72 protein-coding genes and 3 pseudogenes (1 of these 75 only partly in view) are annotated in these 54,310 nt (G+C 34.8%); 59 read left to right on the top strand and 16 right to left on the bottom strand.

The window, feature by feature from the left end; translation table 11 throughout:
* Positions 1-229: 229 nt before the first annotated feature.
* The 4 genes and pseudogenes from AC22L0_RS08930 (at position 230) to AC22L0_RS08945 (ending at position 2,536) form a co-directional block, all read left to right on the top strand.
* The gene (locus tag AC22L0_RS08930; protein WP_001071364.1) at positions 230-550 is read left to right on the top strand and encodes a heterocycloanthracin/sonorensin family bacteriocin; all 321 of its coding nucleotides are present in this window, start codon (positions 230-232) and stop codon (positions 548-550) included.
* Between the two features lie 145 nt (positions 551-695).
* A pseudogene (locus AC22L0_RS08935) lies at positions 696-830 on the top strand (site-specific integrase); the annotation flags it as partial.
* Between the two features lie 209 nt (positions 831-1,039).
* The gene (locus AC22L0_RS08940) at positions 1,040-1,525 is read left to right on the top strand and encodes a hypothetical protein (protein ID WP_002063155.1); all 486 of its coding nucleotides are present in this window, start codon (positions 1,040-1,042) and stop codon (positions 1,523-1,525) included.
* Between the two features lie 309 nt (positions 1,526-1,834).
* Positions 1,835-2,536 carry a pPIWI_RE module domain-containing protein gene (locus AC22L0_RS08945; protein WP_000736195.1) on the top strand — a complete coding sequence of 234 codons (702 nt, stop codon included), beginning with the start codon at positions 1,835-1,837 and terminating at the stop codon, positions 2,534-2,536.
* A gap of 38 nt (positions 2,537-2,574) precedes the next feature.
* On the opposite strand, the gene AC22L0_RS08950 is transcribed toward AC22L0_RS08945, so the two are convergent.
* Positions 2,575-3,684 carry a site-specific integrase gene (locus AC22L0_RS08950; protein ID WP_487272201.1) on the bottom strand — a complete coding sequence of 370 codons (1,110 nt, stop codon included), beginning with the start codon at positions 3,682-3,684 and terminating at the stop codon, positions 2,575-2,577.
* A gap of 299 nt (positions 3,685-3,983) precedes the next feature.
* Here AC22L0_RS08950 and AC22L0_RS08955 point away from each other — a divergent pair, with 299 nt between their 5' ends.
* The 5 genes from AC22L0_RS08955 (at position 3,984) to AC22L0_RS08975 (ending at position 8,888) form a co-directional block, all read left to right on the top strand.
* The gene (locus AC22L0_RS08955; protein ID WP_487272202.1) at positions 3,984-5,576 is read left to right on the top strand and encodes an AAA family ATPase; all 1,593 of its coding nucleotides are present in this window, start codon (positions 3,984-3,986) and stop codon (positions 5,574-5,576) included.
* Positions 5,576-6,775 carry a hypothetical protein gene (locus tag AC22L0_RS08960; RefSeq protein ID WP_487272203.1) on the top strand — a complete coding sequence of 400 codons (1,200 nt, stop codon included), beginning with the start codon at positions 5,576-5,578 and terminating at the stop codon, positions 6,773-6,775. Before AC22L0_RS08955 ends, AC22L0_RS08960 begins: the two co-directional genes overlap by 1 nt.
* 492 nt (positions 6,776-7,267) lie before the next feature.
* Positions 7,268-8,419 (top strand): AimR family lysis-lysogeny pheromone receptor, encoded by a 1,152-nt coding sequence (locus AC22L0_RS08965; protein ID WP_000265304.1) that lies wholly within the window; start codon positions 7,268-7,270, stop codon positions 8,417-8,419.
* A gap of 37 nt (positions 8,420-8,456) precedes the next feature.
* Complete coding sequence (locus AC22L0_RS08970) at positions 8,457-8,603, top strand: hypothetical protein (protein WP_000733986.1); 147 nt, start codon at positions 8,457-8,459, stop codon at positions 8,601-8,603.
* Positions 8,604-8,759: 156 nt separating this feature from the next.
* The gene (locus AC22L0_RS08975; protein WP_000836758.1) at positions 8,760-8,888 is read left to right on the top strand and encodes a hypothetical protein; all 129 of its coding nucleotides are present in this window, start codon (positions 8,760-8,762) and stop codon (positions 8,886-8,888) included.
* Between the two features lie 37 nt (positions 8,889-8,925).
* Here AC22L0_RS08975 and AC22L0_RS08980 read toward each other — a convergent pair whose 3' ends face one another.
* Positions 8,926-9,279, bottom strand: a complete 354-nt coding sequence (locus AC22L0_RS08980; RefSeq protein WP_000491346.1) for a helix-turn-helix domain-containing protein — start codon at positions 9,277-9,279, stop codon at positions 8,926-8,928.
* 225 nt (positions 9,280-9,504) lie between these two features.
* On the opposite strand from AC22L0_RS08980, the gene AC22L0_RS08985 reads away from it, so the two are divergent.
* The 5 genes from AC22L0_RS08985 to AC22L0_RS09005 are packed head-to-tail and all read left to right on the top strand — an operon-like array spanning position 9,505 to position 10,625.
* On the top strand, positions 9,505-9,696 hold the full coding sequence (locus AC22L0_RS08985) for a helix-turn-helix domain-containing protein (protein WP_000854267.1): 192 nt from the start codon (positions 9,505-9,507) through the stop codon (positions 9,694-9,696).
* A 56-nt stretch (positions 9,697-9,752) separates the two neighbouring features.
* Positions 9,753-10,028 carry a helix-turn-helix domain-containing protein gene (locus AC22L0_RS08990; protein ID WP_000522035.1) on the top strand — a complete coding sequence of 92 codons (276 nt, stop codon included), beginning with the start codon at positions 9,753-9,755 and terminating at the stop codon, positions 10,026-10,028.
* Positions 10,021-10,176, top strand: a complete 156-nt coding sequence (locus tag AC22L0_RS08995) for a hypothetical protein (RefSeq protein ID WP_487272204.1) — start codon at positions 10,021-10,023, stop codon at positions 10,174-10,176. Before AC22L0_RS08990 ends, AC22L0_RS08995 begins: the two co-directional genes overlap by 8 nt.
* Positions 10,173-10,493: a hypothetical protein gene (locus AC22L0_RS09000; RefSeq protein WP_487272205.1), complete on the top strand. Its 321-nt coding sequence runs from the start codon at positions 10,173-10,175 to the stop codon at positions 10,491-10,493. The genes AC22L0_RS08995 and AC22L0_RS09000 overlap by 4 nt, the downstream gene beginning before the upstream one ends.
* The gene (locus tag AC22L0_RS09005; RefSeq protein WP_487272206.1) at positions 10,494-10,625 is read left to right on the top strand and encodes a hypothetical protein; all 132 of its coding nucleotides are present in this window, start codon (positions 10,494-10,496) and stop codon (positions 10,623-10,625) included. It begins immediately after the preceding gene.
* Here the strand turns inward: AC22L0_RS09005 and AC22L0_RS09010 are convergent.
* Positions 10,594-10,842 carry a hypothetical protein gene (locus AC22L0_RS09010; RefSeq protein ID WP_000804095.1) on the bottom strand — a complete coding sequence of 83 codons (249 nt, stop codon included), beginning with the start codon at positions 10,840-10,842 and terminating at the stop codon, positions 10,594-10,596. The genes AC22L0_RS09005 and AC22L0_RS09010 overlap by 32 nt on opposite strands.
* Positions 10,843-10,913: 71 nt before the next feature.
* Here AC22L0_RS09010 and AC22L0_RS09015 point away from each other — a divergent pair, with 71 nt between their 5' ends.
* From AC22L0_RS09015 to AC22L0_RS09085, 15 genes are all read left to right on the top strand, one after another.
* A complete protein-coding gene (locus AC22L0_RS09015; protein WP_487272208.1) occupies positions 10,914-11,129 on the top strand; it encodes a YqaI family protein in 216 nt (71 codons plus the stop codon).
* 14 nt (positions 11,130-11,143) lie between these two features.
* A complete protein-coding gene (locus AC22L0_RS09020; RefSeq protein ID WP_487272209.1) occupies positions 11,144-11,668 on the top strand; it encodes an HNH endonuclease in 525 nt (174 codons plus the stop codon).
* Between the two features lie 82 nt (positions 11,669-11,750).
* Positions 11,751-12,686 carry a YqaJ viral recombinase family nuclease gene (locus AC22L0_RS09025; RefSeq protein ID WP_487272210.1) on the top strand — a complete coding sequence of 312 codons (936 nt, stop codon included), beginning with the start codon at positions 11,751-11,753 and terminating at the stop codon, positions 12,684-12,686.
* A 15-nt stretch (positions 12,687-12,701) separates the two neighbouring features.
* Positions 12,702-12,941, top strand: coding sequence for a hypothetical protein (locus AC22L0_RS09030; RefSeq protein WP_487272211.1), 240 nt, complete (start codon positions 12,702-12,704; stop codon positions 12,939-12,941).
* Positions 12,941-13,747: a recombination protein RecT gene (gene recT / locus AC22L0_RS09035; RefSeq protein ID WP_487272212.1), complete on the top strand. Its 807-nt coding sequence runs from the start codon at positions 12,941-12,943 to the stop codon at positions 13,745-13,747. The genes AC22L0_RS09030 and recT overlap by 1 nt, the downstream gene beginning before the upstream one ends.
* A 1-nt stretch (position 13,748) precedes the next feature.
* The gene (locus tag AC22L0_RS09040) at positions 13,749-13,913 is read left to right on the top strand and encodes a hypothetical protein (RefSeq protein ID WP_487272213.1); all 165 of its coding nucleotides are present in this window, start codon (positions 13,749-13,751) and stop codon (positions 13,911-13,913) included.
* Positions 13,914-13,918: 5 nt separating this feature from the next.
* Positions 13,919-14,881 carry a DnaD domain-containing protein gene (locus AC22L0_RS09045; protein ID WP_487272214.1) on the top strand — a complete coding sequence of 321 codons (963 nt, stop codon included), beginning with the start codon at positions 13,919-13,921 and terminating at the stop codon, positions 14,879-14,881.
* A gap of 70 nt (positions 14,882-14,951) precedes the next feature.
* Entirely contained in the window at positions 14,952-15,644 is a 693-nt protein-coding gene (locus AC22L0_RS09050) for an ATP-binding protein (RefSeq protein WP_487272279.1), read from the top strand.
* Between the two features lie 5 nt (positions 15,645-15,649).
* Positions 15,650-15,838, top strand: coding sequence for a hypothetical protein (locus AC22L0_RS09055; protein ID WP_325854132.1), 189 nt, complete (start codon positions 15,650-15,652; stop codon positions 15,836-15,838).
* Positions 15,819-16,301, top strand: coding sequence for a YpiB family protein (locus AC22L0_RS09060; RefSeq protein ID WP_487272216.1), 483 nt, complete (start codon positions 15,819-15,821; stop codon positions 16,299-16,301). Before AC22L0_RS09055 ends, AC22L0_RS09060 begins: the two co-directional genes overlap by 20 nt.
* Before the next feature lie 15 nt (positions 16,302-16,316).
* Positions 16,317-16,589 carry a hypothetical protein gene (locus AC22L0_RS09065; protein WP_487272217.1) on the top strand — a complete coding sequence of 91 codons (273 nt, stop codon included), beginning with the start codon at positions 16,317-16,319 and terminating at the stop codon, positions 16,587-16,589.
* Between the two features lie 730 nt (positions 16,590-17,319).
* Positions 17,320-17,736 (top strand): DUF1064 domain-containing protein, encoded by a 417-nt coding sequence (locus AC22L0_RS09070; protein WP_098023300.1) that lies wholly within the window; start codon positions 17,320-17,322, stop codon positions 17,734-17,736.
* 14 nt (positions 17,737-17,750) lie between these two features.
* Positions 17,751-18,482 carry a 2-methylcitrate dehydratase gene (locus AC22L0_RS09075; RefSeq protein WP_487272218.1) on the top strand — a complete coding sequence of 244 codons (732 nt, stop codon included), beginning with the start codon at positions 17,751-17,753 and terminating at the stop codon, positions 18,480-18,482.
* Between the two features lie 69 nt (positions 18,483-18,551).
* Positions 18,552-19,445, top strand: coding sequence for a zinc-finger domain-containing protein (locus tag AC22L0_RS09080; RefSeq protein ID WP_487272219.1), 894 nt, complete (start codon positions 18,552-18,554; stop codon positions 19,443-19,445).
* A 9-nt stretch (positions 19,446-19,454) separates the two neighbouring features.
* Positions 19,455-19,844, top strand: coding sequence for a hypothetical protein (locus tag AC22L0_RS09085; RefSeq protein ID WP_487272220.1), 390 nt, complete (start codon positions 19,455-19,457; stop codon positions 19,842-19,844).
* A gap of 282 nt (positions 19,845-20,126) precedes the next feature.
* Here the strand turns inward: AC22L0_RS09085 and AC22L0_RS09090 are convergent, their stop codons facing one another.
* The 3 genes from AC22L0_RS09090 to AC22L0_RS09100 form a co-directional block, all read right to left on the bottom strand.
* Entirely contained in the window at positions 20,127-20,924 is a 798-nt protein-coding gene (locus AC22L0_RS09090) for a sulfotransferase family 2 domain-containing protein (protein WP_487272221.1), read from the bottom strand.
* Positions 20,925-21,192: 268 nt separating this feature from the next.
* Positions 21,193-21,387 (bottom strand): hypothetical protein, encoded by a 195-nt coding sequence (locus AC22L0_RS09095; protein ID WP_130813789.1) that lies wholly within the window; start codon positions 21,385-21,387, stop codon positions 21,193-21,195.
* A 196-nt stretch (positions 21,388-21,583) separates the two neighbouring features.
* Positions 21,584-21,943, bottom strand: a complete 360-nt coding sequence (locus AC22L0_RS09100; protein WP_284559167.1) for an FtsB family cell division protein — start codon at positions 21,941-21,943, stop codon at positions 21,584-21,586.
* Between the two features lie 124 nt (positions 21,944-22,067).
* Between AC22L0_RS09100 and AC22L0_RS09105 the strand changes: the two genes are divergently transcribed.
* Both AC22L0_RS09105 and AC22L0_RS09110 read left to right on the top strand, forming a co-directional pair.
* Positions 22,068-22,196: a hypothetical protein gene (locus AC22L0_RS09105; RefSeq protein WP_487272222.1), complete on the top strand. Its 129-nt coding sequence runs from the start codon at positions 22,068-22,070 to the stop codon at positions 22,194-22,196.
* Between the two features lie 598 nt (positions 22,197-22,794).
* On the top strand, positions 22,795-22,959 hold the full coding sequence (locus AC22L0_RS09110) for a hypothetical protein (protein ID WP_205753490.1): 165 nt from the start codon (positions 22,795-22,797) through the stop codon (positions 22,957-22,959).
* On the opposite strand, the gene AC22L0_RS09115 is transcribed toward AC22L0_RS09110, so the two are convergent.
* Both AC22L0_RS09115 and AC22L0_RS09120 read right to left on the bottom strand, forming a co-directional pair.
* Positions 22,956-23,900: a collagen-like protein gene (locus tag AC22L0_RS09115; RefSeq protein WP_487272223.1), complete on the bottom strand. Its 945-nt coding sequence runs from the start codon at positions 23,898-23,900 to the stop codon at positions 22,956-22,958. The genes AC22L0_RS09110 and AC22L0_RS09115 overlap by 4 nt on opposite strands.
* A gap of 899 nt (positions 23,901-24,799) precedes the next feature.
* Positions 24,800-24,964: a hypothetical protein gene (locus tag AC22L0_RS09120; RefSeq protein ID WP_000140899.1), complete on the bottom strand. Its 165-nt coding sequence runs from the start codon at positions 24,962-24,964 to the stop codon at positions 24,800-24,802.
* 102 nt (positions 24,965-25,066) lie between these two features.
* Here AC22L0_RS09120 and AC22L0_RS09125 point away from each other — a divergent pair, with 102 nt between their 5' ends.
* The 4 genes from AC22L0_RS09125 to AC22L0_RS09140 all read left to right on the top strand — a co-directional run bounded on the left by AC22L0_RS09125 (position 25,067) and on the right by AC22L0_RS09140 (position 26,438).
* The gene (locus AC22L0_RS09125) at positions 25,067-25,240 is read left to right on the top strand and encodes a hypothetical protein (protein WP_487272224.1); all 174 of its coding nucleotides are present in this window, start codon (positions 25,067-25,069) and stop codon (positions 25,238-25,240) included.
* A gap of 41 nt (positions 25,241-25,281) precedes the next feature.
* The gene (locus tag AC22L0_RS09130) at positions 25,282-25,650 is read left to right on the top strand and encodes an ArpU family phage packaging/lysis transcriptional regulator (RefSeq protein WP_487272225.1); all 369 of its coding nucleotides are present in this window, start codon (positions 25,282-25,284) and stop codon (positions 25,648-25,650) included.
* Positions 25,651-25,742: 92 nt separating this feature from the next.
* Positions 25,743-26,105: a hypothetical protein gene (locus AC22L0_RS09135; RefSeq protein ID WP_487272226.1), complete on the top strand. Its 363-nt coding sequence runs from the start codon at positions 25,743-25,745 to the stop codon at positions 26,103-26,105.
* 60 nt (positions 26,106-26,165) lie between these two features.
* Positions 26,166-26,438: a hypothetical protein gene (locus AC22L0_RS09140; protein ID WP_487272228.1), complete on the top strand. Its 273-nt coding sequence runs from the start codon at positions 26,166-26,168 to the stop codon at positions 26,436-26,438.
* A gap of 597 nt (positions 26,439-27,035) precedes the next feature.
* On the opposite strand, the gene AC22L0_RS09145 is transcribed toward AC22L0_RS09140, so the two are convergent.
* Positions 27,036-27,242, bottom strand: a complete 207-nt coding sequence (locus tag AC22L0_RS09145) for a hypothetical protein (protein WP_098394576.1) — start codon at positions 27,240-27,242, stop codon at positions 27,036-27,038.
* Positions 27,243-27,608: 366 nt separating this feature from the next.
* Here AC22L0_RS09145 and AC22L0_RS09150 point away from each other — a divergent pair, with 366 nt between their 5' ends.
* On the top strand, positions 27,609-27,815 hold the full coding sequence (locus AC22L0_RS09150) for a hypothetical protein (protein ID WP_002183085.1): 207 nt from the start codon (positions 27,609-27,611) through the stop codon (positions 27,813-27,815).
* Positions 27,816-28,246: 431 nt separating this feature from the next.
* On the opposite strand, the gene AC22L0_RS09155 is transcribed toward AC22L0_RS09150, so the two are convergent.
* From AC22L0_RS09155 to AC22L0_RS09165, 3 genes are all read right to left on the bottom strand, one after another.
* A complete protein-coding gene (locus AC22L0_RS09155; protein ID WP_033667316.1) occupies positions 28,247-28,453 on the bottom strand; it encodes a hypothetical protein in 207 nt (68 codons plus the stop codon).
* A gap of 175 nt (positions 28,454-28,628) precedes the next feature.
* A complete protein-coding gene (locus AC22L0_RS09160) occupies positions 28,629-28,850 on the bottom strand; it encodes a hypothetical protein (RefSeq protein ID WP_097879987.1) in 222 nt (73 codons plus the stop codon).
* An 18-nt stretch (positions 28,851-28,868) separates the two neighbouring features.
* A complete protein-coding gene (locus AC22L0_RS09165; RefSeq protein ID WP_025967175.1) occupies positions 28,869-29,066 on the bottom strand; it encodes a hypothetical protein in 198 nt (65 codons plus the stop codon).
* Positions 29,067-29,288: 222 nt separating this feature from the next.
* On the opposite strand from AC22L0_RS09165, the gene AC22L0_RS09170 reads away from it, so the two are divergent.
* From AC22L0_RS09170 to AC22L0_RS09265, 20 genes are all read left to right on the top strand, one after another.
* On the top strand, positions 29,289-30,227 hold the full coding sequence (locus AC22L0_RS09170; protein WP_487272229.1) for a terminase small subunit: 939 nt from the start codon (positions 29,289-29,291) through the stop codon (positions 30,225-30,227).
* Complete coding sequence (locus AC22L0_RS09175; protein ID WP_487272230.1) at positions 30,214-31,485, top strand: PBSX family phage terminase large subunit; 1,272 nt, start codon at positions 30,214-30,216, stop codon at positions 31,483-31,485. The genes AC22L0_RS09170 and AC22L0_RS09175 overlap by 14 nt, the downstream gene beginning before the upstream one ends.
* Before the next feature lie 12 nt (positions 31,486-31,497).
* A complete protein-coding gene (locus AC22L0_RS09180) occupies positions 31,498-32,922 on the top strand; it encodes a phage portal protein (protein WP_487272231.1) in 1,425 nt (474 codons plus the stop codon).
* A 73-nt stretch (positions 32,923-32,995) separates the two neighbouring features.
* Positions 32,996-33,763, top strand: coding sequence for a phage head morphogenesis protein (locus AC22L0_RS09185; protein ID WP_487272232.1), 768 nt, complete (start codon positions 32,996-32,998; stop codon positions 33,761-33,763).
* 75 nt (positions 33,764-33,838) lie between these two features.
* The gene (locus tag AC22L0_RS09190) at positions 33,839-34,546 is read left to right on the top strand and encodes a DUF4355 domain-containing protein (RefSeq protein ID WP_284559181.1); all 708 of its coding nucleotides are present in this window, start codon (positions 33,839-33,841) and stop codon (positions 34,544-34,546) included.
* A gap of 107 nt (positions 34,547-34,653) precedes the next feature.
* On the top strand, positions 34,654-35,499 hold the full coding sequence (locus AC22L0_RS09195) for a hypothetical protein (protein WP_071730467.1): 846 nt from the start codon (positions 34,654-34,656) through the stop codon (positions 35,497-35,499).
* Between the two features lie 43 nt (positions 35,500-35,542).
* On the top strand, positions 35,543-35,851 hold the full coding sequence (locus AC22L0_RS09200; protein ID WP_284559182.1) for a head-tail connector protein: 309 nt from the start codon (positions 35,543-35,545) through the stop codon (positions 35,849-35,851).
* Positions 35,848-36,192, top strand: a complete 345-nt coding sequence (locus AC22L0_RS09205) for a head-tail adaptor protein (RefSeq protein WP_487272233.1) — start codon at positions 35,848-35,850, stop codon at positions 36,190-36,192. The genes AC22L0_RS09200 and AC22L0_RS09205 overlap by 4 nt, the downstream gene beginning before the upstream one ends.
* A complete protein-coding gene (locus AC22L0_RS09210) occupies positions 36,167-36,574 on the top strand; it encodes an HK97-gp10 family putative phage morphogenesis protein (protein ID WP_325854369.1) in 408 nt (135 codons plus the stop codon). Before AC22L0_RS09205 ends, AC22L0_RS09210 begins: the two co-directional genes overlap by 26 nt.
* 5 nt (positions 36,575-36,579) lie before the next feature.
* Positions 36,580-36,942: a hypothetical protein gene (locus tag AC22L0_RS09215; RefSeq protein WP_029441608.1), complete on the top strand. Its 363-nt coding sequence runs from the start codon at positions 36,580-36,582 to the stop codon at positions 36,940-36,942.
* 14 nt (positions 36,943-36,956) lie between these two features.
* Positions 36,957-37,550 (top strand): hypothetical protein, encoded by a 594-nt coding sequence (locus AC22L0_RS09220; RefSeq protein ID WP_071730458.1) that lies wholly within the window; start codon positions 36,957-36,959, stop codon positions 37,548-37,550.
* A gap of 46 nt (positions 37,551-37,596) precedes the next feature.
* On the top strand, positions 37,597-38,025 hold the full coding sequence (locus AC22L0_RS09225; protein ID WP_487272234.1) for a hypothetical protein: 429 nt from the start codon (positions 37,597-37,599) through the stop codon (positions 38,023-38,025).
* Between the two features lie 35 nt (positions 38,026-38,060).
* The gene (locus AC22L0_RS09230) at positions 38,061-38,336 is read left to right on the top strand and encodes a hypothetical protein (RefSeq protein WP_487272235.1); all 276 of its coding nucleotides are present in this window, start codon (positions 38,061-38,063) and stop codon (positions 38,334-38,336) included.
* A complete protein-coding gene (locus AC22L0_RS09235; protein WP_487272236.1) occupies positions 38,337-40,937 on the top strand; it encodes a phage tail tape measure protein in 2,601 nt (866 codons plus the stop codon). It abuts the gene before it with no gap.
* A 12-nt stretch (positions 40,938-40,949) separates the two neighbouring features.
* Positions 40,950-42,431: a distal tail protein Dit gene (locus AC22L0_RS09240; protein ID WP_487272237.1), complete on the top strand. Its 1,482-nt coding sequence runs from the start codon at positions 40,950-40,952 to the stop codon at positions 42,429-42,431.
* On the top strand, positions 42,428-46,759 hold the full coding sequence (locus AC22L0_RS09245; RefSeq protein ID WP_487272239.1) for a phage tail spike protein: 4,332 nt from the start codon (positions 42,428-42,430) through the stop codon (positions 46,757-46,759). Before AC22L0_RS09240 ends, AC22L0_RS09245 begins: the two co-directional genes overlap by 4 nt.
* 15 nt (positions 46,760-46,774) lie before the next feature.
* Positions 46,775-47,149, top strand: coding sequence for a hypothetical protein (locus tag AC22L0_RS09250; protein ID WP_487272240.1), 375 nt, complete (start codon positions 46,775-46,777; stop codon positions 47,147-47,149).
* 128 nt (positions 47,150-47,277) lie between these two features.
* Positions 47,278-47,502 (top strand): hypothetical protein, encoded by a 225-nt coding sequence (locus AC22L0_RS09255; protein WP_000390479.1) that lies wholly within the window; start codon positions 47,278-47,280, stop codon positions 47,500-47,502.
* 75 nt (positions 47,503-47,577) lie between these two features.
* The gene (locus tag AC22L0_RS09260; protein ID WP_487272241.1) at positions 47,578-48,003 is read left to right on the top strand and encodes a phage holin family protein; all 426 of its coding nucleotides are present in this window, start codon (positions 47,578-47,580) and stop codon (positions 48,001-48,003) included.
* Positions 48,003-48,812 carry a GH25 family lysozyme gene (locus AC22L0_RS09265; RefSeq protein ID WP_487272242.1) on the top strand — a complete coding sequence of 270 codons (810 nt, stop codon included), beginning with the start codon at positions 48,003-48,005 and terminating at the stop codon, positions 48,810-48,812. The genes AC22L0_RS09260 and AC22L0_RS09265 overlap by 1 nt, the downstream gene beginning before the upstream one ends.
* 199 nt (positions 48,813-49,011) lie before the next feature.
* On the opposite strand, the gene AC22L0_RS09270 is transcribed toward AC22L0_RS09265, so the two are convergent.
* The gene (locus AC22L0_RS09270; RefSeq protein WP_487272243.1) at positions 49,012-49,518 is read right to left on the bottom strand and encodes a hypothetical protein; all 507 of its coding nucleotides are present in this window, start codon (positions 49,516-49,518) and stop codon (positions 49,012-49,014) included.
* Between the two features lie 471 nt (positions 49,519-49,989).
* Positions 49,990-50,721, bottom strand: a complete 732-nt coding sequence (locus AC22L0_RS09275) for a coiled-coil domain-containing protein (RefSeq protein WP_487272244.1) — start codon at positions 50,719-50,721, stop codon at positions 49,990-49,992.
* Between the two features lie 579 nt (positions 50,722-51,300).
* On the opposite strand from AC22L0_RS09275, the pseudogene AC22L0_RS09280 reads away from it, so the two are divergent.
* Positions 51,301-51,501 (top strand): annotated as a pseudogene (locus AC22L0_RS09280) (N-acetylmuramoyl-L-alanine amidase); the annotation flags it as partial.
* Positions 51,502-51,522: 21 nt separating this feature from the next.
* On the opposite strand, the gene AC22L0_RS09285 reads toward AC22L0_RS09280, so the two are convergent.
* Positions 51,523-52,356 carry a DUF7852 domain-containing protein gene (locus tag AC22L0_RS09285; RefSeq protein ID WP_487272245.1) on the bottom strand — a complete coding sequence of 278 codons (834 nt, stop codon included), beginning with the start codon at positions 52,354-52,356 and terminating at the stop codon, positions 51,523-51,525.
* Between the two features lie 139 nt (positions 52,357-52,495).
* Positions 52,496-53,200 (bottom strand): CsxC family protein, encoded by a 705-nt coding sequence (locus AC22L0_RS09290; RefSeq protein ID WP_135238834.1) that lies wholly within the window; start codon positions 53,198-53,200, stop codon positions 52,496-52,498.
* A gap of 214 nt (positions 53,201-53,414) precedes the next feature.
* Here AC22L0_RS09290 and AC22L0_RS09295 point away from each other — a divergent pair.
* Together AC22L0_RS09295 and AC22L0_RS09300 are read left to right on the top strand one after the other, a co-directional pair.
* Positions 53,415-53,528: pseudogene (locus AC22L0_RS09295) on the top strand (replication-relaxation family protein); the annotation flags it as partial.
* A gap of 147 nt (positions 53,529-53,675) precedes the next feature.
* Positions 53,676-54,310: the start of a S9 family peptidase gene (locus tag AC22L0_RS09300; RefSeq protein WP_246962974.1), read on the top strand. 1,150 nt of this gene lie beyond the right edge of the window; the window shows 635 of its 1,785 coding nt (coding positions 1-635); the start codon lies at positions 53,676-53,678; the stop codon falls past the right edge of the window.

Here is a 54,310-nt window from a genome sequence, read left to right on the forward strand (position 1 = left end):
GAAGTTAGGTAGGGGATGAACAAAACCCCACTGATTAAATTTTCACTTTATAAAAATGAGCCCATAGTAAAAATAGGTATATGAACAAGGTGCATCATCTAGTGATAAGTCATACTTTGTTGGTGTACGTATTGAACTTAGTTTATAGCGCTATTTCTACTTAGATGTAACGAACAGGAATATAGGGAAGTATCGATGAGGTTGTATTTTATAAACGGAGGTTATGAAAATGAATCAGTTTCAACAAGAACTACAAGCGTTAAGCCTTAATGATTACCGGTCTGGAAATATTGTCTATTGGGACCAGCAAAACCAATATCCATATTACTATATTGAAGATGCTGCTCGTCGCTGTGGCGGTTGTGGTCGTTGTGGCGGTTGTGGTGGAGGTCGTTGTGGCGGCTTCCGTTGTGGCGGCTTCCGTTGTATTGGTTGCTTCGGTTGTTTTGGTTGCGGAGGCTGTGGCGGCTGTGGCGGCTGTGGTGGTTGCTCTAACTGTTTTGATGGTTTTACTGATACTACCGGTACTATTGTAACGTATGAATATTGATAACAGCTATCTTGCTAGTTGCGGGCAGTAACATCCCCAAAAAAATTCAGCGAGAGCAAAGAGAAGTTAGGTGGCGGACTGCCCATAAAAGCCCGATTGGTGAGAGCTGATTAAAGTTTCACTTTATCAATTAAAAAACATTAGTTATATGTACGTGCCGACAAAGAATATAGCCATTATTAATGGATATATTCAATCATTCAAGTGAAAGAGTAACAATAAGATATATAGATGTAATCAAGATGTGATGGATAAAGCAATGACTAGATTTAAAATCTAATCATTGTTTTTTTCTTATGGTTTTATCATTAAATATCTGTCTAGTTTGGGCATTGCTTCCTTCTAGCTAATGATTTTATTACAACCGTGTAAGGTTAATGTAATGTTAATCGATAGTAAAATAAGTTGCTTAAGTGTATTTTAAATAAGATTAAAAAGTACTGTTTATCTACAAAATAATAGGGTAAATACTATGTAATTAGGAAGTGTATGAATATGGTTGAACTAAAATCTATTTTCCATTCGTATAAACTAAAGAGAAAAATAGCTAAAGATTTATACGGAAAAAGAGATGAATTATCACTGTTATTAAATGAATTTAATAATATGAAATGTACAGTAACATCTGAAAAGAAGAAAAATAATATATTATCTCGTTTGCAACTAATTTATCAAAATATGAAATCGGATAAGCAGTACCCTCTAGCAGTTGCTTTTGATAGTAAATTATTGGAGCGATTAGAAAAAGAATCTGTACATACTATTGAGGATGGTGTAACATGTCTACATTTAATGTTAGATATGAATTATGAGAAGATAAAACAATATGGTTCGGGTACAAGTAGGTCATTCGTTCCATTATCGCAGTCTTCTATTTGTCTTGCTGATTGTATTTGTTTAACAGGATTTGTAGTAGGTTTACTAGGAACAATTTCATTTGGAGGATTACTGTTATCTATATGTTCAATTACATAACGCTTAATATTTGTAAAGAGAGCGCCGATTTAAGGTGTTCTTTTTTAGTTTTTTGTAAATTTTTTGTAAATGATAAGTACAATACATTATATAAATTGTATAATTTAAATGTATTAAAATATAAATATAATGAGGTGCTGTATATGATAATTACTTTTAATTGTTAAAAGAGTCGATTTGATAATGTTTTATTCAGATAAATAGTTTTTACTTTTCTTTTAAATACTTGATTTAAATGGATTAGATTAAGTAACTATTGTTCTAGCTTTTTGATAATCAAGACAACTGAAGAAAGGAAGGAATCATTTTATGAAAAAATTAAGGCTGCTAACATTTGAAAATATAGTAGAACCCCTTTTAAATGAAAAGGTATCATTTATATACTTTCCTATTGAATGGCTGGACATCGTAGAGATACATTATAAGACATTTTTATTAACGAGTAAGTTGAAACGTTTGAATGAAAGATTGTATGATATGTTTTCAGATATATTGTTTATTCAGCATAATCCGTACGTATTAAATGAAAATACACCATGGATTGTATCAAAAGAACCTATTAAACAAGAGCAGCTCGATTATATTTTTCAAAGTTGGTATGAGATTATTCATGATTGGAAGCCAAATAGATTAGTAGAACCACCAAAATATGAATGGCAATCCGATTTGATTTCTAATTTGCCAGTACTACATGATAATGAAACGTATTCTAAGTGGATACCCGCTTTAATCTCACATATTTTTTGTGAGCGTCCTATATATTTAGAAAATACAAATGAAGAAGAATTCTATTTTTCTCCTCTTAGATCACAAAATATTTGTGAGGCGATGTCAGAGCCGATAAAAGATGAAAAAACACAAGATTTTTTCTCCTATGTATATCGATTTCAATGCATAACCCGCGGTGGTGAGAACGCTCCATTATTAAATATTTCAATAGGGATTCGGAGATTTTATCAAGAATATAAGATGATAGGTCAAACAAACCTTGATATGACAACGTTTGTTTGACTTTTTTTGATAAAATGCAAACATTTTGCAAACATAGGTTATCCAAAGATACTTTTACCGAAGTTTTTAACTGCTTCTTCCTGCATATTCGGTAAAACATGAGAATAGACACTTAATGTCATTGAAATATCTGTATGGCCTAATCGCTCACTGATGATTTTAGGGTTAACTCCTTGTTTCAATAGTAGAGTTGCGTGTGTATGTCTTAAATCATGGAATTTAATTTCTTTTATACCTACTTTGTGTGTCATCCTAATGAAACTTTTTCTGAAATGTGCTCTTTTTATTATTCTTCCAAACTCATTACAATTTATTAAATCTTGATCTTGATAAGCAGAGCCAAACCTTAATTTCTCTTTATTAATTAAAAGCTTATGTCTTTTTAAGGATTCTATAGTTTCTTTAGGTACAGGAATGGTACGCTTTGATGAATTTGTTTTTGCTGTTTTTTTGATTTTATTGTCATGGCCAGATGTTTGGTTTATTGTAACGGTGTGCTTTTCAAAATCAACGTCCTGCCATCGTAAGCCTAGAACTTCTCCCATACGCATACCTGTAGTTATTGCAAGTAGATACCCAATGTGATATCGTGATTCTTGTGAATGCAAAAGAAACTTTTTTACTTCTTCCTCTGTCCAAGTCTGGATAGAGGTTCTTTCTTTTTTCGGTATCTCAGCAAAAGCAGCTGGATTTCGAGAAATACTATTTTGTTTTACAGCTAGATTTAAAGCGCTTTTTAATATTCTATGCATAAGCAGAATAGAATTGTTTGCAATACCTTTATCTATCGCAGTTTTATAGCATTTTTGAATGTGCATAACATTTAATTTATGGAGTGTGACCATTCCTATACTAGGTATAACATGTTGGTTGATACATGCCCTATAGACCACAAAGGTACTTCTTTCTATACTCATACTTTTAATTTCTAGCCAATGATTTAGGTATTCCTTTAATGTAACTTTAGATGGCTCTATAAAAGTCCCTTCATTCAACTCCGTAATCTTTTTCGCTACATCTTTTTCAGCTTCTTTTTTTGTATTATAACCAGAGAACCACTTCTGTCTTCTTCTTCCTGTCTCTGGATCAGGACCGATATCAATAACAATACAGTACTTATTTCCTCTTTTTCGAATATGTCCTTTCACTTAAAACACTCCTTCATTTTGTTTTGAATCATGTTGTATAAGTCTAGTTGTAATTTTGCTGCTATGAAAATTACATAGTTGGACATATCAGCGATGGATATATTTTACCATATAAACATGTAGTGGATTATGTATTAACAAATAGATTAAAAAAATAACACTGTGTCGTAATGGAAAAACAACAGTATTTTAATAAGAGCAGGGATAAAGATTTATGAATTGTAAAACTTTTCTTATATATATATAATAATTAATAAATAGATCTAATAAATAAATTAATTAATAGGGAGTGGTTTTTTTTGGATAAAATTAGAATTAAAAATTTGAGATCCTTACAAGATACAGGAAAAATAGAAATGAAACCCATAACAATATTAGTAGGTAAAAATAGTTCTGGTAAAAGTACATTTTTGAGATTTTTCCCATTAATGAAGCAAACTATAGGAACAAGAACGAATGAACCTATTTTATGGTATAGCAGCAGATATGTAGATTTCGGAAGTTTTCAAGAAAGTATTAATTATAAAAATAGAAATGAAACAATAGGTTTTGAATTTGAATTTAGAATACCTAATTTCGGAGTCGATGTTAAACTTAATGAAATTTATTCACGATTATTGCTACTTAGTGATGATAATAAGAGAACATTTCTGAAAAAGTCTGCCAAAAAAGATTTTTCTATAAGTATTGGAATAGAGTGCGAAAAGGAATTTATAAAAAGTATAAATATTGTTTTTGAAGATCATGTAATATTTTTAGAGTTTGAAAATAAGGATACACTTGCCAATTTAATAATAAATAATAAGGTTTATACTAATAAAAATTACATACCACTTTATTCAAATAATGCTTCAGATATGTTACCAAGGATTTATTTAAAAGAGATGACAGAAGATAACAATTTTAAGGCGTTCAACCAAGTTACAGATTATTTTTCGGATAAGTTATTTGCGATTTTAAAAAGTTTATCCTCTCATAACACAAAGGATGAAACAATAAAGCAGCTAATGCAAAAAATTACTGTGGGAAATTCAGAAGAAATATTTAATAGTTTAACAAGATCAAATACAAATCCTAAAAAACTTTCAAATAAAATTAAGAATATGAAAATGGAAGATGGAATTTTTGAAGAAGTAAAGAATTCTGTAATTGGAATAAGTTTAAATGAAATTATTTCTTCATGTAATGAATATTTCGAAAAAAATTTTTCATCAATAAATTATATTGCTCCACTAAGGGCTAGTGCTGAAAGGTATTATAGAATACAAGGGCTATCGGTAGATGAAATTGATCCTCAAGGTACAAATATTCCTATGATGATACATAATATGAGTGGAAAAGAGAGATTTAGATTCACTTCTTGGACAAAGGAAAATTTTGATTTTGAAATTGTTACGGCTTTGGAGGGTGGACATACTTCATTAAAGTTAATATATAATAATTCAGAAGAAATAAATTTAGCAGATACGGGATTTGGTTATTCACAGTTACTTCCAATATTGCTTGTTATGTGGCAAGCTATCAATGATAATAATAGTTATAATTATAAAATGGAAACTTCATTGCATACTATTGTTATTGAACAACCAGAATTACATTTACATCCGGCTTTACAGGCTAAATTAATGGATACTTTTATACAAATTATTATGAAATCCCAAGAAATGGATGTTAATATTAAATTTATTATCGAGACACATAGTGAGGCAATGTTAAATAGAATTGGATATTTAATTGCTACAAAAAAATATAATTTTTATAACGATTTGGTGAATATCCTTATATTTAATAAGAAAGACACCTATGAAACAGAACTTACTCCTACTGGTTATGATGAAAAAGGACGTTTACTTAGCTGGCCAATAGGTTTCTTTAGCCCGGAGGATTTCTAATGCTAATTAAGATAGATGATACAGTAAGTGAATTTATTAAGAACAATAAAGATAGATTAAAAAGAGATAGCAATGAAATTAAAGCTTTGAATAATATTGCGAAAGCCTTACAGGAAGGCTATCATATAGTTTCAGGTTCTTATGATGTACTGGGGACTTTAGCTAAACTTGATTGTTTAGAGTGGAATGCGCAGCGTACATATGAGATATTGTCCCAAAGATTTACATTCTATCTATCCTATGAAGAGTATTGTTGTAGCTATATACTTGTTAAGAGTAATAGTTTTGGTTTTTATAGGAATGATAAAGAACCCAATAAGATTATTTATGAGGTACCTTTAAATGAATTTGTAAAGTTTGATAAATTATTTCCGACTAGGTTGCTTTCCGAGGACTATAGTGATTGTGAATTTTATGAAAAAATTGCTGAAAAATATATATCAGAAAATAGAGAGGAAATAAATGTTAGGTTGAAATTTGATCCAATATCTGGCGGGGGATCACAATCCTATGTAGTTTATAATCGTGAAATAGATAAGGGGTCAAAAATATTAGCCATTTGCGATAATGATAAGTCTTATCCCGAGGATAAAGAAGGAGAGACTTCAATTCAGCTAAAAAAAATATATGAAAAAAATAAAAAAGAATCCATTATTGAATTACATGAATTAAGTGTAAGAGAAAAAGAAAATTTGATACCACCTTCTATGTATAAGATGTGTTGTAATAATAGTGGGAATGATGTTTTAGAAAAACTAGAACAAATAGAGAAATTAGATGAACATCAATCAAAACTAATGTTTATTGATATAAAAGAAGGAATAGTGGCTAAAAATTTGAAAGACGAGGGTTTTAAAGAATATTATAGTGAATTATTTGAAGTAGTTGATTTAATTTCTTGTTCTTTAGATGAAGTGTATAAAAGGGACGAAGATGATCTATTGATGATGGGGATAGGAAGAAAGTTAGATGCTTTTATAAGGGATGTTTTTGATGGTGGATTAGAAGAAAATTTAGAAGAGAAAAAAAAGCTTATGCAAACTGTGGGAATCCCAGATTATGTAATAAAGAAATTAGAAGATGATATTTCAAAAAAGCAAAATCTAATTGAAAGTTTACCTGATTATCTAAAGAGTGAATGGAAGGATTTATGTCATAAAATTATATCGTGGGGATGTTGTGAACAGCCTCTTGCCTAATTTCAGAGATTTAATAATCTATTTTAGTTTATTGGAAAATTATCCTCCTTTTCATCATAAAAGATGAAAAGGAGGATAATAGAAGCAATCAATTTTGTGAAATTTTATCAAGATAAAATTATATATTCATAGTTTAAAACAAAAAAGAGCGAATTTGCTCTTTTTTATTATATGTTCTGTCAACAAGGTTGAGAAAATATTTCTCAACCTTGTTTTACAATCGTCACAATGAAAATTCCGAATCTTGTGATAAACTGATTTTAAGAAATCAAACGGAACAAAAAAGACCCATAGTGTGTGTAAATATGCTGGGAACACGTTTACACCGTTTAGCCCTAATTGAAGTAGGGAAAACATTTGCCATGAGCCTTTCGTTTACGAGTTTTCGTAACGTATACGGCTAGTTATAACACAGCTTTTTGATGTAATTCAGCATTAAGGTGCGTGTTCATGATAGGGAAGTGTGTCTTGTTCCAATAAGGGGGACAAAGCATGTGGAAAGCTCTAGGTCAAATTGAAAAAGAATTATGCGTAGCTGGTATAAGAAAAAATAAACTAGCAGATCATTGGGGTGTTAAGCCAAGTACTGTTACAAAAGTATTTAAAGGTAACACAGATATTAGTTTTGGTTTTCTTTCTAAAACAATTATTCTATTAAATAAAGGCATACAGGTACAAGGGAATATATTAAAGGATTATATTGATGTCACAAATCCGAAATCAGAGAATTTACGTGAAGCGATGGAGGACTTAGCTTTAAGAGGTAAGTTCAATCTTTTGATTGAAGTAATAAATAGTGAATTACAGTCTAAGGTGTCTGAAAATAAAGAATTTGCTAGTGTGTATCTGATTATTTATAAACGATATATCGGTGAGTTGAATGCCAAACTATATTATAAAGCGTTGCATATAGCAAGTAAATCAGTGAAAACAATTGAGATGGAATTGTTAACTGAAATTTTATTATGTCAAGCGCAATATCAAACAGGAAATTATACGACTTTAAATGAGCGTCTGAAATCAATAGAAACTAAAATTGATAAAATTAGTAATAAATATCTTCGTGAGTGCTTCAAATTACGTTACAGAGAAGCGATTGCTGTTACTTCATTGCAAGGAGGAGAAGTAGATGAAGCAAGAAACGTTTGTATTAAATTAATAGATGATCTTGAGTGGGATAACTATTTTTCTTTTCCAAAAGTAAATGCGTACTTAAAGCTAGGTGAATCGTATGTTTTCTCAGTAGGTGAATATGAGAACTCAAAATATTACCTAGAGAAAACATTACAAGTGATTGGTGATAGAAAAGTTGAAGCTGTAGAGAAGAAGAAAGAAATGGTGCAACATACATTATCATTTTTAAAGATTCACCATGACAAAGAAATTAGTGATACAGATGTTGTACATCCAAGTGAGCTGGCATATTTAATGATTAAACAAGGTAATACAATAGGAGCGAGGGAAATATTAAATCAAATAAAAAGTTCTACAGGTGAATTAACAGACATACAGACCGCTTATTTAGCTTTAACATATGAGGGAGCTAAAAGAGAAGAGTTAATGAAACAATCTCTTCTAATGTGTCAAAAATCAGGAAATATATTTTATTCGAATTTACCGAAAATTCACTTGGGTTTAATTTGAATATTTGTTATAATTAGCATCGGAAAGAGGTGATTAGATGAAAAAATTAATTACAATTATTCCTGTACTATTATTAGCAATTACACTAGTTGTTAACACTGATTCTGCGAAAGAAAAGCCTAGTACAAATGACTCAAAACCAGTAGTTCAGCAAATGATGGTTGATCCTGGTGGCGGTTGGTAAGATACAAAATATAGGTTTACATATATAAATTTAAAATGACATCGTCTTAATTGACGGTGTCATTTGTAGTTTTAAGTAAGATTTCCTTTTTAGGTTTATGAACAAAAAAGAAATTTATGTAAAAAAATAACAAAAATGATAAGGGGATAAGAGAAGATGAAAAGTAAAGATGGGGAAGTTAATCTGATAAAAAAAGCGCTTTTACTTCTGCAAGAAGAAGATAACCCAAAAGAAATATTATTATCTATCTGTTTAAGTGGACATGAAAGAGACAAAGTAATTTAAAAAAGACTATCTAATTTTTTCGGATAGTCTTTTTTCATTAAATATTCCCTTTAGCTTTTTCGTAACTCACAAACATTTCTAGTTGTTCTAATGCTTTTTTTCGTTGTTCTTCAGGTAGATCATTTATGATTTGAAGAATTTCTTGAGCTTCTTTTGTAAGTTGTAGATCTTGGTCTGCTGTTAAATCTGGCGAATCAGATAACCCAAGTAGATAATCAGTAGTAACATTTAAATGATTAGCTATTTTTTGAAGTGTACGTGTACCTGGTGATTTTTTTCCTTCAACGTAGTTATAAACAGAAACATGACTAACACCAATTGCATCAGCTAATTGTTGTTGAGTAATCCCTCTTTTTTCAATTAACAACTTTAACCTTTGATGACTAAACATAATTAAAACACCCCAAGTTTATTTTATCTATTTTATATGAAGTTATTTCTTCTTTATCACTGTTATAGTGTGACACACGGCACTTTGCTACACTGTCATTATATATTAACTATCAGTTAAGTGGAAAGGTAAAGTTTTTGAAAAAATTTTTATAAAACACTTGAACTTAACTTAAGGTTAAGTTAATATGTAATTAACAACAAAAACGGAAGAGAGGAGTTGCATATGAAAACTCTAAAACAGCTACGTGTAGAACAAGGATATACATGTAAGGAAGTAGCTGAGGCCGTTGGTATTACGGAAGTGTACTATTGGTACATAGAAAACGGCAAACGCCGTCCTTATTATGACTTAATTGTAAAAATTGCTGATTTCTTAAAAGTGAAACTAGAAGCAATTAAAATTTTTTGCCCTTGACTTAACTTATAGTTAAGTCAAGGTTGGTTAAGTTAAATAGAAGGGAGCAAAACAAAATGGGATTAGATCAAATCATTAAAGAGTCAATCCGTGAAGTTGTTCGTGAAGAAATCAGATCAGCATTAGCTGATTTACATCAACAATCACAACCAAACAAAGTAATGCGAGTAAAAGAAGCGGCAGCTTACCTTAACATCGCGGTTTGTAGAATGTATGAGTTGGCAAGTCATCCGAAGTTTCCGGTTATACGAGAAGGGCGCAAATTACTCTTCTTACAAAAAGATTTGGAAGCATGGCTAGAAGCCCAAAAGGAGGAACCAAACGTTGGTTGAAAGTACATTCAGCCTTTTGGTTACAGCGGTGCTTATCGTTTCATTCGTGGGTGGAGTAGCGCTATTAGATACATTTGAAAAGCTTATCAACGAGAACGAACAGCTAAAGCAAGAAAATGAACAGTTACGAAAGGAGAAAACAGTATGAGCATAACAGCACCAGTTTTACAAAAGGACATGCAAAAGAAACAGGTGTTAGATGAGTTCTTAAAATATTGTAATCAAATGCAAATCGAAGCATTAAAGCAACAGGATCCAATTGCACTTTGTACATGGATTAAGGAAGCAAGGTTAGCTAGACGAGAACTTGCAGCACTGTATCGAGCGAAAGAAAAGCACGATGTGGAACGTGAAAAGGATCGTAAAAACATCTTAGGAATTATCCGAGGGTTAAGAAGTCAGGGCGTTGATGCAAGTGTGGTAGAAAGAGCACATTGCATTACTCTTTGCGAGGAGGTGATTTAAATGGAAATGAACAACAAAACCAAAGTAATTCCAGCCTCTGCGGTAACAGAGACTGTTGTAGAAGTGAAAATTCTATTAAATAATAAGCAAATTTGTGAATCTAACGTTGTACTTCAACTTGACCAGAAATAGTAGCACTATATCGTTCATGCATATGTTTTCTTAAGTTATCTTCGTAAGCTTTTGTCGCTTCTTTTATAACCATTTCTAGACTGCTCTCTGGAGTTAAATCATTATACTGGCGCGATTGTTCATGGACGTATTTTAAAACACGGTCAACAATTTCATGATGAGATAGTTTGAAAATATCATCTAAATCAACGCGAATATTTATAGTATTTGGTTTCATACAAACACCTCCTTTCGTCTAACTAATTCGACAGAAAGGAGGAAAATCCTACATTAAAGGAGGTGAGCACGATGCTAGATAACCCGATGGCGATGCACAACAGCTACGGTAAAGCAGATCCGCAAGAACAGATGATAGACTATCCAGTTGAAGATGCATTAGGTAATGAAATTCTGCCAGGTGATGAGTTTTTAATCGCACCAGATGGCGAAGTGGTCCTAAAGGATAACATCATGGATTACATGATTACGCAGCTTGGATTTGAGAAGAAAACCGCAAGGGAATAAGAGGTGGTTATGACATGAAAGAAACCTGGAAGTCTGTAACAGGTTACGAGGGGCATTACGAAATCTCAAGCACAGGAAATGTAAAGTCAATCAAGTTCAAAAAAGAGAAGTACCGCAAGCAATTTTGTAGTCAAGGCTATAAAAAGGTGCAATTGCATCTTAATGGGAAAGCTCAAAAATTCTATGTTCACAGATTGGTTGCAGAAGCTTTTATTGAAAATCCAGGTGGAAAAAGCCACGTGAATCATAAGGACGGAAATAGAAGTAATAACACAATTTCCAATTTGGAATGGGTTACAAATTCAGAGAACATGAAGCATGCTTATAAGTATTTATTGCCGAAAGATTATGCGAAAGATCTAAAGTCAAAGACATCCAAACCTGTCGAGCAAATAGATCAACATACGCTTCAAGTACTTAGGAAATTTAAATCAACAAAGGCTGCAGCGAGATTTATCGGTATCAGCCCTGTTCACATAGCGAATGTATGTAAAAGGAAGGGAAGAACATCCAAAGGCTTTATTTGGAGATATGCATGAAAAAGACCACCTGTAGCAGCAGGAGGTCCCTTTAAAAAGATAAGTTAGGGCTAGTATATCACAGAAAGCGAGTGAATAGAACATGCAAGCAAAAGTATTGGTAAATACACTCAATATGGACCACGATCAGTGGTTGCAAGCACGTACACAAGGTATTGGCGGCTCAGATGTTTCTGCAATAGCAGGTTTAAATAAATGGAAATCAGCAGTGCAAGTATTCCTTGAAAAAACACAAGCGATTGAAAAGGAAGATATACAAAGTGAAGCTGCATACTTCGGCAACGTTTTAGAAGAAGTAGTGGCAAAAGAATTTGCAAAACGCACAGATTTAAAGGTTCAACGCAGAAATGCCATTCTTCAACACCCTGAATATCCGTGGATGTTAGCAAACGTAGACCGTTTAATTGTCGGTGAAAGAGTTGGACTTGAATGCAAAACGTCGTCGGAATATTTTAAAAAAGAGTGGGAAGACGAAGAAGTTCCAGCGGCTTATCTATTGCAATGTCAACATTATATGGCTGTAACGGGCTATGAAGCATGGTGGATTGCAGTATTAATCGGCGGTAATAAATTCGTTCATAAAAAAATCGAGCGTGACGAGGAACTAATCCAGTACCTTATCGATATCGAAAAAGATTTTTGGCTCAACAATGTTGAGAAGAACGAGCCACCTATGTTTGATGGTTCGGATGCATCAACAGAACTATTAAAATACTTATATCCAGAATCTATTGCAGATAGCTTTGTAAGTTTAGGCAAGCAAGAAGAACTTCTCATTGAAGCGCGTGATCAAGTGGATCGAGAAATTAAAGTCCTGCAAGAACAAAAGGCAGAGTATGAAAACAAAATCAAAGCAAAGCTCGGTACCAATGAAGTTGGTGGAACGGAGAACTACAAAGTTTATTGGAAGTCATATATAACAAATCGTTTTGATAGCAAGCGATTTAAAGCAGATCATCCTGATTTGTATGAGCAGTATGTTAAAGAATCTAAATCAAGAAAATTCACGGTTAAATAAGGGGAGGAAACTGATATGAAGCTATTTGTTCAATCCACAGTATTTAATAAAGAGTTAGTTGGTAAAGCGATTTTGATTGAAGGTCGTGATGTTGATGGAGATAAGTGGGATGACATTTATCTTGTAAATAGCGTGGAAGCTAAGAACTTAATTTTAGTGAATTTACTCGGGAGAAAGTGTTCTTTGCACATGGAAAACTTTGAAGGGGAACATGGTATGAAGTTAACGGTCTTGACGAAAGGGGTTAAAAACTAATGGCAACTAACAAAGATGTAAAAAATCAATTAGCAAATCGTAAGGCAAGCGCACCTGTAACACCTGAACAAACAGTGGAAGCGTATATGAAAAAAATGGCTCCACGTTTTGCAGAAGTATTACCAAAGCATATGAGCATGGATCGCATGAGCCGAATTGCATTAACAACGATTCGCACAAATCCAAAGTTGCTTGAATGCAAAGTACCATCGCTTATGGGAGCTGTTATGCAAGCCGTACAGTTAGGGCTTGAACCTGGGTTACTAGGACATTGCTACATCTTGCCATACAAGAGTGAAGCGACTTTCATTATCGGATATAAAGGCATGATTGATTTAGCCAGACGTTCTGGCCACATTCAAAGCATCTATGCACATGCGGTGTATGAAAATGATGAGTTTGAATACGAGTTAGGCTTACATCCTCAACTGAAGCACAAACCTTCATTTGGTGATCGTGGTGAGTTTATTGGAGCGTATGCAGTCGCTCATTTCAAGGATGGCGGACACCAAATGGAATTTATGCCGAAGAGTGAAATTGAAAAGCGCCGTCAACGTTCTGCAGCGGCGAATTCAAGTTATAGTCCATGGGCAAGTGACTATGATGAAATGGCGAAGAAAACAGTGGTCCGTTACATGTTTAAATATTTACCAATCAGCATCGAAGTTCAGTCACAAGCGCAGCATGACGAAGTGGTTCGTAAAGATATCACGGAAGAACCAGAATTTATTGAAGCTGATCCAATTGAAGCGGAACAGTCAGCTGAAGGAGACGGACAAGGTAATTTCGTGATTGAAGGTGAGTAACATGTCCAAAGTGCTACTCTCTCGCAAATTGTGGGAGAGAGCACAGTCAAAAGATGATTTGAAGCAGTCGATTGCACGTTATATACAAACTGGTTATCCAGGTTATCGAATAGAGAAAGTCATTAAGGCAAATGAGTCTTACATCGCGATTTGCACAAGGGGGTAGACGGCATGAGCAATGCTGTATCTGAAATTGGAGGTTTGAACCTAAAAGGAAATGTGGTAGATCATGAATGGTTTACTCGTATCACTTTCAGTAATGGGAAACCACATATTGTAGCCATTATGGTTTTAAGCGAAATAGTTTACTGGTATAGACCCACAGTTATACGTGATGAAATAAACGGAAAAGTCACTTATAAGAAAAAATTCAAGGCTGATAAATTACAAAAGAATTATCAACAGTTGGCTGATACTTTTGGATTTACAAAGCTACAAGTAAAAAGAGCATGTGATTTACTAACGGATATGTTTCTTATAAAAATTGAATTTCGTACTATCCATGTAGATGGAAAGGTTTTAAATAATGTGATGTTTGTTGAACCAGTAGCATCAGAAATTAAAAAGTTATCTACTATGTATCAACAAGTAAATGAAGACCCTGGTGACTTAGAAGTAAACACCCTCCTTACTTCAAAGTCACCACCCTCCTTACTTCAAAGTAATGACCCACCTAACTTAGAAGTAAGGACAAATACAGAGACTACTACAGAGATTACTACAAATATAGATGATGATAACCAGCATCCATTAATTGATCCACAGTTTAAAAATAGCTTAGAACACTTAATGAAAAGTAACATTCCATTAAGCGTAATCGCAGAGCAGGAGTTAGGAGAGTTTTGTGATTTGTTTGGTAGTGAATTAGTAAATAGAGCGGTTGATAAAGCTATCGATGAAAATGCTCCAAGGTGGGCGTACATTCGAAAGATTTTAATGAACTGGCAAAAAAGCAACGTGAAAACATTGGCAGATGTAATCAAGCTTGATGAGGATTATAAAAATCAAAGAGGTGGTGTAGAGAATGCAACACGTAGGGGACGCGCTGGCAAAGGTTTTAGTACGGGCAGAAGCTATGAGGAAGAAATTGCAAGCAGAGAACGCAATAGACCCAACTACATCAAACGAGTATAGATGTTTAAAATGTCAGGATTCAGAAGTGATTTTTTACGAAGAAGTTAATCAATTCGGTATGAGAGTGTCTATGCAAAAAGATTGTGAATGCAAAGCGCAACGAGTATTAGAGCGTAGGTTAAAAAACGCAATGATTCCCGAAGAATTTACAAATGCCCGTTTTGATTCTTACAAGCGGGAAACAGAGCAACAAAAGCTTCTTTACAAAACGATGGTGGAGTATCTGCATTACTTTCAACAAATCAAAGGGACAAAACAAAATAGTTTAGGTTTTGTTGCAACATTTGGTGAGTTACGAATTAAGCAATTAGAGCTAGCAAAGCGAGCGCAAGCAAAGAGAGAACATAACAGTTTTGGACTTGGTAAAACGCATCTTCAAGTAGCTGCAGCAAAGTATCTTATGAATCAAGGATATAGCATGCTGCTAATATCAGACGGAACTTTTATGGATGATCTCATTGCAGCCAAGATGATGAATGATGATAAAAAAGAATTTAATCGCCTGATGGATCATGCAAAAAAAGTAGAGGTTCTCATTTGGGATGATTTAGGGAAATCAAAATGGTCAGAAGCAAAAGAGAATCTCTACTATCAAATTATTGATTATCGGTATCGACATAATATGCCTATTTTATACAGTTCTAATGAAGATAATGAAACATTAGGAGAAAAAATTGGTTTTGCAGCAAATAGTCGATTACAAGGCATGAGCAAGCATTACATCGTCGAAATTGAAGGCGAAGATTATCGTGAAAAGGAGTGAAGAAAATGTGCATGACATGCAGTAACACTGGCGTAGTTCATAAAGAAATTTATCCTGGGATGATAAAGGTTGAGGGTTGTAATTGTGAGGTAGCAAAGCTGCGGGAAGCCTCATACCAAGAACATTGGGATGCTTGGATACAAAAATTTGAAGGATGGAAAAGGGGGTTACTGCATGAGCAACGTGTCGGTTGAGAAAAAGCGTGAGTTTATGCAATTTGTTTTAAATCATATCTTGCCCAGAAGACACGAGGGCTTTCCATTTATCTACACATTTCATAAACATTTAAGGTTTGTAACTAGAATCCACTTTGTTGAAAATGCAAAGAAGTATCCGTATGGAATTGAAATTTCAGCACATTTTGCAGAAGGCAAACTGTTCGCGTTTTATAAACCGAATTTAACTGTCACAGATGGGATGTCAGTATATCATCATTTCAATGCCAACGATACACCAATTTACATTCAAATCAATTTTAAAGGTAAATACAAGGAACCTTTATACATGGAAGTACTTGAAGATGATGAGTGCTCACTTGAAACGCATATCGACGGAGAAGATCATGATGAAATTGAAAAGTTAATAAAATACCAACTCATTAATCATGCACTAGACACAAGAAATAAAGAACTGTTCCATCAGTTGATTGCAAATTAAGGGGGAGGTGAAAAGATGGTGGTTCTTTACAAATTCAAACTCACTACCATTTTCGAACAATGGCCGAATGAAGAATATGTGGTAGCGGAAACTGAAGGAAAGGCAAGATTTCTGTACTGGCAAAAGTTCAGAACAAAGCTTCTAACGATGCCAATGGCTGAATTCATGAAGTTTGTAAAGTGTGAGAACGAAGGGGTTTTTGATATCAAGCGGATGTACAGCACAGAACAAGCGTTTAAGAAAATGCAAAACTTTAGAAACCTACATTTTGCTTACATGGGTATGTGAGTAAACGTAGCTGGCATGTGGGGTAGGATCGTTGGGAACTGGAAAACTAATCTGTTTGTTTTGTTCGATGGAGAAATTGAAAAGCACAACTGCCATCCTTATTGGGAAATTGCTTACTACGATGATGAGGGCAATGTGGTTCGAAATTATCAGAAGGGAGAGTATGCGGTATAAGTAAAAAAGGACGAGCAGTCGTACCTGCCGTCCTTTATAGGAGAAAAATTATTCTGGATTAGAACTACGAATAACCAGAAAACGCGCTTTAAAACAGTGTTGTCAAAGATGTAATAATCTATGCAACAAAAACGCTTAGTCGGAATTCAAAACACCAAATGGCTTGCATTGGCAACAGGCTCAAAAGTAGTATATGTAAAATGAAAAATTCCATACAAAAAGCAGACAACATTTTCGGTTGTCTGCCAGTGAGTCGAATGAGTTAGCTAATTGTGATAAATTGCATTCCCATTACGAGAAGAGTGAAGCTGCTAGTTCAAACAGCTTGTTGGTATTATTTTCGATATTTTTAAAAATATACAGTAAGAATTAGAAAAGTTATGAACCAATCTGCCTCTTACTGTAAAAGAAGGAAGTACCAGCCGTGGATTAAGCGGCTTGAAAATAGTATGTATTGATTTTTGAAAAATATTCAAGGGGTGAAGAAACATGGAATGTGCACAAAATGCTGTATATGAAATCACTCAGTTAATTAGTGAAGCGAAAGAGAAAAGTTATGAGTAAATATAACAATAAAAAAGCTGAGCTAGACGGCCATGTATTCGATAGTAAGGCTGAATCGGATTATTACTCTGGTTTAAAGGTTCGCAAAGCCGTAGGTGAAGTTTCAAGCTTTGAATTACAACCAAGATTCACCTTGCAACCAGCGTTTACAAAGAACGGTAAAAGTTTTAAGGCAATTACATATATCGCAGACTTCATGGTTTATTTGCCAAATGGTGATGTAGAAGTCGTGGACATAAAGGGTATGGTGACGGAAACATTCGCGGTGAAAAAGAAGATGTTCGAATATAAATATCCACACTTACAACTCATTCTTTTAAAGCATGTTATCAAATATGGCGGATTCATCACACTAGATGAGTACAACAAATTAAAACGTGAAGAGAAAAAACTAAAACAAGCGAAATAAAGGGAGCGAATCATATGTCATATATCGAATTCAAACCAACGTTAAAGAAAGTAAATCTTAAGCCGGATGGCAAGAAAGAAATCGTTTTGGAAGTAACAGATAGCTCATTAAATGGAAAGTTAGATGCACTTTCTGAATTAATCGATATTAAAGTGGCTGTATCATTGGAGTCTCTTATCGTGAATTATAATGTGTTGCTAAATGCAAAAACGAACAAACCGTTAACTGAATATGAAGTGGATGAAAAAGGTTTTGTGCAAGAAGTTAAACAGGTGTATGAGCAAATGGAAGCGGACTTCGATATTCCAGAAGAGAAAATCCTAACTCGCGAAGAAAGAGAGCAAGCGGATCGTGAAACCGTTGATGCATTTATCATTAGCGGGCTTGCTCCAGGCTTAGATGATTTACCACATGACTTTGCTTACATTGTAAAACGAAAGCTTGAAGGAGAGTCTTATCTAAAATTAGCAAACGAGCTGAAGATTTCTAACGTGAAGCTAATTGAAATGATTGATGATTACCGTGCTCGCATTGCACCGATGGCGATTAAATGGCACGAATGGAAAGAGAAACAGCCGGATGTAGGAGAGCAGTCAAAGGTAGAAGAGAAACTGAAGGAAGAAACAAAGACAGAAGAAACAGTTGTAACGGTAGAAGAACAGGTGCAAGAAAAAGAATCGCAATCTTCTGAAGAAATTGAAGTTGCTGATGAGGAAAAACCTTTTGATGAAAAATTAGAAGACTAATAAATACAGGTTGGTAGTATGACAATTTCGTTGTACTACCTGCCTTTCAATCTCATATGGGGTGATGGATTGAACAAAGCCGAAAAACGTCAAATCCGAATCAAGATTTTAAATATACAAGATGAAAATTGTAAAGGGTGTAAAACTGTTCCGAAATCGATTGGAAACAATTATGAAATAGCGCGTTGGTGTTCGGAAAACTGTGTAATTGGTAAAAGTATAAAAAGCTTAGGTGAAAGCCTAAACGATGGGAGAAATGAGAAAATGGCTGAACAAAAAAACTGGGATCAAATTTGTGTAACTGCTGAAAAATTACGTGCTTCTGATGAAAAGAAATGGACTTGGGGGAAAATCGGAGCAGAGTTCGGAGTAACAGAAGGGAATTTATATTATCACGTTGCAAAAAGACGCGAGGCAAATGCAACGCCTGATAAGCGTGTAGGTACACCTAAGAAAGCTCAGGGTACAAAACCATTACTACAGCCTCAAAACAAAGAAAAAGCGAAATCTGAACCACCAAAATTAAAGCCAGTAGTTACGGAGCATATCGAGAAAGTAGAAGAATTAGATTCGTTTTGGAAAGAACGATTAAACGACGTTCTTGATGAAAAAGATGCGATGCAAAAAGAATTACGTGAAGTATCGAAACTATATGAGGACTTAAAAGGTATAAAAGAAAAACTAGCGCAAGATCTTATCGCAGAAAAGAAGGCACGCTTTGAAGCGGAAGATGCATTTGAAAGCATGAGGCAACAATCGCAAGCTCGTGAGGAAGATTACAACACATTACTTAACGAATTTAATGTGATTACAGAAAAGAATCATGAACTAGAGCATGATCTGCAAAAAATGCATATCAATGTACGTGCTGCAGAAGAAACAGCGGCGAAAGAACGTGAACACCGTCTTGAGTTACAAGGTAGATCACAAGCGCTCGGTATGGCGCTCAAGGCAGTCTTGTAGGTGGATGGTATGAAACTGACAAAAGAAGAACGAAAAGAGCTCACATACCAAATTGGTGACATTATTGAACAGAAATGCAGACGTTGTTATTACAATCGTACATCAAACGAATGTTTCAGTGTCAATGAATGTAAAGCATGCCCGACTGGTGAAGAATTACGCCGGTTGGGTAGATACTTAGATACACAGCCAAAAAAGAACGGTGGACCGAGAAAGAGAGCGCCAATTGGATTAACTCCTGAAATTGTAAGAGGTTTGAATATACAAGGTATTCCGGATACGGAAATCAGCATTATGTATGAACGCAGTTTTACTTACGTTGGAAAGCTCAAGAAGAAGTGGGAACGTGAAGGGAAATGGAAAGGGCCAACTAATATGAGAGAAATCAAAAAAGGCTAGGATTTCTCCTAGCACTCAAGCATAAGCCGTATGGAAAGCAAGTATTGTGCAAATCGGGTATTTGCAAGTCCATCATATAAAGATTATCAATTATATAAGTTGAATCACAGCAATCTTTACGTAGATTTTACATGGTATTGAAGTTTTTGATATAGACCAAATTTGAATTTTATTAAAAAAAGACACTGTTTCCAGTGTCCCAACTTACAACGAGAGTTTATGAGGAAACTTAAATAGGTGAATTTAAGTTTCTATATAATATATGAAACTGCAATTAGAAAATCACTTATTTTTTAAAGGAGTTAATGGGTAGTTGTACGTGCTGAAATCTTTATTAAAAATATCTTGTACTAATTGGATAGTTTCATGATCATAAAAACTATCATATGTTGGGAGGTGTGGGAATAAAGGATCAGTAATATCGGAATCTATGTAATCCCCTTTGAGAATAGCATAGTCTTTTTGATGGTGCCATGATTTTTCTAATAAATCTAAAGGAGATTTCTTTAATCCATATTGATCTTCTAGTTTAGTTATTTCACTAGAATAGTTTTCAAGGTGGATATAATTAGTTACAAAGCGTTCCTCACCTTGTATATATTGCGGAGCATAGTGAGGGTTTATTAAATCTGAATTTGAATCAAAAGATTTTAAGTAATATAAATAAAGTTTAAAAGAGATTTTCTTATTACAATTCGCATCTCCGTACAGAAATTGCCGAATAGGCCGCCATTCCGGATGTTCTATATGAAGTGGTGAAAGGAGCGATAAGAAAGAACTGACTGCTCGTTTATATGGATTTCTAACAAGTTTGTATCCTTGCTTTTCTTTAAGTCTTAATTCTGTAGCTACCTGTATATAGTACAAAAAAGAATTTTTGTATATGTCGTACTCGTAATTATGAATAAACGGGTCGTAACTAATTGCTTCTTCATATAAATCAATTTGATAAAAGAACCAATTTGCTAGTGAAGTACAGCCGCTTTTTTGGCTCCAGAATAAAATTAGTGGGAATTCATTATGGAAATGTGGCATGCGCCAATGTTTAATCATGAAATTATAAATATGCGTCATTGTCATTTACAAACACCGCCTGTTTTTCTTATATCTTTACTACTGTATGAAGAAAGTATTTAATATATGAAAATTGGCAGTGATGCGGTATATATGTTTTTTATAAAATCGTTATTTGAATAGAAAATGGCAGGTAGTTGACTAAGTTACCTGCCGTGTGCCTAAACAGTCCGGAGGGGTAAAGCTCCGTTTTTAAAGAGTGTAGTCATGGGAAGTTGACTTGAGGATAGTATGTGTAATGAAAAAAAGATTATTCGTAAAGGAGAATGGAAAATTATTTTATAAGGACTGGCATTCTTTTAGTTTCAAATCTTTCAAAGTCTATAGGACAATGTGCAAACGTTGCTATAGGTTCTGAAGTCTCGTTTGTAAAAAAAGTGTGGTTAATTACGTCACCAGAAGAAGAATAAAAAGTAATTTTGGTTTTTGATATAGGAGGAAGCGTTATTACTAGTGGTTTACTTGTCATACTGATCAGCTCCTAAATTATTTGGTTTTATACAACCTTTATATGTATTCAATAAATGTATATGAAGTCATTTTAAAAAGTTAGTACTTTTTGAATCTAGAAATTTAACAAAATAGTTATTTGATAGAATTTTGATAAAAAGCGATGATCATTAAATCACTTCATGATTAATGACAATCGCTTATGTATTGATAAGTTATTCAGTTATTTGAAATATAGTTTCATCAGGTCTGGAGAATCCATACAGTTTCCTTGCGAATTTTAAAATACCTTCTTCGCTCTCTGTTAAAGTTTTAATATCGTTTTCAACATAACGTCCTATAAGTTCTAATTCAGACAATTTCTTCTTTTCTTTATTAAGTGTAATTTGTTTTTCTTGAATCATTTGTTCTTGCTTATAAATGCAGATTTGGATGGAAATAATCATAGGTAGCATAAAAGCAAGTGCTAATAAAAGGCGACGTCTTAGCTTTTTATTCGTTTGTTGATTCTTAATAGGATTAATTTTATTTTTTGAGATTGATTGTTGTGGTGATAAATTTGGGACATTTCCCATTTTAAAGCCTCCATTACTTATGTATAGAATTTAAATTGTTTAAAAGTATTATATATGCTAAATAGATAATTTTGAACCTATTTGGATAAAGAGAGGTTTTATAAAATTTAAATAAAATTCTTATTTGAAAAGAAAAAGAGCGCTTTTAAAGGCGCCCAATGACCAAGATTTATATAAAAAAGGTGTATGTATGCTTCTTAATCTTGGTGCAGATTTAATAAAAACCCCTTATTTAAAAACAAAAAGCCCCTAGAGTTAGGGCTCTAGGGCTTCTTGTTTTGGTATTCTCACATGGTTTTTCAAAAAGAATAGAACATATTGAAGATAACATGTGAATGTTTCATAAATGTATCAAAAAAGTGAACAAAATTGCTATTGCAGAAGATGCAGAAATGAAGTTTCTAATACGTAAGTACATGAAAGGTATTATTTCCAATGGATAAAATGCGCATGGGACACCTAATCATTATTTTATCGGAGGAAAAGAATATGTTATGAACTCGGTTGAATGAAAAAATGAAAATTTTACTTTAAGCGAAGTTAATAAAATATATTTTTGGGGTTATATCAATGATTGTTATTAAGCTATAAAAATGAACAAAATCGTTATTTTATTAAACAAAAATTGTGTATGTATAAGAAAAAAGCTATGTTTTGTCTATTTAAATATATGCTTAGTTTATATAAATCGTAAGTATGTTTGAACAAAAGGGTTATTTATTTCAAATATAAAGAGCGCCATCCAAGGCGCTCACGGATAAAAACTAATATTGAAAAAGAATACCACATGATATCGTATGTATGCTTCTAAGGGGTGTGCGGATTTAAAATAAAATAGTCATTGGAATGAAATGAAGAGTAAACAACGGATTATTAATGAATATATAGTGAGTGGAGTCAAGGTTGAGGGGGCAGATTATGGTGATTTCAAATATGAAAAGAGAGCTAGAATGCTCTCTTTAATAGTTATTGAATTCGCCAGTAAACGAAAATCTTTAAATACATTAATATATTAAAAATTTTGTGAACATGAAGTGCAAGGTCCACCAGTAGGTTGGAATACAACATTATCAACAAAAGCTGTTGCGCCTTCTCCACCCGTAGCTAAGTTTTGGAAACTAATACATGCTGTAGTTACATCAGCAGGTATACACACAACAAGGGTATAATGTTGGAAGCCAGCTTGTTGTTGATTTGCAACAGGTACAATGTGCGGAATGTTTAATGGTCCAAGTGTTGTAGGGTTAGGAGGACATCCTTGACTAAGTTCTGGAAACGATACAGAAGCAACAAGGAGTGCTCCGTCTCTTATATCCCCAGCAAAAGAAAGGGTAAAGCAACAACCTTCGCCCACATCAACAGATTGGGTCATAATTCCACCAGGTCCAATAGAAACAGCTAAAGCACTCAAGGTTCCATTTGGAAGAAAACGACCGCTGTGCGCATTTGGAAATCCTACTTCTGAAACATTTCCCGTTACAATCCATCCTGGAACTGGAGTACCTGGTGTTGCAGGTTCATCAAATCCAGGGTTATCAAGAACATTCGTACATGGGCAACATGCCGTAGCAGCTGGTCCCGTAGGTCCTGTAACTCCTGTAGCCCCGGTTGGTCCAGTCGGCCCGGTTGGTCCAGTCGGCCCAGTTGGTCCAGTCGGCCCGGTTGGTCCAGTCGGCCCAGTTGGTCCAGTCGGCCCGGTTGGTCCAGTCGGCCCAGTTGGTCCAGTCGGCCCGGTTGGTCCAGTCGGCCCAGTTGGTCCAGTCGGCCCGGTTGGTCCAGTCGGCCCAGTTGGTCCAGTCGGCCCGGTTGGTCCAGTCGGCCCAGTTGGTCCAGTCGGCCCGGTTGGTCCAGTCGGCCCAGTTGGTCCAGTCGGCCCGGTTGGTCCAACTTGAGGTGGGGGTACAGGGGGGAGAAAACACTCACATGGAATATGAAATTTCTTTTTAAATTCACTCATTTTTACACCATCCTTATCATTCACCCACTTACACACTACAACTTATGAATTGGTTAACAAACAAGTATAAGAAAAAGGCCCTTGAAAATTAAAATAAATAAAAAAATAAGCCCTTATGTCACAAATATAAACCCATTCCATAATATATAAGGAACATGGGTTCACTTCAAAAAGCTTTTAATATATAAGGGAGTCCGCTTCCTAAATCAATATCGTTGAACCTGTTGCTCCTGTTGGTAAAGTGAATGACGAAGAACAGATAGGAGAGTTGAATCGATTAAACTTGATTTAACAGCAACTCCATGTAAAACAATATTTTCTTCATTCATACCTTTACCTTCTATGATTGCTCGCCATAGGAGGTAAAGGTTGCAAAAAGCAAATCATGAAGTTGGAATATAATTATATGGAAGTGTAAAGATTGTTAAGGGGAATTAAAGAATGTATCGAAGTGGACAAGCAGTTTTATTTTATAAATTAAATAAAAATCTCATTTTGTAGAAAAACACCAAAGTAAAACGAGCACTTGTTCCAGAGTGCTCGCTTAAAAACATTCCATGTATTGGGGTTATGTTTGTAAGTCATGAACCAGTGAATGACTGAAAAATAAGGTTCGAGATAGTTTATTCATTTTAGAGTAAATGGGTACCTGTACAGTAAAAAAGAGCGGCTAGCAAAGGCTAACTGCTCTCCTAAAGAAACATTAAGAAGGAAGTTCAATCATTAAGTGTATTTATAGTATGGACAAGATTTAGGAAATTATTCAAGGAGGAATTAATTACAGAATAAGAGCAGCTAGCAAAAGCTAACTGCTCGGGTAATAGAATATGGTTCGAAATGGGTTATCTACAGTATTAACGGAATATTGAATTTTATTCAGGAGTTACTAATTATGTAGGTTACATGAGAAGTCCTATTAACATCCAGGCTGCCCCGATTAGAACTAAAGTTTCAAATGTAATCCAAAATTTTCTTTTTTCTGGTTTTTGAAACTCTTTAATTACAGAGAATAAAGCACTGATTCCTACAAGAGTGAAAAGAGCAATTCGGATTGTTTCAGTCATCTACATCACCACCTAATATTTTAATAATTTAATTATATACTAATTACCATTCTTTGGAAACTTAACCAAATAATCCTTTGAATAGAAAGCGAGGTTTTGAAAATGGAAGATAACGTAAAGCTTTTAGGTGATGATGGGATGTTAGGGATGGAGTACAAGGAAAGACAGATTCGTGTATATAACACAGAAGGCAATGTTATGGAATTACTTTCAACTAAAGAACGGGTTCAAGAGGCTATCGATTTTCTTGAAGAATGTAAAATGGAAATGAAGTAAAAGTTCAATAGAGTAGATCGAACGGAGGGGAACCTTATCGAATGAATCAACCTTCTAGGAATGTAAATGAAAAGGAAATACGGCCTTTCGTGATAGAAGAGTTACAAGAATATCGCGTGTTAAAAGTGAAGTTTAAAAATATAGAAGAACAAGCGGGGTTCGGAGTTGAACTATTATTTCCAGAACTTAGGAAAAGTACAGATGATGAAATTAGATATAGACAATTAAAACGTGCATTTGAAGAAGCTTTGGATGAGGACGAGCAACAGATACTAGAAATGAAGTATATGAATCACAAAGAGTTAAATGATGAATACATTTATACAGTGCTTGGAATGAAGAAAGGGAAATTCTATAGAAAAAAGAAAACGGCTGTAAGGAATGTAGCGAAAGCGTTGGGGATGATCTAGCTCTACTTTGTAGAGCTTTTTATTTTTATAATCATTATTGGGTAAAAGTGGTAAAATTATCGTAGAGTTAATACATAGAAGGAGATGGAGTTATGTTTAAATATCCGTTTAACAAGCAAACGATTGAACCATTCGTTATTTCAGATTTATCTAATGATAAAATTGAAAATTCATTAAGTGATGATTATGAACAAACTTATTCAACGGAACTATTGTTTGAGGGAGAACATTGGTGGGGGAATTTACATATTTACTTTTTAGCTAAGGGATTTGCCGATGGAAAAGATAAAGGGTATATTGATGTATTGTTTAAGCCTGGAGCGTTTGGATATCGTGATAATAGCAAATCAGATGATTTAGAGTTTGTGGATGATGCTAAAGCTATGCAATTGATATTTAGTGCTTTTTCAGAAGAAGTCCAGGACAGTGTTGATGAAGGATTAGAAGCTTTATAGGATTATATCGAAGAAGGGAAACTTGTAGATTATGATATTGAGTACAATAAACCTAAGAAGTTGTTTCAAGAAAAAATAACAGATATTTATGTTACACAGACATTAACAGAAGATGGTGTAGTTGAACTGATTTATGATGAAAATGGTTGTACAATCAAAGCTAATACATATAAAAGTATAAGTGAATGTGAGTTTAATGATAAAGTTATGAAATTTGAGTATAATGGTCAAAAGTTTGTATTGGAGTCCTATGTAAATGCAATTTTTCATGGGAAAGAAGAATACCATTTCGAAGATGAAGAACGAAATAGAGAATCATTAAAGTTAATATAGAGACAAAAAAGGTACTAAATCGGGTACCTTTTTATATTGGAATGGGCGATATGATATTCCTACAGTTAATTGTTCTTTGAAAAGAGCATAACGTGGGGATAACGTATTTATGCGCTCATAACCAATGATCATAGCCCCTTTATCAAAACGTTACCGGAGAACGGGCAAGGGCGGTAAGAATCCGCAATAAGGATGAAAAGACCAATTGTATATATTCAGCCACGGTGCGTGAGTATCGTGGCTTGTATGTTTCTTATTAAGTTTAGTATTTTGATGTTAGCTTTAATAAGAAGTATAAATAGTCCCCTTTTAGGAATTGGTCTTCAAAGGTTATGTTTTTTTATATCTCCATACATAAATGTAATATAATGATTTGTGTCAAGAGTAAAGAAAGAGGGATTTTGCATTAACATGGCGGAAAGAATAAATTATGGAAAATGTAGCAAACTTTTTAATGAAAATAAAGTAAAAGTATCTAAATAGACGTTTTTTCTTTGTTATATAGAAATTACACATTAAACGTATTTAAATACTGTTTTAGGTATAACATGAATTGACTCATCAATGGTACAGATAACGGATATTTTTCTATTTAGATTAGATGTTAAATGTACCGTGAAACTCTTGGAAATACAATGCTGGAAAAATATAATGATATTGGTATATTACAGGAGAAGGCGCAATTGTAGGAGTAAAGGGGATATGCCCAGGTTGCATACCATATTGACCATATGAAGGATGGTGAAGTAAATGTTGCCAAGTCGAAGTTGGAGCTACAACAATCCTCATCGGGAAAGGATTCATAATATAATCACTCCTAAAGTAGTATTCATGTAATAGGGTATGCACTTACTGAATATAGATGTGCATAATCTAGGTCTATAAACATAATAATCAACGGACAGAAAATAGGGTTACTAATCTTATGATGTGTTCATTATGGGTGTTTTATTTTACTATGTAGATACAACAAACATGTGTATAGCAATTATCGTAGGCGCTACCATGATCTGGGTGGCGTCTTGTTTGTTGTTAAGGAAAGATAAGGGGTGAGATAGACTTGCAAATTGAAATATTATTAGTCTGAAACATAGACTAGTAAACAAACTATTTCTACCTTTTAATCATAGAATATGATGAATTCTATTTTTAGAGGAGGGAATCATATCTATGGGATGGAATAATAATTTTGGACATTCTCGAGATTGTAATAGATTTTGGGATGATTTAGTATTTTGCGGATGCGGTCGTAGACGCAGAAGAAACGATTTTAACGACTGTCATTGTAGACGTGACTGCGATTGTGATGAGTGTCGTCGTAGACGTAATCATGACCGCGATCGTGAGCATGAACATGGTGACCATCGAGATTGGTAAAGCCTTTTGAAAGAGTGCATATCTTAATCGCACTCTTTTTTATTATGTTTTTATTAGTACTTATTAATTAGAAGGATGCTGTTTCGATTTTATTTAACATTTTACAAAACAAACGAACACAACGAACGAAAAAGAAAAGCAAGAATCAAATGATTCCTGCTAGGTGAAGAGATGTGACTAACATTCCAATAGCGCTAATAAACTCTGGAGAAATGTAAAAATCTGATTTAGATGCGTTTGGTCTCTTGATTTTTAGTTTCATGTTTCTACTCCTTTATATTTAGTTTTTACATGGGTATATACAATTCAGAAGGGAGTTTGTAACAAATAAATGAGAAATATTTTTAAGTAAGATTCATTTAGCGATTTGTGTAAGTAGCGAATACGCTGCTTTTTTATTTTACATAGAAAAAGGAACCGTAATAGGCTCCTTAATTCGATTCAGAAGTTGTGTAGTTTTTCTTGATGATATCTTTTATGTTGATAATTAAGGATATAAGAAATCCAGCAGCTAGGATACCGTTTACCCAGTAATATGTATTCCCTGATGTAAATTTATTATAAAAGGAATTGACATTATAATATAATAAGCCTGCTGAAATGACGGTAGAGATTACTAACGTACCAAAACTTTTCATATTTTTCACTCCATTTCTGAAAAATGAGATTCTTACAAAAATTATACAGCGAAATTTATAGATTTAAAATGATATATAAAGAAATTACCGTGAGTTAGGGGAATATGCCAGGCAGCGAATCGGCTGCTTTTTATTTTGCATATAAAAAAGGAAACCACAAAGGCTCCCTTTTATATTACGCTGTCTTATAATTTTTATTTTTAATCCTATTTTTAGTATCCATAAATGCGGCGAATGTAGCTATAGCACCACCTAAATAATAGACTTGGAATTTGTGGTCAAAAGCTAATCCTGTAATGAAATTGTAGCCGTATATAAAACATGTAATACCGAATAACCATAACATGAATTTCAAATCTTTTAAGCTCAATCTATAATTCTTAATTTTTTTCCACATATGTATCAACTCCTATTGTTATGAGGTTCTGTAGTTTTTCTTTTTGAAATCTCGCATGTTGAGGATAAAGAATAGAAGGAAGATAACAGCTCCGATGCCATTAATCCAGTAGTATGTGCGCCCTGTTGTGAATCCGTTATAGAATTCATAGGCATTCCAAATTACAAGAAGTACTGAGCAGACAGTAGAAATCATTAATGAGCCAAAACTTCTCATGATTTTCACCTCGATTCAAATTTTAGAACTTATTTATAATTTTACATTTAAATAAATAGATTTACAAGAAGAGGAATAAAAGAAAGAACCCGCTGGAGTTCGGGTCCTTTCAGAAGTGATGATGTATTCTCGGCTTGGGAACTGAGAAAAACACAAAAATATAATACATCGAGTTTTAGAGAATTTCAAGACTAATTTAGGAATTACCGCGAGGTGGTGAATATGGCTAGGCAACGTAGCCCAGATCGTGACAAAGCATTTGAAATATACAAAGCAAGTAAAGGAGAGAAGCCATTAATTGATATTGCGGCTGAGTTAAATCTCAAACCTTCGCAAATCAGAAAGTGGAAATCACAAGATAAATGGGACGAACAATTAAAAGGTAACGTTACTATTGCGAAAAGGAGCGTTACCAATGTTAAAAACCCCAAGACAAAAGCCAAGTTAAAAAAGATGCTAGATGATGAAGAGCTGACAGAACAAGAACGGCTCTTTTGTTTGTATTACATGAAGTATTTTAATGGTACACAAGCTGCACTGAAAGCCGGTTATGCCAAGAGTAGCGCACATGTTACAAGTAGCCGGTTACTGAGAAGAGAACGTGTAGCATCTTACATCAGGGAGATTAAAGGTGAGATGGTTGAAAACATATTTGTAGAAGCGATGGATGTATTGAATGAGTACATCAAAATTGCTTTTGCGGATATAACGAATTACGTAACCTTTGGTCAAAAAGATGTAGAAGTTATGGGACCTTTTGGACCTGTAAAAGATGAAGACGGAAAACTAGTCATGAAAACCATTAGTTATGTTGATTTTAATGAATCGGATATGATTGATGGTTCTATCATTGCGGAAGTGAAAAAAGGCAAAGAAGGCGTGTCTATCAAGCTTGCTGACAAGATGAGAGCACTTGATAAATTGGCGATGTACTTTGATTTAGTGCCTGATAACTTCAAACGAAAAATTGAAGAAGAGCGCCACAAAATGCATATGGAAGTACAGAAAGCGAACATAAAGAAAGCTAATGCTGAAATTGCAAATTTAACTGGTGATGAAGACGATGATAATGCAGAAGCAATTCAAGATTTCTTACAAGCAACTGCTCCTGATCCAGAAACGATGAAAGAAGTATTCGGTGATGCAGATGGCGAGGATTAAAAAGCGAAAAACCAAATCGTTTAAGTTCCAGCCGTTTTCAAATAAACAATTACAATTATTGTGGTGGTGGCGAGATGGTTCGCCATATGAGAATCATGACATCGTTATTGCAGATGGAGCAATTCGTTCTGGTAAAACAATTTCGATGATCTGTAGTTTCTTGCAATGGTCACAAGAAAAGTTTAAAGGTGAGTCATTTATCATTGCTGGTAAATCAATTGGCTCATTAAAACGTAACGTAATCAACCCTATGATACAAATACTTACCGCATGGGGTTGGCGATATGATTACAACCGTTCTGAAAACTATCTGCAAATTGGGTGGAATACGTACTACTTGTTTGGAGCTAATAAGGAGAATTCGCAGGATACGTTACAAGGTTTAACTGCTGCTGGCTCATTAGCTGATGAAGCTGCGCTATTTCCTAAATCATTTATAGATCAAATGATTGGGCGGTGTTCTGTTGATGGCGCAAAGATATTTATGAACTGCAACCCTGGTTCGCCATATCACTTTGTAAAAACAGAGCTTATCGATAAGAAAAAAGAGAAGTTAGTTTGTCATTTGAAATTTACAATGGATGATAATTTATCTCTTTCTGAGAAAGTAAAAGACCGCTTTAAACGTATGTTTAGTGGTGTGTTCTATCAACGCTATATATTAGGTTTATGGGTAATGGCGGAAGGTTTAATATATAGTATGTTTAATGAAGAGGAACATGTTGTACCGTCGCATCCAAGAAAATACGAACAGTACTATATCTCCTGCGATTACGGTACACAAAACCCTATGGCTTTTGGTTTATGGGGCTTATATGGTGGCATTTGGTATAAGGTGAAAGAATACCATCATGACGCTCGTAAGAAGAATTTACAAAAGTCAGATGAACAATATTATGATGATTTAGTTGAGTTTGCAAACGGTCTAACCAAGCGTATTATCGTAGACCCATCGGCAAGCTCATTTATTATTTTACTGAAACAAAAAGGTTGGAAAGTAAAAAAAGCAAAGAACGATGTATTAGATGGAATACGAAATGTAGCAACTGCATTAACAACGGAATTAATTAAATTCTGCGATTGTTGTAAAGAAACGCTGCGTGAGTTTTCTTCTTATGTATGGGATGAGAAGGCAATGGAACGCGGGGAAGACAAACCAATTAAGCAGAATGACCATCAAATGGATGCTGATCGCTATTTTGTAAATACCGTAATTATGTCTAATAACAAAGCTAGAGCAGTTAAGTCAATTTATTAAGGAGGTGAGACGATGTTTGAACATTACATTCCGTTACTGGATGAACAAAATGGTGAGCCTACACCCAAGCTGCTCAAAAAGATTATTGATGAATTTGAACCGTTAAAAAAACGAATGATTAATAGGTACGAACGATACAAAGCAAGTGAGACAGGCTTACCTATCTTTACTCGTGAGTTTAAAGGTGATGGAAATAAGGATAAGGTTAACAACAAGCTAAACAATGACTTCTTTTCTGAAATTATTGATACAAAGATTGGTTATATGTTTGGATTACCAGTTTCATATAGCTTAGATCATGAAGATGAGGAAGTATTAAAACGTATCCAAGATTTCTTAAAGGCAAATCATACTGAAGATGCTGATGCGGAAACAGGAAAGTTTGCTTCTATCTGTGGATACGGGGCAAGGCTACTTTACCATGATAAAGATGGTGAAGAAAAGGTTATGAATATCAAACCTTATGAAGCTATTTTCCTTACTAATTCAAGCATTGCAGAACCCAAATACGCTATCCGCTGCTATCCAGTCAAAGTAATTGACGGTGATGACTTTAAAGATGGATACAAGGTGGAGTTTTATAACGAAACTCATATCATTGAGTACACTGGTGAAGATTTAGATAAGCTGCAAGAAACAAATCGAATCCCTAACTTATACAAAGGTGTACCACTTATCGGATTTCCTAACAATGAGGAATTACAAGGTGATGTAGATAAAGCTATTGCGCTTATTGAAGGATACGACAGAGCACTTTCTGATGTGAACAGTGAGATTGAGCAGTTTCGCCTAGCCTATATGATTTTTAAGGGGGTTGATATAGATGATGACACCATTGAAAAACTAAAACAAACCGGTGCTCTTGATGTAGGTGAGAATGGTGAAGCTTCTTTCTTGACCAAGGACCTTAATGACAACATCTTGGAACACCATCTCGACAGATTAGAAAAGAATATATGCCGTTTCACAAAACATGTGAACCTTTCTGATGAATCATTTGGTGGTAACCTTACTGGTGTTGCTATTCGTTATAAATTATTAGCTTTAGAAACGAAATCAGGAACGCTAGAAATGAAGTTTACTAAGTCATTGCGACAACAATTTAAGTTATTGTTTGACGCTTGGAACTTACGCTCAAATAAAGGAGAACTAGACTACCTTTGTATGACGTTTCAATTTACGCGAAACCTTCCAGCCAACTTAGCTGATGAAGCTGATGTGCAGTCTAAACTACAAGGTTTAGTAAGCGAAGAAACACGATTATCTATGTTATCTGTTGTTTCTGATCCGAAAGCGGAGATACAGAAGATGCAGGAAGAAGAGGCGGATTCCATGAATCTCGACAAGGTAGGTGAGCCTAGTGGAATGGGACAAGAAGCAGAAACATCTCCAAAAGATAGAGGACGAACTGGAAAAGGCGATTCTCTACCTGTATAAAGATGCTTTAGAAGAAGTCAGAGGAATACTGGCTTTTTATTATGCCAAATATGCCGTAAATGAGCAGTTGAGTATGCAGGAAATGCGCCGATTCAATCGATATAAGAGCATGCAAAGTGAACTGCAACGCGTTATTAATGAAATAACATATGAGAAAAAGAAAACTCTCAATGAAACGCTCTCCAATCAGTATGGAGAGTCTTTTTATTATACGAGTTATCTCATCGAGAAAGAAGTCGGCGTGGCTCTTTCGTATGGTCTTCTTGACCCGAACGTCATTAAACGAGCGGTACAAATGCCAATCGATAAAATGACACTCAATCAAAGGTTAAGTACACATCGAGTACAGATAGTTAACCGAATACGCAGAGAGTTATCTATCGGTCTTAGAAAAGGCGAAGGATATGCAACAATGGCTAATCGGATTAAGCCTGTATTAGATGGTGATGCGAAGAAAGCAATGATGGTTGCATGGACAGAAAGTGCCAGGGTACAAAACTTAGGCACCTATGACAGTGCCTCTCACGCTTTTGATCAAGGTGTATCAATGAAGAAGATTTGGATTTCTACATTAGATAAGCGGACCCGCCCTACTCACCAAGCAGCAGATCATCAGAAAGTACCGTTTAAAGGGTTATTTAAAGTAGGTGGTTATAGTTGTGAATATCCACACGACAGCAATTTACCTGCTAAAGAGGTTGTACGCTGCCGCTGTACTTTTATTACCGAAGTAGCGGAAGTTAGCCCATTTATTGAGAGGAGGGCCAGAAACCCGACAACAGGCAGGAATGAAGTCATTACAGCAGTTAGTTATGAAGAGTGGAAAGACTCTGTTAAATAAAAATAAAACACTTGAGGGCTTATAGATTACGAACTAAGCAGGGCGTATTCATAGGAACTCAAAGGAGGAAAAATGATGAAACAATATTTAGTTAAAGATTTGCCAGTAAAGTTTGTTAAAGAAACAATAAAAGCGCCATTACGCTTGAAAGGTATGCAGTTTTTCTCTGAGCCTAATACACCACCAGCAGAAGATACACCACCGACTGAACAAATGCCACCTGCAGACGATAAAGAGGAGGCGCCAATTGATGGACAGAAAGAGCCGAAATTAGATGATGCAACAAAAACATTTATTGAGAAAATGGTGCAATCAGCAGAAGATAGAGTTCGTTCAAAATATTCGAAAGAACTTAATGCAACCAAGAAAGAACTAGAGAACTACAAAACCGCTTCTATGACCGCTCAAGAAAAAGCTGAGTATGAGATGAAGCAACTTCAGGAACAGCTTGAAGAGCGGGAAAGAATACTTCATCAGAAAGAAATGCAAAGTGCGGCAGCAGATGGATTATCAACGATTGGATTAGATCTTAAGTTTGTAGATTTTGTTATTGGTTCAGATGTAGAGGATACAAAATCTAGAGTATCAAAGTTTAATGATTTGTTCTCTTCGGCGTTAGAAGCAAAAGTAGTCGAAAGATTTAAAGCTGCGGGCCGAGAAATTCATGTTAGTGGCGGAACTGGGACTGGATTTACAAGAGAACAAGTAAATTCAATGAGTCAGGATGAAATTAATGCGAACTGGGCACAAATTCAGAAGGATATGCGCAGTTGGGGTAAGTAGTAATAGAAAAATTAAGTAGTATGGTTAAAAAAATATAAAACGAACAAAGAGATTGCTATTTTAGCGGTCTCTTTTGTTATGGAAGAACATTAAGGAGGAATTAATATATGTCAGTAGCAACTTTTATTCCAACAATTTGGGAAGCTCGTTTAATGGCGAATTTCCACAAGCGTTCAATCGCGGATTTAATCACAACAAAACCAGCTAAAATTGAAGGTAACAAAATTATTTTTAACCGTGTCGGTGCAGTGAATGTAAAAGACTATTCAGGTTCTGTTGAATGGGATGACACAAACCCTTCTAAAGTAGAAATCAATATGGATCAGAAGAAGTACTTTGCGTTCAAAGTAGATGATGTAGATGCAGTACAAGCAGCAGGTAATTTAATCGATCCGCATACACAAGAAGCTGGCGCGGTACTTCAGGAAACAGTTGATACCTTTATTTTAGGTAAGTATGCAGAAGCTCTTAAGGAACACTTAATCGGTAGCGATAAATCTCCAATTGAATTAACACCGAAGAACGCTTACGACTATATCGTTGATTTAAATACAATTTTAAATATTAAAAAAGTACCTAAAACTGAACGTTTCACAATTATTAACTCTCAAGTTCTTGGATTGTTATCTAAGGATGACCGTTTTACTAAGCAACCTGTCGTGTTAGAAAATGGTATTGTTGAAGGTCAAATTATCAACGGTTCACAAATCGTTGTGTCTGAAGAAGTTCATGGATCTGGTGGTAAATATAAAATTCTTGGACTTCATAAATCCGCTATTGGGTATGGCAAACAATTAGATGAAACAGAAGCTATGCGTCTACAAGGTGCATTTGCTGATGGTATCCGTGGCCTTATGGTTTATGGTGGAGATATTCTTCGTCAAGAGTCCTTAGCGGTGCTTACAGCTACAATCACACCAACTACTCCGGAAAAACCAGGTGAAGGGGCTTAATAAGCCTTCTTTACCTTTTTCATTTACACAAGCAGGTGATTAGATGGACATGAAAGCAGAAATTCTAAAACGTGTACAAACTAAACTACCTAATATATGCCCTGAGAATTTATTAGTAGACATTGAAGATACAATATTGATGGTTGCTGAGTACACAAATAGAAAAATTCCTGAGTTCCCTCCTGCTTATCCTGGTATTATTTCCAAAATGGTGATTCATCAGTATAAGGAACAGGAGAGAGAAGGGAAGAAAAGTGAATCATTAGGTAACTACTCTGTTACTTATGATGATATTGGAGATTACCCTACTAGTATTACGAAAGGACTGAAAGTGAGGTTACGTGTCTTATGATTCAATCAATGATTCGTAAATTCGGAAAAGATGCTTCAGTACTTCGTAATGCTAGTTCTGACGATGGTCCATATCCAACAGAAGAGTGGAACGAAATTAACAATGTAAAAGGTGTATTAGATGCTATTCAAGGAACAAAGGACGCCCGTAATAAGAAAGTAGAGGAGAAAAGCACGCATTTCTTTTATTGCTTACCATTCGATGTAACTATTCAAGATAGATTAGTTATTGATAAGAAGGTATACAGTGTTACTTATCCAGGCGATCCAATGAATGCGGGTAGATTCTTTCAAATAGAATTGGAGATGTTGCCATATGAGCATGAAATTCCAGTCAAATAGAGCTGCAGTAATGGCAAGGCACTTAGCCGCAAAGAAAGCAGCTCATACTGCTATTGGTCAATTTGTATCTTCTAAAGCTAAATTACTTGCTGCTGTAGATACTAGTAATTTAAGAAACAGTATTAGTTCTAAAGCAGAACTAGAAAAGGTTGTTATTGGTACATCCGTTGATTATGGTATATACGTTGAGAAGGGTACGGGAATCTATGCGGTTGATGGTGACGGGAGAAAAACTCCTTGGATGTACCGTGACCCTAAAACAGGGAAGATGGTTAAAACTCAAGGGCAACATGCACAGCCTTTTCTTAGACCAGCAGCAGAGAGCAATAAACCGCAAATTACACAAGTTGGCACGCGAACCTATTCGTCGTTAATGAGGTAGATAGCATGAATGACTTTATAAATATATTACACAGTGAATTAAAACAGATTCATAAAGAAACGTATTATGAAATCGCTAAAACAACGGCTGAAATGCCTTATCTGGTATTCACGGTAAATGATGACAAAGAACCATGGGGACGAAAGAATATCATGCTTACAATTGATATTTACGGCACTTCCGCTCATCTTAGTAAAATAGATGAACTGATTATGAAGCTAGAAAACAATCTTCATAGAAAAAGGTTAAGCAGTGCTGAATTTGGTGCTGCTATTTCTTATCTTTCGAGTCAGAAAGTACCTGATCCAGACCCGAATATCAGACGTAAAGAAGTGCGGTTTATTTTAAGAACTTATTTTAAACAATAGAAAGGGTTGATTATATGGCAGCTCCACAACCAAAACCAGAGAATGTCCTATTCGGAGATTGGGGTGCATTCTTCTTTAATTATGGAGAAAAAGACGAACTACCTGTAGGTGCTACACAAGGCGGTGGCTCATTTAAATACGAACCAGAGTTTAAAGAAATTGAGTATGATGGTTCTCCTGGTGACACTATGGGGATGAAGCGTATCACTAAATCAAAAACTCAAATCAGTTTTAAGACACTTGAATTTTTGGATAAAGAAAAAATCAAAAATTTTATTGCAGGATTAAAAGTTTCAGAAGAAACCGTTACCAAAGACGGAAAAGCTATCAAATACGATGTAATTGAAGCGACGGAACGCCTTACGAAAGAAAGCTACCTTAAAAATGTAGCGTGGGTTGGTGAAACATTAGGTGGCGATATCGCTGAGATTATCGTATATAACGCGTTATCTGATGGTTCTTTAGAAATGGGATTTGAAAATGAAAGTGAAGTAGTTCCAGAGGTTACATTCACTGGACACCGTGACCCAGAAAACATTCGAAAAGTACCATGGAAGATGCGTATTTTAACAGCGACAGAAGCAGCTAAATTAATACCAGCAGGTTAAAGAGTAGGGATAATCCCTGCTCTTTTTATTTTAAGGAGGAATAAATATGACTATTGCAATTAAAGAAAAAGAATATAAAGTGAGACAAATTCATGGTGGAGATTTATTTTCTGTAGTTCGTATTTTGAAGAAATCGAAATTCAAGGTTGATATTAATTTACTTAAAGATTTAATGATGGGCGTACGAAATAAAGAAGGAGCAACTCAAGATGATGTATTAGCTGCACAAGAGACTTTTGGTTACGACATCATCATGAAGTTTATCTTCGGATTAGAAGAAGCAGAACAAGAATTTTTCGAGTTTGTAGCCGGACTTTTAGTTCATGAAGATGAAAAGGGTAAAAAAACATCTCCAGATTGGGAAACAATACGAACTTTAAATCTAGAAGAGTTAGTGAAGTTGTTTACTGCAATTAAAAATTCAGAAGTTGGATTGTTTAAGCTTTTTTCCAATGCGGTGAACTTGATGAAATAGACTTCATCGATACGTTAGCTTCTCGTTATCCGAACATGGAGTACATACATGGTTTGGATGCCAAGATAGTTATTAATTTGTATCTCACCGCAAAGAAAAAAGAGATGGACCGCATGTTATGGGAAGAATGGTGCGCCCTACAACCGTACTGCGATGAAACATTTCCTCAATTTAAACATAAACGTGAAAATCCGACGCAAGAACAGGTACTACAATATAACAATTCAATCGAACAAACACCGAAACAGAAACTCACAAAAGAAGAAGTGTTTGCTCGTGTTGCTAAAATCCGCGGAAAGGCGGGTGAATAAATGGAACTATTTCGTATGTTTGGTTCAATATTCTTGCGTGATGATGAATTACGAGGTGGATTGAACCGAGCAGAACAGCACGGTCAACGAACTACAGGGATTTTAAATAGAGGTTTTAGTAGCGTCGGTAGAATGGCTGGTTCAATGGGGGCAGCTGTCGGGACTTCCGCTATAGCTATTGGTGGTATGGCAGGTATGGCATTAGGGGCAGGAGCCGCACTTGTTGGTATTGTTTCCGCAGGTGCTAACTTTGAACAAATCATGTCAAAAGTAGCAGCTGTTTCCGGTGCTTCCGGAAGTGAAATGAAGCAATTGGAAGCTCAAGCTAAAGAATTAGGTGCAACAACTCAATTCTCTGCTACACAAGCTGGGGAAGGGATGATGTACCTTGCGCAAGCTGGTTTTAAAACTGGCGATATTATGAAAGCAATGCCTGGCATGTTAGATTTAGCCGCGGCAGGTGCACTTGATTTAGGTTCAGCAGCAGATATAGCGTCTAATATTATGAGTGGTTTTGGATTGTCAGCTGATAAAGCGACCCATACAGCAGATGTATTAGCGTTGGCTGCTTCTAACTCAAATACAAATGTAACACAAATGGGCGAAGCGATGAAATACGCTGCTGGAACTGCCCATACTGTCGGTTTCAGTATGGAAGAAACATCAGCGGCAATTATGGCGATGGCAAATAGTGGTTTGCAAGGATCAGTTGCAGGACAAGCTTTCGCTACATCTTTAGGGCGTTTAGCTAAACCGACAAAAGAAATGCGAAAAGTTATGGATGAGTTGAATTTATCTTTCTTTGATCAGCAAGGTAAAATTAAACCTTTACCAACGATTATAAAAGAATTAGAAGATAAAACAGGTAGTATGACAAACCAACAAAAATCAGCTACATTAACAACGTTATTTGGTGCAGAAGCATATAAAAACTGGGCAGCTTTAATGCAAGAAGGTAGCGAGAAATTAGAGAAAAATACAAAAGCATTAGAAAAAGCTGATGGTGCAGCTGCGAAAATGGCTAAAACTATGAATGACAATCTAAAAGGAAAGTGGATTGAATTCACATCTGCGCTAGAAGGTTTAGCTATAACGATTTTTACACTTATCGCTCCTGCATTAGCTGCTATTGTCCTTGGATTAACTCAGGTGGTCCGGTGGGTTGACGGTACAATTAAAAGATTTGTAGATTTAAACAATTATATAGGTAATATCCAGTTAATAACCAAAGCAATTCAAGATTTTTGGCTCGCGGCTTCTGGTGATAGAAATGCCATGGTTGAGGGATATGACATTCTTACTAAACTTGGTTTCTCTGCTAATTCAATTCAGTTTATACAAGAAACTACAGCGGCAGTGCAGTATGGTGTAGAAACTATGAAAGCTCTCGTATCTGGTGATTGGGGAGCTGCTAGTAATTTATTGGATAAGTTAGGGTTTTCTCCAGAACAAAAAGCGGATATTATCATGTTCGTTCAGGATGTACATGCCCAATTAAGTAGTTTTATAGAAAATGTACAATCTCTAATCTCAGCTGCTGCTCCTGTAATTATGGGAATAATTGGGTCTACTTGGGATTTTATTAAAGGTGTATTCAATACAATAGCTCCTTACTTAATGCCTTTATTAACAGATGTGATGTCATTTGTGAACGGGATTATAGAAAAGATTGCAGCATTTTGGAAAGAAAACGGGGATCAGATTGTCCAAGCTGTAAAAAATGCATTTGATCTTATAAAGGGCATTATTGAATTTGTAATGCCTGTTGTTCTATTCATTATTGAAGATGTCTGGGGAAACATAAAAGGTGTTATAAATGGAGCCTTAGATATCATCTTAGGGACAATTAAACTATTTTCTTCCTTACTAACTGGTGATTGGACTGGTGTTTGGGATGCTATTAAACAAATTTTATCAGGAGCATGGGAATTCATTTGGAATTTCATTCAAATATGGGGAGTTGGAAAGGTACTTGGCATCATCGGCAAAATAGGCAGCAAAATGAAAGGACTGTTTGGAGAAGCTTGGGAAGGTGTAAAGAAAGTATTTTCTGACATGTTCGAGGGTATTTTTAAAAGCTCAGGAGACACCCTTACAGTGATAAAAGAAGTATTCGGAAAAGTGAAAGATGCAATCGCAACCCCATTTAAAAATGCGTGGGAAGGTGTTATGGAATGGATTGATAAAATTAAAAAAGGTGTTTCAAATATGTTCAGTGGCGTTCACATTCCTGTTCCGAAGATTAGTGTAAATGGATCATTAAACCCAGTAAATTGGGCGAGTGAAGGTCTGCCATCTTTCGATATTAAATGGGCTGCGAACGGAGCTTTAATTAAGCCCGGTAATCCTACATTAATTGGTGTGGGTGACGCAAGAGGATACGATGAAACGGTTTTACCTTTACGTAAGCAAACGTTTGACGCGATTGCGAATGGAATTATGGGTTCATTACCATTAAATCAACAACAAGGGGCCAAATATGTATCACAAGGTCCAACTGTTTTACAAATTAATTTAAACGGAAGAGAAATAGCGAAGGAAATTTACTCAGATGTCAATGAATTTCAAGAACGCGAGAAAGAAAGACTCAAAGTATTTTAGGTAGGTGATGATATGGCGGGAATTAGTTTCTTTAGTTTTAACGGGAAAAGAAATCCAAATGTAATTCCACTGCAGGGTAAAAAGCGCCCTGCATGGGCTCCTTTGGATCATATGTTTCTTGAAGTCTCGCATTATCCAGGAGGTAGGTTACTACGCACACAAACTAAAATGAGAAAGATTTTAGTTCCTATTGCACTATTATATGATTCAGCTGAAGAAGCTGAAAAACTAAAAGAAGAAATAGCAGATTGGCTCGTTACGGATCAACCGTGCGAGCTTATTTTTGATGATGAAAAAGATCGTACGTTTTTAGCTGTCGTAGATGAAACTTTAGATTTAGACCAGTTAGTTGATCTAGGTGAAGGTACTTTAACTTTCATTTGTCCAATGCCATATAAGTTAGGAAAAGAGCAAACGATTGACTTTAAAAAAGACGCTAATGGGTTAGTTGCTAATGTCCAAAATAAAGGAACTGTTCATTCTAACCCTATCATTGAAATTGATATTACAAAGCCAAACACTTTTTTAGATGTATGGTTTGGCGGGGTATCCTTAAGTGATCGAGATTATTTTCGTATCGGTATGCCGTTAAAAACTGTGGAAACACCTGTAGAAAGAAATCAAAGGATTATATGGGATGAAATGGCTACCACTGTAGGGTGGAGTAAAGTCAGTTCAATGGAAGATGGCAATCCAATTGGTGAAATGAAGTCAGATAAATACCAATTCTATTGTTCTGATTTTGGTACTGCGGTTAAAGGTTGGCACGGCGCAGCTGTTAAAAAGAGTATCCCTGGCGGTCCAGTACAAGACTTTATTATGCAAGCCTACGTTACATGTAAGAGTAAAAAAATCAATGAAATGGGACGAGTTGAGATAGCGATATTGGATGAAAATAGCAAGGTACTTTCAAAAATTGCTATGAACGATCTGTTTTGGCAAGCTGAACAAAATTTCGGGACAATGGTAATTGGATATGACAATAAGCCAGGGAAAACAGGTTTAATTTATGAGAGTGGCGATTATCCGAATACATGGAATCAGTATTTTGGTCGATTGTGGATAGCTAGGACAGGAAATGTATGGGAAGCGTATATTTCAAAATTCCTTCCAGGTACAGAAAAAGATGATTCAGAACGATTTGCACGTTGGACGGATGAAAAAAACTATCATATGGAAAAAGCAGCACAAATTCAGATTAGCATCATGCAGTTTCAAGACGTTCCACCAGTAGAAGCGATGTCAGTTAGTGATTTGAAGTTTTGGAAAGTGAATTTAAATACGAAAAATACACCGCCTTATATAGTAGATGTTGGTGATAAAGTGGTGATCGACACAGAAAATAGTCATGTAACAATTGAAGGAAAGAATGCGATTAACATTAAGGGCATTTTCAGTAATTTCCCTGTTATCAATAGAGGCACTAATAAACTTGAGATTATGCCTTCTGATATCGGAACAGCAAGGGTCAAATACAGGGAGCGATTCAGATGAGAACACCAAGCGGAATTTTGCATGTCGTGGATTTTAAAACAGATCAAATCATATCAGCTATTCAACCGAAAGACTATTGGGATGATATTCGTCACTGGGAACTTAAAAATAATATAGACACATTAGAATTTAAAGTATTTGACGGAACGCCTCACGCCATTGCTTTGAAACAACAGAATTTAATTGTAAAAGAGGTTCGTGATGGCCTAATGGTTCCATACGTGATCAACAATGAAGTGGAAAAAGACTCTAACGATCGGTCGATTACAGTTCATGCATCTGGTGCGTGGGTACAAATAGCGAAAGACGGTTATATTATGCCGCAACGTATAGAAGGTAAAACCGTTAATGAGTTTATCGATATGGCTCTCGTAGGGATGAAATGGAATCGTGGAATAACAGAGTACGCTGGATTCCACACGATGACAATTGACGAAATTATAGATCCTCTTACATTCTTGAAGAAAATCGCTTCGTTATTTGATTTAGAAATTCAATATCGTGTGGAAGTCGTGGGGTCACAAATTACTGGTTGGTACGTTGATATGATAAAGGAACGTGGTAGGGAAACCGGTAAGGAAGTAGTTTTAGGCAAGGACTTAGTTGGTGTAAGGCGAATCGAACATTCTCGAGACGTTTGTACAGCTCTAGTAGGTTTCGTTAAAGGAGAAGGCGATAACATTATTACGATAGAGAAAATTAATAACGGCCTTCCTTATATTACAGATAGTGATGCATTCCAGCGTTGGAATGAAAGTGGGAAACATAAATTCGGATTCTACACACCGGAAACAGAAGACCAGAATATGTCTCCTGAGCGACTTATGACTTTGATGAAAACAGAGTTTAAAAAGCGTGTAAATACATCTGTTTCTTATGAAGTAGAAGCTGCATCTATAGGGCGTGTATTTGGATTGGCGCATGAATTGATTAATGAGGGCGACACAATCCGAATTAAAGATACAGATTTCACACCTAAGCTATATCTTGAAGCACGGACTATCGCCGGTGATGAATCCTTTACTGATCCTAAACAGGATAAATACGTATTTGGTGATTATCGTGAAATTGTTGATTCGAATGAAGAATTAAGGAAGTTATACAATAAAATTCTTGGTTCTTTAGGAAATAAGGCTAATAAGGAACTGTTAGAACAACTAGAAAAATTGGTGGAAGAGAATGAAAAAACAATCGAAACTATACGAGAAGAGTCTAAAGCAGTTAAAGAGTTAGCTGAAAAAGTCCAGGAAAATTTAAAAAATAATACGGTAAATATTATTGAAGCTAAAAATCCACCGATCGATAACCTTATAGTAGGTAAGACGTTATGGCGAGATATTAGTAACGGTAAACCTGGTATTTTAAAAGTATGGAACGGGAAAGATTGGGAGCTTCTTATTCCTGATGTGGAGTCAGTTAGGAAAGATACACTGGAGCAGGTTAATAAGGATATTCAGTCCACAAAAGAAGAATTAGATAAAAAAGTAGAAGAAGCCCAAAAAGAGACAAATGGACAATTCAAGGAAGTAACAGAAAATCTTCAGGAAGTTTCTCTAACTATTAAAAATGTAGAAAACTCTCAAGGTGAAATTGACAAAACTGTCTCTGAAATGAAACAGACCAACGAAGGTTTTACCAAATCTATTGAAACTTTAACAAAAAAAGACGGTGAAATCACTGAAAAATTAAATACAGTGGTAGAGACTGCTGAAGGTACGAAAAAGACAATCTCTGAGGTGCAACAAACAACTAATAATCTAAAGAACACCACAACTGAAATTACAGAAAAAGCTGGCCAGATTAGTGAGAAGTTGGAGAGCGTAGAAAAGAAAGTTAATAACGATAAAGCTGGAGGTCGTAATCTGTTATTAGATTCAAATACTAAATACGAAAAAACAGATTATCTAATCAATCCATATTCTCTAACTGAAAATTTTGTTGCAGGTGAGGAATATACTTTTGTAATTAAAGGAAGTGTCCCACAAGGCCAACAATTTGGAATTTGGCAGAATGGTGGTTCAAATAATGTTGGATATGCAACAAGTGTTTATGCTAATGGAATAACGTATGTAACTTTTAAAGCTGTAGTAACAACGGGTGAAAATGAAAGAAGGTTGAGTCTGTATAACTTTCCAAGTAACACTACAAAAGCCGTTGTAGAATGGGTCGCTTTATATAAAGGTAATAAGCCGCAGGATTGGACGCCGCCGCCTGAAGAGCAGGTAACTACCGATGAATTTACGAAGAAAACAACCGATATTGAAAAAAGTGTGGATAGTATAAAAGAAAATATAACTAAGGTTGAACAAAATCAAACGGGATTTGATAAACGTGTAACAGCAGTAGAGAAAAACGCGGATAGTATTTCACAAAGCGTCGGTAAAGTACAAGAAATACAAACTCAGCAAGGGAAAATGCTTAATGAGGCTACTACAACAATAGGTCAACATTCTGAAGAGTTGAAATTGGCAATGAAAAAGAAAGATGTTGAGGATTATGTAGGTGGTTTAGGTACTGTAAACGAGTTGCGTGATGCTGATTTTAAGTTAGGGCAGAAATATTGGTTTTGGAATAGTGGTAATGGGGCTGCTGGTTCTGTTGATACTAACTTAAAATACAAAGGTATGAACTCATTTTCAATTACCGGTACTGGCCATACTCAAGATCGTTGGTGGGGACTTACAAGTCAATTCATTGAGTGTCAGGTTAATGAAGCCTTTGTTGCATCAGGTTATTTCAATACTGATGGGGAAACACCTATTGATAGTGGTGGTGCATTTATTGCAATTGAATGGTGGACGGCTGACAAAAAAACTTGTGTTAAAACAGCTAGAACGAATGTCAAAGTTGTAAATAATACGTGGGTTCGTGCTATATGTACAGATAAAGCGCCAGCTAATGCAGCGTTTGTGAGATGGCGTTATTACGTTACGAGAAATGGGCGTTTATGGTGTGCTGCACCTATGTTACAGCGTGGTACTATAGCTACAGAATTTTGGTTACATCCGAAAGATCAAACGGATGCTGATAAAATGCTAGAAGATCTAGCCAATAGAGTAGCTACTGAAGATTACAATAAAAAAGTTACAGAATTAGAAAGAAGTATTAGTGCTAATGAAAAAGGCGTTTCAATCATCTCTGGAAAACAAGAAACGTTTATAAATGAGACTTATAATGCCTATGTAAAGAAAACGGAATCTAAGTTAGAAGTGCTAGATGAGGGGATTATAGCGCAGATTTTAAAGGACGGGATTGTCACTGCCATCAATATGTCCCCTGGCAAAATTACAATTAATGCTGCAAAGCTGGATATTAATGCTGACACAATGGTCAAATGGTTAACTGCAAAAGGCATTGATACGAATCTTATTAGAATTGACGGTGATAAGATAACTATTGATAAAGATGGTGTAACTGTTAAAATGCTAGACTTCCTATTCCAAGACGAATGGGGAACAAAAACAACTGCGGTATCAAGACGAAACCTAATAGCAGATCCCGACTTTTCTAGTGTTACAAAGAAAAACATTGGACATAACGATTATTATGGGTTTGAAGGTGGATACGGTCTTACTTGGAAGTCCTGGGGAAATGTTGTAATAGAAAAGAATACACATATATTCGATTACGAGCAAATGGTGAATGCTGCAAGGGTAGATATGTATAACTATCCGGAAACGATCGTAAATAACGGTATACATCCTGGTAACGAATATACAGCATCCGCTCACTTTAGAACTGCCATGATAAATGGCGTACGTAAGACAGGAAAACCGAGAATACATGTATGCTGTGTGAAATTCCGAGACAACGTAAGTTATGACATATTGAGTGAACAAAAAATGGACTTCCCTGAACCGTCTACCTATTATGGAGAAATTAGAAGATACTCTTTCACTTTCAAAGTGCCGACCAACTATATTCCGCAACAACACGCATTGATTATTAAAGTTTGCTCTGGAAATGCTGACATGAGACAAGGGACAGCGATTTGTGTAAGTGGTGTAACGCTATACAGTGGCAAATATGCATCTATGTATAATTGGGATCGTGCTGCAGCAGAAAGAGCAGATGGTATTCAGCCGTTTAACGCACTTTCTGTAGGTGGTGTGAATAATAACATAGCTCCTGCGTCAGATGGACAAACGTTTGATATAAGTACTGAAAAAGAAGTTAAAATCTATAGAAATATACGAGCAATGCAGGGAATTAACTTAGGTGGCGGTGGATTCCAACAATGGGGCCATATTCGCTTTACAGATGGTAATGCTGGAGCGGGGTTTTATGTGAGTACTCCAAGTGGTTGGAAATTTAACGCACTTGGATAGAAAGGGGAAGTAGGAATGAATGAGAATCAAATGATGCCACTTCAAGCAGGTGAAAGCTTTCCTTTTATGGGGAGGCTGGTGGATGCAGAGCGAACAGAGACAGGAGTTTTTGTTCAAATACCTGCTGATATGTTAAATAATGCAGGTATTCTACAAGGTATTAGCAGGGTTGAAGTATGGAGAGAGATGGATGGGACAGTAAAGTTTCGAATTGCTACGTTGTGTGAAATATGTAAACGTGGCGCGCGTCTGTACGCACTGGATATGGGGTTTGCGAAAAAGAATATTTGTTTAGAGTGTTATACATCACTGACAGGAAAATATCCATCTCAAGAACCGACAACACCGACTAATGAAAATAACACACAAACAGAACAGGAGCAGCCATGAGCTGTGTTTTATTTTGTATAAAATTACGGCTTTTGTATGGAAATTCCTACGATGTATTCACCATGAATAAGGTTGTCTCATATCATATAAAGATTGCTTTATTAAGATGATGAAAGGATGTGAATGTATTGGAAGATGTATATGTAAAAATTGATAGTTTAAAAGCAGAACAAAAAGAAATTATGCGTGATATTCGTAATTTAGAAACTCGCACAACAATTAATGAGAAAGACATCGCTACAATTAATAAGCAATTAGAAAAAATCAGTATGAATACAACTTGGATTTTACGAATTATTATTAGCGCAATCACAATGTCGGTATTGGGTTTAATATTAAAAGGAATGATATAAAACCTTAAAATAAAAGTACTTATTGAAAGAGGGACAAGCGTCTCTCTTTTTTATTATAAATAAGGAGATGGAAAGATGGATCGCATGGATGTATTAATAAAAGTATTTATCGCTACATTTGGTGGTTTTTGTGGGTATTTTTTGGGAGGATGGGATGCAACATTGAAAATTTTAGTAACAATGGCGTTTATTGATTATTTAACTGGCATGATTGCAGCAGGGTATAACGGAGAATTAAAAAGTAAAGTTGGTTTCAAAGGCATCGCCAAAAAGGTGGTGCTTTTTCTTTTGGTCGGAGCGGCAGCTCAGTTAGATGCAGCGTTAGGAAGTAATAGTGCTATTCGTGAAGCGACAATTTTCTACTTCATGGGTAATGAATTACTTTCACTGTTAGAAAATGCTGGACGAATGGGTATTCCGCTTCCACAAGCTTTAACAAATGCAATTGAGATTTTAGGCGGTAAACAAAAACAAGAAGATAGAAAAGGAGATGTTAAGTAATGGGACAAATTATTGATATTTCAAAATGGAATGGTGAAATTAACTGGCCTATAGCAAAGCAATACATTGATTTCATCATCGCTCGTGTACAAGATGGTTCAAATTATGTAGATCCATTGTATAAAGGGTATGTACAAGCCATGAAGCAACAGGGTATTCCTTTTGGTAACTATGCATTTTGTCGATTTGTTTCTGAAAATGATGCACGAATAGAAGCTCGTGACTTCTGGAACCGTGGAGATAAGAGCGCGACAGTCTGGGTTGCAGATGTTGAAGTAAAAACAATGAATGATATGAGAGCGGGCACACAAGCATTTATTGATGAACTACGCCGATTAGGTGCTCAGAAAGTTGGTTTATACGTTGGTCATCATATGTATGCTCCGTTTGGTATGGCAAATGTAAAATCTGACTTTGTTTGGATCCCTCGTTATGGCGGGAATAGACCAGCTTATCCATGTGATATCTGGCAATACACCGAGACAGGAAATGTACCAGGTATCGGAAAGTGTGATTTGAACAAATTAATTGGTAGTAAATCATTATCTTGGTTTACAGGAGAGGAACAAATTGAACAATCTGTTGCTAATGGTGGCTATCAATACGTTAAATCTGGTGGGTTTGGCATTTCATTGGTTCAGGAAGTCGTAAATGCTATGAATGAGCGTGGAACAAAAGGAAAAGTTGTCTCTAATCCATTAACTGGTTTAGCGTACTTACAAACTGAAGTACTACCTAATGGCGAGCTTGATAAGATTACAGCTTGGATGGATGAAAGAAACTGGTGGTACGAGTACATTAACAAATAAACATTGAAAGCTATCCTGTTGGGTGGCTTCTTTTAATTTATATTTACTAATTCATCATATCTAAACTGAGTATTTAAACCGAAAGCATCCGTGCAATATAAAGAACACGATTTAAAAGGAAAAACTTACTACATTACGACTTATAACGTCTATATTTCTATAAAATAAAAAAAAGGCCAGCTTATAGGCTGGCTCTTTTTTATGGATGATATACTCCCTGAGCGTAATGATAAACTGTTTTTTCATTTGCTTTTGAAATCGGATTAGTTTTGTTAGGACCATTGTAATAACCAAGAGTCACAATATCGTAGTAGTGTGTTGATCTTGAAGCCCAGAAAGAATAATTCCCCTTACCACTAGGCATTTCCACTGAACCTTCAAATGCACCATTTGCTCCTACAGTACATAAAATATCTTTTTTAGCAAAATTTAGTGCGCCATCGAAGTAAATGTAAAAAGTTGTACCAGCAGGTACTGCTTGTCCATTTGCGTCATATGCATATCCTTTGAATGTTGTGTTTTTATATGCATAAACTCGATACTTTTTACCTTGACCATAGTCGATATACTCATTGTTTCCAATGTTAGTAATTTGCACTTTGTCGACAAGTGGCGTGTTTTCAGCTGCACTTGCAGTATTGCTTGGTAAAAGAAAGCCAAATACTACTAATCCAATTAGCATAAGTGAAGTTGAAATTTTCTTCATAATCACATCTCCTATAATATTCTTTACACCCTAAATTTTACAGGGGTTAAATGTAAATTACAACATTTATATATATTGTACCAATATGCAATATTGCATATTAATAATGGTGCCAAATATAAATTACACAATAGAAAAGGGATACTATGTAACGGCAAATGAAGTCTATGCATATACTAAATATTTTATAGAAAAGAATAGTTTGGTGAGAAATAAAGTGCATAATAATAGTGAAGGTGAAACATACAATTTAAAAGCAAATGAAGCCTATGCGTATGTGCAGTGAAAAAGAGAGTTACCAATAGGGAACTCTCTTTTTTTAATAGCATTCATTATTTTTTTAACTTCAACGAAATTTAATACCTTACCTTATGTTATCATCATTCTCAAATCTACCCCTGGTACAAGAAATACAGGGGTAGATAAATTTAGTAATTTATATTTCATTAACAAATAACTCTTTTCTAAGGATTAGCCTTCTAATTTTCTTATTTCGTCTAGTGTCAAACCCATAGTATCTATATATCCATACATAGCTTTTAAACTTGAATCAACCTTTTCAGTATCTTTTTCATCTAAACCTACAAATATTTGTTCTATGCATATTTCAATTACTTTAGCATCGTCTCTTAGTTGCACCTGGAAATAATCATAAGCCTTAGGTGGGTCAAGTTCTTTTAACTTCCTAAGTTCTCCCTTGACTACTTCAAATTGTTTCTTTAACTCCATTTGATTTGTTTTTAATGTTTGATCCTTTGCAAATATCGGTTTTGTAGCTTGCAGCTCCCTTGAAAACTGATTAACAAGTGTCTCCATCTTTTCTTGATACTGTTTTATCGTTATAGGGCCATGGACATCTGTTAGAGGGTCTTTTTCTTTTCTTTCTTGTTCTTTGATTCCTGGTTCTTTAACTATTTTCTTCTCTAATTCATCTTTTTCTTTGCGTAGTCTATCTACTTCTTTGTTTGCGGTCTCTAAAGCCTTTTTATCAGATTCCGCTTCAGCTACTTTCTTCTCTAATTCATCTTTTTCTTTGCGTAGTTTATCTACTTCTTTGTTTACAGTCTCTAAGGCCTTTTTATTAGATTCCGCTTCAGCTACTTGTAAATTATCAGTCTTTTTCTTTTCTGTATCTTCTTTTGAACAACCTACTCCACTAATTAGCAAAATTGGTAATGCTACCGATAACACTTTATGTTTCATTACTAGTCCCCCAATGACTTATTCTTTATCCCGTTTCTTTCTTAGTTGTAACTAGCGCGTTTTTATGATTCTTTATATAATTCCTAATTTAAAGAACAACCTATCCCAAATAATATGATTGATATGACTATGTATACTCTTTTTGAAAAATATTGTAATTAATTAACATATGAAACTATAACATAAAATATATAAATAAGATATATGAATTTATCGTCATTACTATTAAATTCTCTTATTCTATTAATGAAAAATATGATATACATACTTGGAAATAAAATAATAGAAGAAAGAAGACTTATATTGCCATTACCCTGTTGGCATCAATCCGTACCGGCTATTTTGTCTGAAATATGGTAGGTAGACGAACCTACATAATTAGTACGCAATTGGAAATATAATCAGTAAAGTAAAAAGAAATGTATGAGTTATTTAAATAAAAAAGTGCTAACAAGTTTGCACACGAACTTGCTAACACTTATACAGAATAGACATAAATTATCGCTGATATGTCGTCTTTGAAAATAGCTTTAATCAGTTACATCATACTTATACGAAAAACTCATAAAAACATTCTCGATATCTAAATTTAACAATATATATTTCTATGATGCTCCATCATGGCAGGATAAAGATGTTGCTGGTTCTGTAGATGCAGGTTTAGGTTTTACAATTGATGCTAAAGTATCTGTTAATGGTTCACCACAATATAAAGTACACAATAATAAAGGCACTACATACTATGTAACTGCAAGTGAAGCCTACGTGTATGTGAAGTAAAAAAACAAGAGCCGTCCTTAATCAATTGGACAGCTCTTGTTTTTGTAAAATTTTAATAACTATTTCCAATTCTATATTCTGCATTAAACAATAAAAATTATCACGAGATTGTTTATTATCTATAAGACATTCAATTGTTTGAAGAATATGTCCCTTCACAAATAAAGTACCTTTGTCTATTACAATTTCTTTTGAATGCGAATTTGCTCTCTCTGTTCTCTTTGATAACAATAATTTACTTTCAGTTAAAATTACATCTTGTGAAATGTTTTGAAAACCTATAATCCTATTCTTAAAATCTATCACTTCTTGTAAGCTAATTTCTGTTTTATATCTACCCAATTCAATTGGTAATTCACCTGTTATATAGTTCTCAAATTCTATTTCTTTTTTCTTTACTATGCTATTGTGTATAGGAACCCACGATGATTCTACTTTATTTATTCTTGGAATATCACTCGTATTTTTTTTTATATCCAATTCGAAAAGAATTCTATTTTCAAAAATCTTAGAAGAAACCATTTTACAATAGGGCTCTTCATAATAATAATTTGAGGTAGTTATTAATTGTGTCTCTAATTCACAGAATTCATTATTAGTATTGTTATTTTCAAATAGAAACACTTCTTGCCTTCTTTCACTTAAAATAGGATTCGTCAAAAAATTTGTTACTTCTGACACAACAGAAAAAGGTATTTTTACCACCATAGCATTCACTCTATTACTTTGCCTCATTTCAGAAAATACTTTCTCTTTTACTTTTTTTTGTTTTTTCTTTGAAACTAATTGCTCATTTAAATTTTTAATGTTATAAATTTTATGCCCCATATTATTACCAGACCATGGCTTATTCATCAGTAAAACACATCCCATCCGATGAATTTATAACTAAATCCATTTCAGTTATATACACTCATTGTTAATATTATGTATGTTTTATCAAAACAAAAAAGACATTATCTTCTATAAAGAAGATAATGTCTTTTTCTGTTTATTAAACAATACCAGCTCGTACTTGTTGTACTTGCAACACTTTTAGTGTAAGATCTAACACAATTTTTTCACGTAAAGCATCAAATGTTGCTTCTAACGCTGTAGGACATGGAGAAAAATCTAATTCATAAAAATTAGCACTGATTATTTCAACAGTAGGTTGCTCGTTATAAACTACATGATTTTCGAAGAAGTATTTATCCAAACGAGGTAAATCGCCATCCTTTGGATTAATAAAATGAGAGGCTGTATCTGAAGAAGCTGCAATTAAAGGTAAAGTGAAAAAATCACCTTCTGTTAAATCTGCAAATCCAGAAAAAGGAACATTAGCAATACGATCATATAAAGCTGCATTACATTCACCAGATGCATATTCAATATTTTTACGAATATAACCTGATACAAATAATTTTGCTCTTGTAACACGACGATAAGGCGTACCTTCTACTGGAGTAAATGCTACAGGAACTAATTTACCTTGTGTTAAAAATACATTTTTTAAAACACGTTTAATTTCAGATGCTGGTGGATCTAATGGAACATCTGCTTCTACAACAATTTGAAGTGTTCTCTCCGCTAAAACTACTGGAACTTTTATTATAGGATTTACTGTAACAATAGGTTCTGCTGGTGCATTAGATAAAGGTGTTTGTGTTTGACTGACAACTGGACACGGAGCAATAATTGGACACGGTTCATTTGACATTTGATAATTTTCCCCCTTAAATTAAATCTGAATTTTATACGTTCGCAATTATATTATGTATTTTTTATAGTAATGAGTGGGTTTTTATGGTAGTCTTTTTTATCATTCTGTTTTTTGAATATGGATTCAAATGGTAGCATGTATGTTTTCTCCTATTAATATGATGTATAAAATGAAGCCTCATGAAACGAAAAGGTATTTTTAGAATGAAAAAAATAGAAAAATAATAGTACTTCATTTCTTCATACATACCAAATACAAAGAAAAGAAACTGGAAGAGTTAGCAGCTAAGTATGATGTATTTGTAAGGGTGTATGTAATTTTTTAATAATAAACTTTATAAATCTTACATTTGAGAGTGTGACAAGAAAGTAAAAGTGAACTTAATGAAAGTCTAAAGGGGTATATATGGGAATGGCGAATAATAATATATATTTCTGGATTTTTTAACGAAAAATAGGATGGAGGATGTAATATGATTCAATTTCCGAAAGAAAATGCTGAGCAATTTTTCAGGTCATATAGTATTAGTGATTTTACGGTTAGTGAAGATGAAAGAAGATTACTTTTCAATACAAACTTAAATGGGCATTTTAATTTATGGTCGATAGATTTACCTAATTTATACCCTTATCCCTTAACATATTGTAATCAATCAAGTAATTTTATTAAAATAGATCCCGCGAATAGATTTATTTTAGCTGGATTTGATAAAGATGGAGATGAAAATTATCATATTTATGCATTGAAACCAGTGGGTGGAGAATTGCTTGAGTTGATTCCAGCAGGAGAGAAAGATTATTATGTGCATTTAACAGAGGATGGGGAAAGACTATACTATGTCACAAGTAAAGATAACCCAAGGTTCTTAAACTCTCGTTGTTATAATATACGTACAAAAGAAGATACTCTCCTGTTTACCGGCACAGAGACACCTACATATGTGAAGGCAGTGAGCCCGAATGAAACAAATTACATTGTTTTAAGGTCATATAGTAATACATATAATGTAGGATATGTGAAAAGTGGAGAAGAATTCACTTGTATAGTACCTTCCAGCGAGCTAGAGCACACCATAGCATCCGTTTGTTATGTCGATGAAAATACAGT

The organism is Bacillus sp. LQ01, assembly GCF_057624735.1.

What these genes read in the sequence shown, in the direction of transcription:
- AC22L0_RS08965 (WP_000265304.1), top strand. Translation starts at nt 7,268, where the DNA reads ATGTGGAAAGCTCTAGGTCAAATTGAAAAAGAATTATGCGTAGCTGGT.
- AC22L0_RS09000 (WP_487272205.1), top strand. Translation starts at nt 10,173, where the DNA reads ATGAGCATAACAGCACCAGTTTTACAAAAGGACATGCAAAAGAAACAG.
- AC22L0_RS09065 (WP_487272217.1), top strand. Translation starts at nt 16,317, where the DNA reads ATGGTGGTTCTTTACAAATTCAAACTCACTACCATTTTCGAACAATGG.
- AC22L0_RS09050 (WP_487272279.1), top strand. Translation starts at nt 14,952, where the DNA reads ATGCAAAAAGATTGTGAATGCAAAGCGCAACGAGTATTAGAGCGTAGG.
- AC22L0_RS09205 (WP_487272233.1), top strand. Translation starts at nt 35,848, where the DNA reads ATGATTCAATCAATGATTCGTAAATTCGGAAAAGATGCTTCAGTACTT.
- AC22L0_RS08980 (WP_000491346.1), bottom strand. Translation starts at nt 9,279, where the DNA reads ATGTTTAGTCATCAAAGGTTAAAGTTGTTAATTGAAAAAAGAGGGATT.
- AC22L0_RS08960 (WP_487272203.1), top strand. Translation starts at nt 5,576, where the DNA reads ATGCTAATTAAGATAGATGATACAGTAAGTGAATTTATTAAGAACAAT.
- AC22L0_RS09010 (WP_000804095.1), bottom strand. Translation starts at nt 10,842, where the DNA reads ATGAAACCAAATACTATAAATATTCGCGTTGATTTAGATGATATTTTC.
- AC22L0_RS09185 (WP_487272232.1), top strand. Translation starts at nt 32,996, where the DNA reads ATGCAGGAAATGCGCCGATTCAATCGATATAAGAGCATGCAAAGTGAA.
- AC22L0_RS09195 (WP_071730467.1), top strand. Translation starts at nt 34,654, where the DNA reads ATGTCAGTAGCAACTTTTATTCCAACAATTTGGGAAGCTCGTTTAATG.
- AC22L0_RS09285 (WP_487272245.1), bottom strand. Translation starts at nt 52,356, where the DNA reads ATGAATAAGCCATGGTCTGGTAATAATATGGGGCATAAAATTTATAAC.
- AC22L0_RS09155 (WP_033667316.1), bottom strand. Translation starts at nt 28,453, where the DNA reads ATGAAAAGTTTTGGTACGTTAGTAATCTCTACCGTCATTTCAGCAGGC.
- AC22L0_RS09090 (WP_487272221.1), bottom strand. Translation starts at nt 20,924, where the DNA reads ATGACAATGACGCATATTTATAATTTCATGATTAAACATTGGCGCATG.
- AC22L0_RS09220 (WP_071730458.1), top strand. Translation starts at nt 36,957, where the DNA reads ATGGCAGCTCCACAACCAAAACCAGAGAATGTCCTATTCGGAGATTGG.
- AC22L0_RS09265 (WP_487272242.1), top strand. Translation starts at nt 48,003, where the DNA reads ATGGGACAAATTATTGATATTTCAAAATGGAATGGTGAAATTAACTGG.
- AC22L0_RS09180 (WP_487272231.1), top strand. Translation starts at nt 31,498, where the DNA reads ATGTTTGAACATTACATTCCGTTACTGGATGAACAAAATGGTGAGCCT.
- AC22L0_RS09020 (WP_487272209.1), top strand. Translation starts at nt 11,144, where the DNA reads ATGAAAGAAACCTGGAAGTCTGTAACAGGTTACGAGGGGCATTACGAA.
- AC22L0_RS08940 (WP_002063155.1), top strand. Translation starts at nt 1,040, where the DNA reads ATGAATATGGTTGAACTAAAATCTATTTTCCATTCGTATAAACTAAAG.
- AC22L0_RS09125 (WP_487272224.1), top strand. Translation starts at nt 25,067, where the DNA reads ATGGAAGATAACGTAAAGCTTTTAGGTGATGATGGGATGTTAGGGATG.
- AC22L0_RS09135 (WP_487272226.1), top strand. Translation starts at nt 25,743, where the DNA reads ATGTTTAAATATCCGTTTAACAAGCAAACGATTGAACCATTCGTTATT.
- AC22L0_RS09030 (WP_487272211.1), top strand. Translation starts at nt 12,702, where the DNA reads ATGAAGCTATTTGTTCAATCCACAGTATTTAATAAAGAGTTAGTTGGT.
- AC22L0_RS08990 (WP_000522035.1), top strand. Translation starts at nt 9,753, where the DNA reads ATGGGATTAGATCAAATCATTAAAGAGTCAATCCGTGAAGTTGTTCGT.
- AC22L0_RS09270 (WP_487272243.1), bottom strand. Translation starts at nt 49,518, where the DNA reads ATGAAGAAAATTTCAACTTCACTTATGCTAATTGGATTAGTAGTATTT.
- AC22L0_RS09225 (WP_487272234.1), top strand. Translation starts at nt 37,597, where the DNA reads ATGACTATTGCAATTAAAGAAAAAGAATATAAAGTGAGACAAATTCAT.
- AC22L0_RS08985 (WP_000854267.1), top strand. Translation starts at nt 9,505, where the DNA reads ATGAAAACTCTAAAACAGCTACGTGTAGAACAAGGATATACATGTAAG.
- AC22L0_RS09245 (WP_487272239.1), top strand. Translation starts at nt 42,428, where the DNA reads ATGAGAACACCAAGCGGAATTTTGCATGTCGTGGATTTTAAAACAGAT.
- AC22L0_RS08945 (WP_000736195.1), top strand. Translation starts at nt 1,835, where the DNA reads ATGAAAAAATTAAGGCTGCTAACATTTGAAAATATAGTAGAACCCCTT.
- AC22L0_RS09235 (WP_487272236.1), top strand. Translation starts at nt 38,337, where the DNA reads ATGGAACTATTTCGTATGTTTGGTTCAATATTCTTGCGTGATGATGAA.
- AC22L0_RS09170 (WP_487272229.1), top strand. Translation starts at nt 29,289, where the DNA reads ATGGCTAGGCAACGTAGCCCAGATCGTGACAAAGCATTTGAAATATAC.
- AC22L0_RS09240 (WP_487272237.1), top strand. Translation starts at nt 40,950, where the DNA reads ATGGCGGGAATTAGTTTCTTTAGTTTTAACGGGAAAAGAAATCCAAAT.
- AC22L0_RS09190 (WP_284559181.1), top strand. Translation starts at nt 33,839, where the DNA reads ATGAAACAATATTTAGTTAAAGATTTGCCAGTAAAGTTTGTTAAAGAA.
- AC22L0_RS09015 (WP_487272208.1), top strand. Translation starts at nt 10,914, where the DNA reads ATGCTAGATAACCCGATGGCGATGCACAACAGCTACGGTAAAGCAGAT.
- AC22L0_RS08970 (WP_000733986.1), top strand. Translation starts at nt 8,457, where the DNA reads ATGAAAAAATTAATTACAATTATTCCTGTACTATTATTAGCAATTACA.
- AC22L0_RS09075 (WP_487272218.1), top strand. Translation starts at nt 17,751, where the DNA reads ATGTCATATATCGAATTCAAACCAACGTTAAAGAAAGTAAATCTTAAG.
- AC22L0_RS08930 (WP_001071364.1), top strand. Translation starts at nt 230, where the DNA reads ATGAATCAGTTTCAACAAGAACTACAAGCGTTAAGCCTTAATGATTAC.
- AC22L0_RS09060 (WP_487272216.1), top strand. Translation starts at nt 15,819, where the DNA reads ATGAGCAACGTGTCGGTTGAGAAAAAGCGTGAGTTTATGCAATTTGTT.
- AC22L0_RS08975 (WP_000836758.1), top strand. Translation starts at nt 8,760, where the DNA reads ATGAAAAGTAAAGATGGGGAAGTTAATCTGATAAAAAAAGCGCTTTTA.
- AC22L0_RS09145 (WP_098394576.1), bottom strand. Translation starts at nt 27,242, where the DNA reads ATGAATCCTTTCCCGATGAGGATTGTTGTAGCTCCAACTTCGACTTGG.
- AC22L0_RS09210 (WP_325854369.1), top strand. Translation starts at nt 36,167, where the DNA reads ATGAGCATGAAATTCCAGTCAAATAGAGCTGCAGTAATGGCAAGGCAC.
- AC22L0_RS09200 (WP_284559182.1), top strand. Translation starts at nt 35,543, where the DNA reads ATGGACATGAAAGCAGAAATTCTAAAACGTGTACAAACTAAACTACCT.
- AC22L0_RS09115 (WP_487272223.1), bottom strand. Translation starts at nt 23,900, where the DNA reads ATGAGTGAATTTAAAAAGAAATTTCATATTCCATGTGAGTGTTTTCTC.
- AC22L0_RS09275 (WP_487272244.1), bottom strand. Translation starts at nt 50,721, where the DNA reads ATGAAACATAAAGTGTTATCGGTAGCATTACCAATTTTGCTAATTAGT.
- AC22L0_RS09130 (WP_487272225.1), top strand. Translation starts at nt 25,282, where the DNA reads ATGAATCAACCTTCTAGGAATGTAAATGAAAAGGAAATACGGCCTTTC.
- AC22L0_RS09165 (WP_025967175.1), bottom strand. Translation starts at nt 29,066, where the DNA reads ATGAGAAGTTTTGGCTCATTAATGATTTCTACTGTCTGCTCAGTACTT.
- AC22L0_RS09215 (WP_029441608.1), top strand. Translation starts at nt 36,580, where the DNA reads ATGAATGACTTTATAAATATATTACACAGTGAATTAAAACAGATTCAT.
- AC22L0_RS09150 (WP_002183085.1), top strand. Translation starts at nt 27,609, where the DNA reads ATGGGATGGAATAATAATTTTGGACATTCTCGAGATTGTAATAGATTT.
- AC22L0_RS09045 (WP_487272214.1), top strand. Translation starts at nt 13,919, where the DNA reads ATGAGCAATGCTGTATCTGAAATTGGAGGTTTGAACCTAAAAGGAAAT.
- AC22L0_RS09100 (WP_284559167.1), bottom strand. Translation starts at nt 21,943, where the DNA reads ATGGGAAATGTCCCAAATTTATCACCACAACAATCAATCTCAAAAAAT.
- AC22L0_RS09160 (WP_097879987.1), bottom strand. Translation starts at nt 28,850, where the DNA reads ATGTGGAAAAAAATTAAGAATTATAGATTGAGCTTAAAAGATTTGAAA.
- AC22L0_RS09290 (WP_135238834.1), bottom strand. Translation starts at nt 53,200, where the DNA reads ATGTCAAATGAACCGTGTCCAATTATTGCTCCGTGTCCAGTTGTCAGT.
- AC22L0_RS09025 (WP_487272210.1), top strand. Translation starts at nt 11,751, where the DNA reads ATGCAAGCAAAAGTATTGGTAAATACACTCAATATGGACCACGATCAG.
- AC22L0_RS09175 (WP_487272230.1), top strand. Translation starts at nt 30,214, where the DNA reads ATGGCGAGGATTAAAAAGCGAAAAACCAAATCGTTTAAGTTCCAGCCG.
- AC22L0_RS09250 (WP_487272240.1), top strand. Translation starts at nt 46,775, where the DNA reads ATGAATGAGAATCAAATGATGCCACTTCAAGCAGGTGAAAGCTTTCCT.
- AC22L0_RS09260 (WP_487272241.1), top strand. Translation starts at nt 47,578, where the DNA reads ATGGATCGCATGGATGTATTAATAAAAGTATTTATCGCTACATTTGGT.
- AC22L0_RS09005 (WP_487272206.1), top strand. Translation starts at nt 10,494, where the DNA reads ATGGAAATGAACAACAAAACCAAAGTAATTCCAGCCTCTGCGGTAACA.
- AC22L0_RS09120 (WP_000140899.1), bottom strand. Translation starts at nt 24,964, where the DNA reads ATGACTGAAACAATCCGAATTGCTCTTTTCACTCTTGTAGGAATCAGT.
- AC22L0_RS09085 (WP_487272220.1), top strand. Translation starts at nt 19,455, where the DNA reads ATGAAACTGACAAAAGAAGAACGAAAAGAGCTCACATACCAAATTGGT.
- AC22L0_RS09110 (WP_205753490.1), top strand. Translation starts at nt 22,795, where the DNA reads ATGAAGAGTAAACAACGGATTATTAATGAATATATAGTGAGTGGAGTC.
- recT (WP_487272212.1), top strand. Translation starts at nt 12,941, where the DNA reads ATGGCAACTAACAAAGATGTAAAAAATCAATTAGCAAATCGTAAGGCA.
- AC22L0_RS09095 (WP_130813789.1), bottom strand. Translation starts at nt 21,387, where the DNA reads ATGACAAGTAAACCACTAGTAATAACGCTTCCTCCTATATCAAAAACC.
- AC22L0_RS09230 (WP_487272235.1), top strand. Translation starts at nt 38,061, where the DNA reads ATGGAGTACATACATGGTTTGGATGCCAAGATAGTTATTAATTTGTAT.
- AC22L0_RS09070 (WP_098023300.1), top strand. Translation starts at nt 17,320, where the DNA reads ATGAGTAAATATAACAATAAAAAAGCTGAGCTAGACGGCCATGTATTC.
- AC22L0_RS09040 (WP_487272213.1), top strand. Translation starts at nt 13,749, where the DNA reads ATGTCCAAAGTGCTACTCTCTCGCAAATTGTGGGAGAGAGCACAGTCA.
- AC22L0_RS09055 (WP_325854132.1), top strand. Translation starts at nt 15,650, where the DNA reads ATGTGCATGACATGCAGTAACACTGGCGTAGTTCATAAAGAAATTTAT.